The sequence below is a fragment of the Bacillus sp. V2I10 genome (assembly GCF_030817055.1).
GTDB lineage: Bacteria > Bacillota > Bacilli > Bacillales > Bacillaceae > Bacillus_P.
The window spans coordinates 3,910,415-3,966,452 of the sequence record NZ_JAUSYV010000001.1 but is presented as its reverse complement, the minus strand read 5'-3'; the positions used below and the strand labels follow the sequence as shown (position 1 = coordinate 3,966,452).

Annotated in this window: 62 protein-coding genes, 1 other RNA gene, 3 pseudogenes and 4 riboswitches (1 of these 70 only partly in view); of the genes and pseudogenes, 48 read left to right on the top strand and 18 right to left on the bottom strand. The window is 40.1% G+C overall.

The annotated features are described in order from the left end of the window. Positions 1 to 85: 85 nt before the first annotated feature. A riboswitch (SAM riboswitch) is annotated at positions 86 to 246 on the bottom strand. Between the two features lie 107 nt (positions 247 to 353). Then, on the bottom strand, positions 354 to 1,142 hold the full coding sequence (locus QFZ72_RS20110; RefSeq protein ID WP_373464614.1) for a carbon-nitrogen family hydrolase: 789 nt from the start codon (positions 1,140 to 1,142) through the stop codon (positions 354 to 356). A 102-nt stretch (positions 1,143 to 1,244) separates the two neighbouring features. On the opposite strand from QFZ72_RS20110, the gene QFZ72_RS20105 reads away from it, so the two are divergent. From QFZ72_RS20105 to QFZ72_RS20070, 8 genes are all read left to right on the top strand, one after another. Next, on the top strand, positions 1,245 to 2,417 hold the full coding sequence (locus tag QFZ72_RS20105; protein ID WP_307436903.1) for a pyridoxal phosphate-dependent aminotransferase: 1,173 nt from the start codon (positions 1,245 to 1,247) through the stop codon (positions 2,415 to 2,417). A gap of 81 nt (positions 2,418 to 2,498) precedes the next feature. Further along, a riboswitch (SAM riboswitch) is annotated at positions 2,499 to 2,607 on the top strand. A 179-nt stretch (positions 2,608 to 2,786) separates the two neighbouring features. Then, positions 2,787 to 4,025, top strand: a complete 1,239-nt coding sequence (gene mtnW, locus QFZ72_RS20100; RefSeq protein ID WP_307436901.1) for a 2,3-diketo-5-methylthiopentyl-1-phosphate enolase — start codon at positions 2,787 to 2,789, stop codon at positions 4,023 to 4,025. Further along, the gene (gene mtnX / locus QFZ72_RS20095; protein WP_307436899.1) at positions 4,022 to 4,684 is read left to right on the top strand and encodes a 2-hydroxy-3-keto-5-methylthiopentenyl-1-phosphate phosphatase; all 663 of its coding nucleotides are present in this window, start codon (positions 4,022 to 4,024) and stop codon (positions 4,682 to 4,684) included. Before mtnW ends, mtnX begins: the two co-directional genes overlap by 4 nt. After that, positions 4,681 to 5,319, top strand: coding sequence for a methylthioribulose 1-phosphate dehydratase (locus tag QFZ72_RS20090; protein WP_307436896.1), 639 nt, complete (start codon positions 4,681 to 4,683; stop codon positions 5,317 to 5,319). The genes mtnX and QFZ72_RS20090 overlap by 4 nt, the downstream gene beginning before the upstream one ends. 17 nt (positions 5,320 to 5,336) lie before the next feature. After that, positions 5,337 to 5,870: a 1,2-dihydroxy-3-keto-5-methylthiopentene dioxygenase gene (locus tag QFZ72_RS20085; protein WP_307436894.1), complete on the top strand. Its 534-nt coding sequence runs from the start codon at positions 5,337 to 5,339 to the stop codon at positions 5,868 to 5,870. Positions 5,871 to 6,223: 353 nt separating this feature from the next. After that, on the top strand, positions 6,224 to 6,886 hold the full coding sequence (gene cbpA, locus QFZ72_RS20080; protein ID WP_307439881.1) for a cyclic di-AMP binding protein CbpA: 663 nt from the start codon (positions 6,224 to 6,226) through the stop codon (positions 6,884 to 6,886). A 134-nt stretch (positions 6,887 to 7,020) separates the two neighbouring features. Next, positions 7,021 to 8,613, top strand: coding sequence for a catalase (locus QFZ72_RS20075; RefSeq protein WP_307436892.1), 1,593 nt, complete (start codon positions 7,021 to 7,023; stop codon positions 8,611 to 8,613). Between the two features lie 233 nt (positions 8,614 to 8,846). Beyond that, complete coding sequence (locus QFZ72_RS20070) at positions 8,847 to 9,095, top strand: aspartyl-phosphate phosphatase Spo0E family protein (RefSeq protein ID WP_307436891.1); 249 nt, start codon at positions 8,847 to 8,849, stop codon at positions 9,093 to 9,095. Between the two features lie 459 nt (positions 9,096 to 9,554). Here the strand turns inward: QFZ72_RS20070 and QFZ72_RS20065 are convergent, their stop codons facing one another. Beyond that, positions 9,555 to 10,286 carry a ZIP family metal transporter gene (locus QFZ72_RS20065; protein ID WP_307436887.1) on the bottom strand — a complete coding sequence of 244 codons (732 nt, stop codon included), beginning with the start codon at positions 10,284 to 10,286 and terminating at the stop codon, positions 9,555 to 9,557. A gap of 280 nt (positions 10,287 to 10,566) precedes the next feature. Here QFZ72_RS20065 and QFZ72_RS20060 point away from each other — a divergent pair, with 280 nt between their 5' ends. Further along, positions 10,567 to 11,514: an aldo/keto reductase family protein gene (locus QFZ72_RS20060; protein ID WP_307436884.1), complete on the top strand. Its 948-nt coding sequence runs from the start codon at positions 10,567 to 10,569 to the stop codon at positions 11,512 to 11,514. Between the two features lie 115 nt (positions 11,515 to 11,629). Here the strand turns inward: QFZ72_RS20060 and QFZ72_RS20055 are convergent, their stop codons facing one another. After that, positions 11,630 to 13,135 (bottom strand): PAS domain-containing sensor histidine kinase, encoded by a 1,506-nt coding sequence (locus QFZ72_RS20055; protein ID WP_307436881.1) that lies wholly within the window; start codon positions 13,133 to 13,135, stop codon positions 11,630 to 11,632. 178 nt (positions 13,136 to 13,313) lie between these two features. On the opposite strand from QFZ72_RS20055, the gene QFZ72_RS20050 reads away from it, so the two are divergent. Together QFZ72_RS20050 and QFZ72_RS20045 are read left to right on the top strand one after the other, a co-directional pair. Further along, positions 13,314 to 14,879, top strand: a complete 1,566-nt coding sequence (locus QFZ72_RS20050) for a bifunctional metallophosphatase/5'-nucleotidase (protein ID WP_483862268.1) — start codon at positions 13,314 to 13,316, stop codon at positions 14,877 to 14,879. 90 nt (positions 14,880 to 14,969) lie between these two features. Next, positions 14,970 to 15,419 (top strand): MarR family winged helix-turn-helix transcriptional regulator, encoded by a 450-nt coding sequence (locus QFZ72_RS20045; RefSeq protein WP_307436876.1) that lies wholly within the window; start codon positions 14,970 to 14,972, stop codon positions 15,417 to 15,419. Positions 15,420 to 15,727: 308 nt separating this feature from the next. Here QFZ72_RS20045 and motB read toward each other — a convergent pair whose 3' ends face one another. Both motB and motA read right to left on the bottom strand, forming a co-directional pair. Further along, positions 15,728 to 16,483, bottom strand: coding sequence for a flagellar motor protein MotB (gene motB, locus QFZ72_RS20040; RefSeq protein ID WP_307436872.1), 756 nt, complete (start codon positions 16,481 to 16,483; stop codon positions 15,728 to 15,730). Further along, positions 16,476 to 17,267, bottom strand: coding sequence for a flagellar motor stator protein MotA (motA, locus tag QFZ72_RS20035; RefSeq protein ID WP_307436870.1), 792 nt, complete (start codon positions 17,265 to 17,267; stop codon positions 16,476 to 16,478). Before motA ends, motB begins: the two co-directional genes overlap by 8 nt. Positions 17,268 to 17,431: 164 nt before the next feature. Between motA and QFZ72_RS20030 the strand changes: the two genes are divergently transcribed. Continuing rightward, positions 17,432 to 19,126 carry a M3 family oligoendopeptidase gene (locus QFZ72_RS20030; protein ID WP_307436868.1) on the top strand — a complete coding sequence of 565 codons (1,695 nt, stop codon included), beginning with the start codon at positions 17,432 to 17,434 and terminating at the stop codon, positions 19,124 to 19,126. 124 nt (positions 19,127 to 19,250) lie between these two features. Next, positions 19,251 to 19,889 (top strand): VOC family protein, encoded by a 639-nt coding sequence (locus QFZ72_RS20025; protein ID WP_307436865.1) that lies wholly within the window; start codon positions 19,251 to 19,253, stop codon positions 19,887 to 19,889. A 28-nt stretch (positions 19,890 to 19,917) separates the two neighbouring features. On the opposite strand, the pseudogene QFZ72_RS20020 reads toward QFZ72_RS20025, so the two are convergent. Further along, a pseudogene (locus QFZ72_RS20020) lies at positions 19,918 to 21,988 on the bottom strand (ATP-dependent Clp protease ATP-binding subunit). A 476-nt stretch (positions 21,989 to 22,464) separates the two neighbouring features. Between QFZ72_RS20020 and QFZ72_RS20015 the strand changes: the two are divergent. The 6 genes and pseudogenes from QFZ72_RS20015 (at position 22,465) to QFZ72_RS19990 (ending at position 27,129) form a co-directional block, all read left to right on the top strand. Further along, the gene (locus QFZ72_RS20015) at positions 22,465 to 23,520 is read left to right on the top strand and encodes a YkvI family membrane protein (protein WP_307436863.1); all 1,056 of its coding nucleotides are present in this window, start codon (positions 22,465 to 22,467) and stop codon (positions 23,518 to 23,520) included. Between the two features lie 259 nt (positions 23,521 to 23,779). Continuing rightward, positions 23,780 to 25,123, top strand: coding sequence for a hemolysin family protein (locus tag QFZ72_RS20010; RefSeq protein WP_307436861.1), 1,344 nt, complete (start codon positions 23,780 to 23,782; stop codon positions 25,121 to 25,123). Between the two features lie 93 nt (positions 25,124 to 25,216). Further along, positions 25,217 to 25,342, top strand: a complete 126-nt coding sequence (locus tag QFZ72_RS20005; RefSeq protein WP_252204810.1) for a DUF6254 family protein — start codon at positions 25,217 to 25,219, stop codon at positions 25,340 to 25,342. A gap of 241 nt (positions 25,343 to 25,583) precedes the next feature. Then, a complete protein-coding gene (locus tag QFZ72_RS29585) occupies positions 25,584 to 25,745 on the top strand; it encodes a M15 family metallopeptidase (RefSeq protein ID WP_373464613.1) in 162 nt (53 codons plus the stop codon). 215 nt (positions 25,746 to 25,960) lie between these two features. Continuing rightward, a pseudogene (locus QFZ72_RS19995) lies at positions 25,961 to 26,483 on the top strand (sulfite exporter TauE/SafE family protein); the annotation flags it as partial. Between the two features lie 235 nt (positions 26,484 to 26,718). After that, positions 26,719 to 27,129, top strand: a complete 411-nt coding sequence (locus QFZ72_RS19990; RefSeq protein ID WP_307436858.1) for a GNAT family N-acetyltransferase — start codon at positions 26,719 to 26,721, stop codon at positions 27,127 to 27,129. A gap of 246 nt (positions 27,130 to 27,375) precedes the next feature. On the opposite strand, the gene QFZ72_RS19985 is transcribed toward QFZ72_RS19990, so the two are convergent. From QFZ72_RS19985 to QFZ72_RS19975, 3 genes and pseudogenes are all read right to left on the bottom strand, one after another. Next, positions 27,376 to 28,524, bottom strand: coding sequence for an MFS transporter (locus QFZ72_RS19985; RefSeq protein WP_307436853.1), 1,149 nt, complete (start codon positions 28,522 to 28,524; stop codon positions 27,376 to 27,378). Positions 28,525 to 28,665: 141 nt separating this feature from the next. Then, positions 28,666 to 28,968 (bottom strand): ArsR/SmtB family transcription factor, encoded by a 303-nt coding sequence (locus QFZ72_RS19980; protein WP_307436850.1) that lies wholly within the window; start codon positions 28,966 to 28,968, stop codon positions 28,666 to 28,668. Between the two features lie 647 nt (positions 28,969 to 29,615). Beyond that, positions 29,616 to 30,049 (bottom strand): annotated as a pseudogene (locus tag QFZ72_RS19975) (DUF2254 family protein). 217 nt (positions 30,050 to 30,266) lie between these two features. Beyond that, positions 30,267 to 30,311: riboswitch (PreQ1 riboswitch) on the top strand. A gap of 144 nt (positions 30,312 to 30,455) precedes the next feature. On the opposite strand from QFZ72_RS19975, the gene queC reads away from it, so the two are divergent. The 14 genes from queC (at position 30,456) to QFZ72_RS19905 (ending at position 37,955) form a co-directional block, all read left to right on the top strand. Continuing rightward, positions 30,456 to 31,115 carry a 7-cyano-7-deazaguanine synthase QueC gene (queC, locus tag QFZ72_RS19970; RefSeq protein ID WP_307436849.1) on the top strand — a complete coding sequence of 220 codons (660 nt, stop codon included), beginning with the start codon at positions 30,456 to 30,458 and terminating at the stop codon, positions 31,113 to 31,115. Beyond that, positions 31,115 to 31,552: a 6-carboxytetrahydropterin synthase QueD gene (gene queD, locus QFZ72_RS19965; protein ID WP_307436846.1), complete on the top strand. Its 438-nt coding sequence runs from the start codon at positions 31,115 to 31,117 to the stop codon at positions 31,550 to 31,552. Before queC ends, queD begins: the two co-directional genes overlap by 1 nt. After that, the gene (queE, locus tag QFZ72_RS19960) at positions 31,549 to 32,277 is read left to right on the top strand and encodes a 7-carboxy-7-deazaguanine synthase QueE (RefSeq protein WP_307436843.1); all 729 of its coding nucleotides are present in this window, start codon (positions 31,549 to 31,551) and stop codon (positions 32,275 to 32,277) included. Before queD ends, queE begins: the two co-directional genes overlap by 4 nt. A 20-nt stretch (positions 32,278 to 32,297) precedes the next feature. Next, the gene (gene queF, locus QFZ72_RS19955) at positions 32,298 to 32,795 is read left to right on the top strand and encodes a preQ(1) synthase (protein ID WP_307436840.1); all 498 of its coding nucleotides are present in this window, start codon (positions 32,298 to 32,300) and stop codon (positions 32,793 to 32,795) included. A 184-nt stretch (positions 32,796 to 32,979) separates the two neighbouring features. Beyond that, positions 32,980 to 33,180, top strand: a complete 201-nt coding sequence (locus tag QFZ72_RS19950; protein WP_070876230.1) for a cold-shock protein — start codon at positions 32,980 to 32,982, stop codon at positions 33,178 to 33,180. A 96-nt stretch (positions 33,181 to 33,276) separates the two neighbouring features. After that, positions 33,277 to 33,414, top strand: a complete 138-nt coding sequence (locus QFZ72_RS19945) for a hypothetical protein (protein ID WP_307436836.1) — start codon at positions 33,277 to 33,279, stop codon at positions 33,412 to 33,414. Continuing rightward, positions 33,411 to 33,614, top strand: coding sequence for a DUF1657 domain-containing protein (locus QFZ72_RS19940; RefSeq protein WP_307436833.1), 204 nt, complete (start codon positions 33,411 to 33,413; stop codon positions 33,612 to 33,614). The genes QFZ72_RS19945 and QFZ72_RS19940 overlap by 4 nt, the downstream gene beginning before the upstream one ends. Before the next feature lie 65 nt (positions 33,615 to 33,679). Beyond that, on the top strand, positions 33,680 to 34,153 hold the full coding sequence (locus QFZ72_RS19935; RefSeq protein WP_307436831.1) for a YhcN/YlaJ family sporulation lipoprotein: 474 nt from the start codon (positions 33,680 to 33,682) through the stop codon (positions 34,151 to 34,153). Positions 34,154 to 34,169: 16 nt separating this feature from the next. Next, on the top strand, positions 34,170 to 34,649 hold the full coding sequence (spoVAC, locus tag QFZ72_RS19930; protein ID WP_307436829.1) for a stage V sporulation protein AC: 480 nt from the start codon (positions 34,170 to 34,172) through the stop codon (positions 34,647 to 34,649). Beyond that, positions 34,649 to 35,659 carry a stage V sporulation protein AD gene (gene spoVAD, locus QFZ72_RS19925; RefSeq protein WP_307436827.1) on the top strand — a complete coding sequence of 337 codons (1,011 nt, stop codon included), beginning with the start codon at positions 34,649 to 34,651 and terminating at the stop codon, positions 35,657 to 35,659. The genes spoVAC and spoVAD overlap by 1 nt, the downstream gene beginning before the upstream one ends. A gap of 5 nt (positions 35,660 to 35,664) precedes the next feature. Then, on the top strand, positions 35,665 to 36,015 hold the full coding sequence (gene spoVAE, locus QFZ72_RS19920) for a stage V sporulation protein AE (RefSeq protein WP_307436825.1): 351 nt from the start codon (positions 35,665 to 35,667) through the stop codon (positions 36,013 to 36,015). A 12-nt stretch (positions 36,016 to 36,027) separates the two neighbouring features. Then, positions 36,028 to 36,234: a DUF1657 domain-containing protein gene (locus QFZ72_RS19915; RefSeq protein WP_154319593.1), complete on the top strand. Its 207-nt coding sequence runs from the start codon at positions 36,028 to 36,030 to the stop codon at positions 36,232 to 36,234. 33 nt (positions 36,235 to 36,267) lie between these two features. Further along, entirely contained in the window at positions 36,268 to 37,128 is an 861-nt protein-coding gene (locus QFZ72_RS19910; RefSeq protein WP_307436821.1) for a DUF421 domain-containing protein, read from the top strand. Between the two features lie 314 nt (positions 37,129 to 37,442). Beyond that, on the top strand, positions 37,443 to 37,955 hold the full coding sequence (locus tag QFZ72_RS19905; protein WP_307436819.1) for an undecaprenyl-diphosphatase: 513 nt from the start codon (positions 37,443 to 37,445) through the stop codon (positions 37,953 to 37,955). 547 nt (positions 37,956 to 38,502) lie between these two features. Here QFZ72_RS19905 and QFZ72_RS19900 read toward each other — a convergent pair. Next, entirely contained in the window at positions 38,503 to 38,634 is a 132-nt protein-coding gene (locus QFZ72_RS19900) for a hypothetical protein (protein ID WP_263596909.1), read from the bottom strand. 75 nt (positions 38,635 to 38,709) lie between these two features. After that, on the bottom strand, positions 38,710 to 38,934 hold the full coding sequence (locus tag QFZ72_RS19895) for a hypothetical protein (RefSeq protein WP_307436816.1): 225 nt from the start codon (positions 38,932 to 38,934) through the stop codon (positions 38,710 to 38,712). An 89-nt stretch (positions 38,935 to 39,023) separates the two neighbouring features. On the opposite strand from QFZ72_RS19895, the gene QFZ72_RS19890 reads away from it, so the two are divergent. Together QFZ72_RS19890 and ssrS are read left to right on the top strand one after the other, a co-directional pair. Next, complete coding sequence (locus QFZ72_RS19890) at positions 39,024 to 39,350, top strand: MGMT family protein (protein WP_307436815.1); 327 nt, start codon at positions 39,024 to 39,026, stop codon at positions 39,348 to 39,350. An 86-nt stretch (positions 39,351 to 39,436) separates the two neighbouring features. After that, positions 39,437 to 39,626, top strand: a non-coding RNA gene (gene ssrS, locus QFZ72_RS19885) — 6S RNA. Between the two features lie 265 nt (positions 39,627 to 39,891). Here the strand turns inward: ssrS and QFZ72_RS19880 are convergent. After that, on the bottom strand, positions 39,892 to 40,566 hold the full coding sequence (locus QFZ72_RS19880) for an SOS response-associated peptidase (protein WP_307436814.1): 675 nt from the start codon (positions 40,564 to 40,566) through the stop codon (positions 39,892 to 39,894). Positions 40,567 to 40,749: 183 nt separating this feature from the next. Between QFZ72_RS19880 and QFZ72_RS19875 the strand changes: the two genes are divergently transcribed. From QFZ72_RS19875 to QFZ72_RS19865, 3 genes are all read left to right on the top strand, one after another. After that, positions 40,750 to 41,022, top strand: coding sequence for an AAA family ATPase (locus QFZ72_RS19875; protein WP_307436811.1), 273 nt, complete (start codon positions 40,750 to 40,752; stop codon positions 41,020 to 41,022). Next, entirely contained in the window at positions 41,015 to 41,305 is a 291-nt protein-coding gene (locus QFZ72_RS19870; RefSeq protein WP_307436808.1) for a hypothetical protein, read from the top strand. Before QFZ72_RS19875 ends, QFZ72_RS19870 begins: the two co-directional genes overlap by 8 nt. A gap of 267 nt (positions 41,306 to 41,572) precedes the next feature. Then, the gene (locus QFZ72_RS19865) at positions 41,573 to 42,370 is read left to right on the top strand and encodes a peptidoglycan-binding protein (protein ID WP_307436806.1); all 798 of its coding nucleotides are present in this window, start codon (positions 41,573 to 41,575) and stop codon (positions 42,368 to 42,370) included. A 737-nt stretch (positions 42,371 to 43,107) separates the two neighbouring features. Here the strand turns inward: QFZ72_RS19865 and QFZ72_RS19860 are convergent. The 3 genes from QFZ72_RS19860 to QFZ72_RS19850 all read right to left on the bottom strand — a co-directional run bounded on the left by QFZ72_RS19860 (position 43,108) and on the right by QFZ72_RS19850 (position 44,297). Further along, positions 43,108 to 43,419 carry a hypothetical protein gene (locus QFZ72_RS19860; protein ID WP_307436803.1) on the bottom strand — a complete coding sequence of 104 codons (312 nt, stop codon included), beginning with the start codon at positions 43,417 to 43,419 and terminating at the stop codon, positions 43,108 to 43,110. Next, positions 43,409 to 43,915 carry a GNAT family N-acetyltransferase gene (locus QFZ72_RS19855; protein WP_307436800.1) on the bottom strand — a complete coding sequence of 169 codons (507 nt, stop codon included), beginning with the start codon at positions 43,913 to 43,915 and terminating at the stop codon, positions 43,409 to 43,411. Before QFZ72_RS19855 ends, QFZ72_RS19860 begins: the two co-directional genes overlap by 11 nt. 193 nt (positions 43,916 to 44,108) lie before the next feature. After that, positions 44,109 to 44,297 carry a YkvS family protein gene (locus tag QFZ72_RS19850; protein ID WP_029281718.1) on the bottom strand — a complete coding sequence of 63 codons (189 nt, stop codon included), beginning with the start codon at positions 44,295 to 44,297 and terminating at the stop codon, positions 44,109 to 44,111. 184 nt (positions 44,298 to 44,481) lie between these two features. Between QFZ72_RS19850 and QFZ72_RS19845 the strand changes: the two genes are divergently transcribed. The 3 genes from QFZ72_RS19845 to QFZ72_RS19835 all read left to right on the top strand — a co-directional run bounded on the left by QFZ72_RS19845 (position 44,482) and on the right by QFZ72_RS19835 (position 46,326). Continuing rightward, positions 44,482 to 45,348: a patatin-like phospholipase family protein gene (locus tag QFZ72_RS19845; RefSeq protein ID WP_307436796.1), complete on the top strand. Its 867-nt coding sequence runs from the start codon at positions 44,482 to 44,484 to the stop codon at positions 45,346 to 45,348. 76 nt (positions 45,349 to 45,424) lie between these two features. Beyond that, complete coding sequence (locus QFZ72_RS19840) at positions 45,425 to 46,063, top strand: SDR family oxidoreductase (RefSeq protein WP_307436794.1); 639 nt, start codon at positions 45,425 to 45,427, stop codon at positions 46,061 to 46,063. Between the two features lie 68 nt (positions 46,064 to 46,131). Next, positions 46,132 to 46,326, top strand: coding sequence for a hypothetical protein (locus tag QFZ72_RS19835; RefSeq protein WP_307436790.1), 195 nt, complete (start codon positions 46,132 to 46,134; stop codon positions 46,324 to 46,326). A gap of 59 nt (positions 46,327 to 46,385) precedes the next feature. On the opposite strand, the gene QFZ72_RS19830 is transcribed toward QFZ72_RS19835, so the two are convergent. Further along, positions 46,386 to 46,877 carry a sigma-70 family RNA polymerase sigma factor gene (locus QFZ72_RS19830; protein ID WP_307436786.1) on the bottom strand — a complete coding sequence of 164 codons (492 nt, stop codon included), beginning with the start codon at positions 46,875 to 46,877 and terminating at the stop codon, positions 46,386 to 46,388. 317 nt (positions 46,878 to 47,194) lie between these two features. Here QFZ72_RS19830 and QFZ72_RS19825 point away from each other — a divergent pair, with 317 nt between their 5' ends. From QFZ72_RS19825 to QFZ72_RS19795, 7 genes are all read left to right on the top strand, one after another. After that, positions 47,195 to 47,785: a cell wall hydrolase gene (locus QFZ72_RS19825; protein ID WP_307436783.1), complete on the top strand. Its 591-nt coding sequence runs from the start codon at positions 47,195 to 47,197 to the stop codon at positions 47,783 to 47,785. 287 nt (positions 47,786 to 48,072) lie between these two features. After that, entirely contained in the window at positions 48,073 to 49,548 is a 1,476-nt protein-coding gene (locus tag QFZ72_RS19820; RefSeq protein ID WP_307439880.1) for a spore germination protein, read from the top strand. 19 nt (positions 49,549 to 49,567) lie between these two features. Beyond that, positions 49,568 to 50,668 (top strand): spore germination protein, encoded by a 1,101-nt coding sequence (locus QFZ72_RS19815; protein ID WP_307436780.1) that lies wholly within the window; start codon positions 49,568 to 49,570, stop codon positions 50,666 to 50,668. After that, on the top strand, positions 50,658 to 51,731 hold the full coding sequence (locus QFZ72_RS19810) for a Ger(x)C family spore germination protein (RefSeq protein ID WP_307436777.1): 1,074 nt from the start codon (positions 50,658 to 50,660) through the stop codon (positions 51,729 to 51,731). Before QFZ72_RS19815 ends, QFZ72_RS19810 begins: the two co-directional genes overlap by 11 nt. A gap of 90 nt (positions 51,732 to 51,821) precedes the next feature. Further along, a complete protein-coding gene (locus tag QFZ72_RS19805; RefSeq protein ID WP_307436774.1) occupies positions 51,822 to 53,147 on the top strand; it encodes a polysaccharide biosynthesis protein in 1,326 nt (441 codons plus the stop codon). Positions 53,148 to 53,232: 85 nt separating this feature from the next. Next, a riboswitch (purine riboswitch) is annotated at positions 53,233 to 53,334 on the top strand. A 146-nt stretch (positions 53,335 to 53,480) separates the two neighbouring features. After that, positions 53,481 to 54,674 (top strand): NupC/NupG family nucleoside CNT transporter, encoded by a 1,194-nt coding sequence (locus QFZ72_RS19800; protein WP_307436772.1) that lies wholly within the window; start codon positions 53,481 to 53,483, stop codon positions 54,672 to 54,674. 226 nt (positions 54,675 to 54,900) lie between these two features. Continuing rightward, the gene (locus tag QFZ72_RS19795; RefSeq protein ID WP_307436770.1) at positions 54,901 to 55,263 is read left to right on the top strand and encodes a cbb3-type cytochrome c oxidase subunit I; all 363 of its coding nucleotides are present in this window, start codon (positions 54,901 to 54,903) and stop codon (positions 55,261 to 55,263) included. Positions 55,264 to 55,443: 180 nt separating this feature from the next. Here the strand turns inward: QFZ72_RS19795 and QFZ72_RS19790 are convergent, their stop codons facing one another. After that, positions 55,444 to 55,578 (bottom strand): hypothetical protein, encoded by a 135-nt coding sequence (locus QFZ72_RS19790; RefSeq protein ID WP_307436766.1) that lies wholly within the window; start codon positions 55,576 to 55,578, stop codon positions 55,444 to 55,446. Between the two features lie 67 nt (positions 55,579 to 55,645). Continuing rightward, a protein-coding gene (locus QFZ72_RS19785) for a GNAT family N-acetyltransferase (RefSeq protein ID WP_307436763.1) crosses the window boundary here: on the bottom strand, positions 55,646 to 56,038 show its 3' portion. It continues 162 nt past the right edge of the window; the window shows 393 of its 555 coding nt (coding positions 163-555); its start codon lies off the right edge, out of view; the stop codon is at positions 55,646 to 55,648.

The window sequence follows — 56,038 nt, the reverse complement described above, 5'->3', positions numbered from 1 at the left end:
CTCCAGTTTTAAAATTAGAGGCTTTTCAGGCAATAAGAAAAGCCTCTTCCACAGTGAAAGAGGCTTGAAGGCATAGGCTTCGCACCTCTTATCTGCCAGAAAGAACTTCTTTCTGTTGGAATTAGCACCGTGCCTTGTAGGAGTAATCTCCCCGCGCATAAAAAACTGCGCCCCATTTTACAATGGTTTTACGGTCGGTTGCTGGGCGTCATCGGGCCAAATCCCTCAGCCTACTCTTGATAAGAGATAGTATGAAATTAAAGGTTGGTGATAAAAAAATGATTCGCACAATTTGGAATTTATCACTTGTTCTGAATGTTAACAGGTATGACGAAAAACTGTCAATACTTTTTTTAAGAGTAAAAATGTGGAAGTCTGTCTTTTAAAATAGGAATTTGTTTCCTGATTTCTTTAACTTTCTCCATCTGAAGGACTGCTGTAAGCGAGGTTTGCTCAGTTCCGGCCTCAGCTAAAATTTCTCCCCACGGATCGATGATCATCGAGTGACCGGCGAATTCATTTTTCGGATCACTGCCTGAGCGGTTGCAGGCTACAACAAAACATTGATTTTCAATTGCACGGCTGATCAGCATGGATCTCCAGTGATGAAGTCTAGGGAGCGGCCATTCTGCCACAACGTAAAGGATTTCAGCTCCTTGTGTTGTATGAACGCGGATCCATTCAGGGAATCGAATGTCATAGCAAATCACTCCTGCACTTTGCAAACCGTCAAGCTGAAACAGGCCATTTTCAGTCCCGCCGTTTAAATACAGGTGCTCATCCATCAGTTTGAAAAGATGCAGCTTGCTGTATTCATGGTTAAGCTCGCCTTGCCGATTAAAAACATACATCGTGTTCGTTACGCCTGACTCTGTTTTTTTCGCAACAGAACCTGCCACAATATTGACTTCATATGTTTTAGCCAGACTGCTTACTAGAGAGATTGTTTTGCTGCCGTTTGGGTCTGCGATCTCATCGAGCCTAGTTAGATCATAGCCCGTTGTCCACAGTTCAGGCAGAACAATTACGTCAGGTTTTTCGGATGCTGCTATTTTTTCTATTTCTTTTTTTGCCGTTTCAATATTTGCTTCAGGATCACCAAAAACAAGGTCTATTTGCAGGCATGCCACTTTTGGATTCATCAATCGTCATCTCCGCCTCGAAAATTTTTTCTTTACAAGCTGACTCTAACAATATATGATTTTTCACTAGAATTTCAAGAATTTTTTGAGAAGGTGTAAAACATGAAAAACTTCAATCAATCACAGTTATTAAATAAGCTTCCAAAGCAGTTTTTTGCAAGTCTTGTAGGAAGAGTGAATGCAAGTATCGAAGCGGGACATGACGTTATTAATCTTGGACAGGGGAATCCTGATCAGCCAACACCGCCTCATATTGTTAAGGCTCTTCAAGAGGCGGCAGAAAATCCGGACTATCACAAATATTCCCCGTTCCGCGGACAGAAATTTCTTAAAGAGGCAATTACGGAATTTTACAAGCGGGAGTATGGTGTAACACTTAATGCTGACAAAGAAGTGGCCATTTTGTTTGGCGGAAAAGCGGGGCTTGTTGAAATTCCGCAATGTTTGCTGGACCCGGATGATTTAGTTCTCGTGCCGGATCCCGGATATCCTGACTATTGGTCTGGGGTAGAGCTTGCCCGGGCAAGAATGGAATTTATGCCGCTGGTAAAAGATAATCAGTTTTTGCCGGATTATGGGCAACTTTCAGAAGAAGCGAAGAAACAGGCAAAGCTTATGTTTTTGAATTACCCGAACAACCCGACTGGTGCTGTTGCTTCAAAAGAATTCTTTGAAGAAACAGTCGCGTTTGCAAAAGAAAATGAAATTTGTGTTGTCCATGATTTTGCCTATGGCGCCATTGGATATGACGGAAAGAAACCTGTCAGTTTTTTGGAAGTTGAAGGAGCGAAAGAGACTGGGATTGAAATCTATACGCTCTCGAAGACGTATAATATGGCGGGCTGGAGGATTGGCTTTGCGATAGGCAATGAAAGTGTCATTGAAGCGATTAACCTGTTTCAGGATCACATGTTTGTCAGTGTGTTCAGCGCTGTCCAGGAAGCTGCTGCAGCTGCCCTGCTTGAATCACAGACCTGTGTGGATGAATTGGTTGAGCGGTATGAAAGCAGACGCCATGCATTCATCACTGCTCTGAACGAAATTGGCTGGCAGGTTGAAGCGCCGCCGGGATCATTTTTTGCCTGGCTGCCTGTTCCTGCAGGCTATACTTCAGAATCCTTTGCCGAGTATCTCCTCCTGCACGCACATGTCTGTGTTGCGCCTGGTGTAGGTTTTGGGAAGTTCGGAGAAGGCTATGTAAGGGCAGGACTTTTAACCTCAGAAGAAAGACTGAGAGAAGCAGCAAAACGGATAAAATCTTTGAATTTATTTTGAAATGGCGGTTGACAGTCTTTTGAAAAACTGTCATAATCCAAATTAATTTCAGGTTATTCAGAACATAAAATAAATAAGCCATTCTTATCAAGAGCAGGTGGAGGGACTAGCCCGATGAAGCCCGGCAACCGACTTAAACCAAGGTTTAAGCACGGTGCTAAATCTTGCAGCATTCGCTGATAGATAAGGATCTTAGCCAAGTTAGATAAGGTCTCTTTTCGATTAGCGGAAAGGGGCCTTTTTTATTGATTACGAAAGTATAAAAGTTTGCGCATTGATGGCAAGAAGTGTCGCCCAACTCCTCGGCCATGCCTTAATCTAAACGGGCGCTTGCGCATTTCTAATATTGTTATGGAAGGCGGTACAAACATGAGCGGCATTACAGCAACCTATCTCATCCATGATGAAAAAAACTTAGAAAAAAAAGCAGAAGGGATTGCCCTTGGCTTAACCGTTGGGTCATGGACGGATCTTCCGGAACTTACGCAGATACAATTGCAGCAGCACAAAGGGAAGGTCATCTCCGTAGAAGAATTTGAGTCTGATGATAAGGTCTCAGCTTTTTTAAACAAACGCGTCAAAAAAGGCATCGTCAAAATTTTTTACCCTGGAGTAAATTTCAGCCATGATTTGCCTGCGATTCTTGCGACTGTGTTTGGAAAGCTGTCTCTTGACGGCGAAGTAAAGCTTCAGGACCTGGATTTTTCAGAAAATATTCTTGCTGAGTTTCAAGGTCCTAAATTCGGCATCAGCGGCATTCGTGAAAAACTTGGTGTATATGACAGACCTTTGCTTATGAGTATTTTTAAAGGAGTCATCGGACGTGATCTCGCTTTTTTAAAGAATCAGCTTAAAGATCAGGTGCTTGGCGGGGTTGATTTGGTGAAAGACGATGAAATTCTTTTTGAAAATCCGCTGACGCCTTTTGAACAGCGGATTACTGCCGGAAAAGAAGTGTTAAGCGAGGTTTATGAGCAGACCGGTCATAAGGCGATGTACGCGGTTCATTTATCAGGAAAAACGTATGATTTAAAAGAAAAAGCAAAGCGTGCGGCAGAGCTTGGAGCAGATGCCCTATTGCTTAATGTTTTTGCCTACGGCCTTGACGTGCTTCAAAGCCTGGCAGAGGACAAAGACATCAACATTCCGCTTATGGCTCATCCCGCTGTCAGCGGTGCATTAGCGTCATCCTCACTTTATGGAATCTCTCATTCTCTTTTACTCGGAAAATTGCTGAGATACAGCGGAGCCGATTTTTCTCTGTTTCCATCGCCATATGGAAGTGTTGCGCTTGAGCGGGAAGCGGCCCTTTCCATAGGTGCAGCTTGTAAAGAAAACGTGCTGCTGAAGGAAACATTCCCTGTGCCTTCAGCAGGGATTCATCCAGGACTCGTCCCTATCTTAATTCAGGATTTCGGGTTAGATAGCGTGATTAACGCAGGCGGAGGTGTCCACGGACATCCAAACGGCGCTGCTGCAGGCGGAAAAGCTTTCCGTGCAGCGATCGATGCGGCATTACAAGGCATCTCCTTGACTGAAAAAGCAAATGAAAATGCCGATTTGAGAATCGCGCTGGATCTTTGGGGGCAGGTGGAAGTGAGCAAATGAGCAAGCCGATTATCATCTGTGATTTCGACGGAACAATCACAAATACTGACAACATTATTGCTATTATGAAGAAGTTTGCTCCGCCAGAGTGGAACGCTTTGAAGGATGATGTATTAAGCCAGCGGATTTCTGTCCGAGCAGGAGTAGGGAAAATGTTTCAGCTGATTCCAGCTGAACTGAAATATGATATTATTCAATACTTGCTTTTTACGGCTCAGCTTCGCGATGGATTCCGTGAATTTGTTCAATTTACGGAGGAGGAAGAAATCCCTTTGTATATCGTAAGCGGAGGCATTGATTTTTTTGTCCACCCATTGTTGAATGGCTTGGTTGACAGGAGCCGCGTTTACTGCAATGAAGGTGATTTCAGCGGTCAGGCAATTGAAATCTTATGGCCAAACTCATGTGATGATCAGTGCAGCAATGACTGTGGCTGCTGCAAGCCGAGTTTAATCAGGAAGCTTGCGGATCCAGATCAGGAAGTCATTGTCATTGGTGATTCTGTTACTGATTTAGAGGCTTCAAAACTTGCAGACTTTGTGTTTGCAAGAGATTTTCTTCTTGGAAAATGCAAGTCTTTGAACCTTCCGCATCAGGAATTTACTACGTTCTTTGATGTAATAGATGGACTTAAGAAAAAGCAGGAGGCGGTATCATGAGTCTTTTAAATCAGCGCTGGAGCGAGCTTGCCGCGGTTAAACGCGAGCTTGCTGAGAGGGATTGGTTTCCAGGTACAAGCGGAAACCTGGCGATTAAGGTAAAAACAGAGCCGCTCTCGTTTTTAGTGACTTCAAGCGGTAAGGATAAACGGATTGAGACGAATGAAGATTTCCTATTGGTCGATCAGGATGGAGAAGCCCTTGAAGAAACAAAACTGAAGCCTTCTGCTGAAACCCTGCTTCATGTAGAAATCTATAATCGTACGAACGCAGGCTGCAGCCTCCACGTCCATACTGTTGATAACAATGTCATCTCTGAGCTCTACGGCGATGACGGCGGCGTTACGTTTAAAGGACAGGAAATCATTAAAGCATTTGGACTTTGGGAAGAAGATGCAGAGTGGCATATTCCAATTATTGAAAATGCGGCTCATATACCTGCTCTCGCAGCTGACTTTGGCAAGTATGTGACCGGAAACTCCGGTGCTGTTTTGATCCGCAATCATGGCATTACCGTTTGGGGCAAAGATGCTTTCGAAGCCAAAAAAATCCTGGAAGCATGTGAATTTCTATTTTCCTATCATTTAAAAGTCCTATCTTTAAAACAAGCTAAATTGCTCACAATAAGAGCTTAACAATAGGAGGAAATATAATGGCAACGATACGATTACAGGAAACAAATGAAAGAATCGCGGATCAAAAGGAGGTTGCTGCCTTTCTTGAGTCTCAGGAAGTCATCTATGAGCACTGGGATATCGAGAAGCTGCCGGAAGCTTTAAGAGAGAATTACAGTCTTTCTGATGAGCAAAAAGAGGAAATTCTGCAAGTATTCAAGGATGAAATCGCGAACATCTCAGAGCGACGCGGTTACAAGGCTCAGGATGTCATCTCTCTATCTGACAGGACGCCGAATCTTGATCAACTATTGAAAAATTTTAAGCAGGAGCATCATCACACAGATGACGAAGTACGCTTCATCGTCAGCGGCCACGGCATATTCATCATTCAGGGAAAAGACGGCTCGTTTTTTGATGTTGAACTCAACCCTGGCGACTTAATCTCCGTACCGCCAAACATTCGCCACTATTTTACTCTTCAGGAGGACCGCAAAGTTGTCGCAGTCCGCATTTTCGTTACATCTGAAGGCTGGGTGCCGATCTACGAAAAAGAAGAGCAGCAGGCATAATTGCAAAACCTCTTCACCTTGATGGTGAAGAGGTTTATTTATTCTGAAAATAAAAGGTTTTAGCCAGCAGAACAAGAATGAATGACCCGAATATGAAATCAGCTGAAAGAGAGCACAGAAAAACGAATTTACGCACAGAATGCTTCATTCTATGATTTCGGCAGCAAATAATTTGGGTGAAGAGGAGAAAACCTTGTGAAGCGAGCACAATATGAATCCAATCGATAATCTTAAATCTGCAAGTAACAGCCCTAAAATCCCTCAGCTGGATGCCAGAAAAATCAGCAAAACCGGCATAACTCTCTGATGTTTCTATGGTAAATTTTCAACAATAAATAAGCATAAAAGGGAGGATTGGAAAGAGGAAGATTCGCTACAATTTCGTGAAAAAAGAGGATGTCAGGTACTGCAAGGCGGAAAGCACAGTAAAGGAAGCTTATGAATTGCTGAGGGAGTCAGGGTACCGGAGTATTCCCGTGCTTAGAGAGAATGGCACAGCGTTTGCCGGCTTAATCTATAAAGTTGATCTCCTTGATCATTATGTAGAAAAGCAGGGCAATGATGAGGATTCGATCGAGGCTCTAATTCAGGATCAGGATGCGTTTGTTTATGAAGAGGATTCTTTCTTTAAGACATTCCTTACTATCAGACGTCTTCCATTTTTAGCGGTGCTGAATGATAAAGAGGAATTTTCAGGCATTATTACGCACGGTAATGTCATGGATGTACTTGAGGATTCGTTTGGCATGAAGACAGGCGGCTATATTCTGACAGTCGGCACGAAAGAGCATAAAGGAGTGATTAAGGATCTTGTCTCAACGATTAAAGATGTGAACATCGAAGGACTTCTGACGCTCGATAATGGCGATACATATTTAAGAAGAATCATCATCAACCTCTCTCATGACGTTTCTGAGAAAAAGCTGAATAAAATAATTAAGAAGCTAGAAGAAAAAGATTTCCGGGTAACGTCAGTTGATGATGTGAATCTCAGAGAAAAAGTATTGACAAAGTAAAAGGAATGTCATCTAAAAAACAGCAGGCCGAGCTATTCGATCTGCTGTTTTTCTTTGCCAATAAAGTTGTTTATGCCTTTTAATATTGGACATAAATGGTAGATGTATGTTTAAAATGGCAAGGAGGATGAAGAGTGAACAATGATAAAAACAGCAAGAAACCTGGAACAGGAGAACATGATGATACCTTAACAAATCGTCAGGGACATCCTGTTACAGACAATCAAAATGTAAGAACGGTCGGCAATAGGGGTCCGACAACACTTGAGAATTATGACTTTTTAGAAAAAATTTCGCACTTTGACAGAGAACGGATACCTGAAAGAGTGGTACATGCCCGGGGAGCAGGTGCCCATGGATATTTTGAAGCATATGGAAAAGCTGGTGACGAGCATGTGTCAAAATATACCCGGGCGAAATTGTTTCAAGAAAAGGGTAAAAAAACACCTTTATTTATCCGTTTTTCAACAGTAGTAGGAGCAAGGGAATCTACTGAAACTGCCCGTGATCCAAGAGGATTTGCGGTTAAATTCTACACAGAAGATGGAAACTGGGATCTTGTCGGGAACAATTTAAAAATATTTTTTATCCGCGATCCTTTGAAATTCCCTGATATGATTCATGCGTTTAAACCAGACCCTGTTTCTAATCTGACGGATCCGGAGCGGATGTTTGATTTTGTTTCACAATCTCCAGAAGCCATACATATGATCACGTTTGTCTTTTCACCATGGGGAATACCTGCTAATTACCGGCAGATGCAGGGCTCAGGAGTAAATACATATAAATGGGTGAATAAAAATGGAGAGGCAGTTCTAATTAAATATCATTGGGAACCTATCAATCAAAAAATTAAAAATCTCACACAAAAAGAAGCTGAAGTCATTCAGGCAAAAAATACGAGCCATGCTACACAGGATTTATACGAAGCAATTGAAAAAGGAGACTATCCTGAATGGGAGCTGTGTGTTCAGATAATGAGTGATGATGAACATCCTGAGCTCGACTTTGATCCATTAGATCCGACAAAGCTATGGCCCAAAGAGGAGTTTCCTTTCTTGCCAGTCGGCAAAATGGTGTTAAACAAGAATCCGGAAAATTACTTTTCCGAAGTAGAACAGGCATCATTTGGGACGGGCGTCCTGGTGGATGGACTTGATTTTTCAGATGACAAGCTGCTGCAGGGAAGAACCTTCTCCTATTCAGATACACAGCGATACCGTGTCGGAACAAACTATCTGCAGCTGCCGATAAATGCTCCGAAAAAACGCGTTGCAACTAATCAGCAGGGCGGACAAATGGAGTATCAAGTTGATCTTGCATCCGGTCAGAATCCGCATGTGAATTATGAGCCTTCTGTACTGGGAGGATTAAAAGAAGCAGAACAGATTGGGAAAGTCCATGAGCCCCAGTACAATGAAAAACTGGTCAGGCAAAAAATCGGCCGTTCAAATGATTATGGGCAGGCAGGAGATACTTATCGTGCATTTGAGGAGTGGGAAAAAGAAGAGCTGATTTCAAATTTAACAGATGCGCTTAAAGTATGCAGCCCTCAAATTCAGCAAAAAATGATTGAACATTTTACAAATTGTGACAAGGATTATGGCATGCGTTTAGCTGATAGTCTGGAAAAATCCAGTCAAATGAAAGATCACTCCAGTTCTGCAGCTGCTGAACAAACAGTAAAAAAAGCTGAAAAAATGGGTCATGAAGCAGATCCTTATTAAAGAGCCTGAGGGCTCTTTTTTCTTTTATTATAAAAACTGCAATTTTGTTTAAACCCCCACAAATTCGGGAAAAACGTGATAACTTAAATAAATTTAACAAAATTGTCATATTATTTCTCAATATTATTGTCGAATATTGCTAATCTATTTACAAGTTTAGAAGTATCTGTAATAATTTATTTGTATATTTATTCCCAATATAGATACTTAAGAGATGAGGCGGAGGGAAGAAAATGACAATCGAAATAAGCAAGTCTCAATTATTAGCGAGTATTGATTCTAAACGCAAGGAAATGATTGATACAGCAAGAGAAGGCGGATATACGTGTGAGGGCGCTGTTCAATGCAGTCAGGAATTGGACATGCTGCTAAATAAATATCAGCAAATTCTTTTTGAAGAAGAAAATAAAACGAATCCGCCATTTCTGCAATTTATTGAGTCTATGAAGAAATGGACGGCAAGGGATGGCTTGACTATATAAAAAACCTAATACTCGCGGGATAAATGGATTCCGTTTTTTGAGGGGAAAAACTGAAACAAATAGATGTAAAAGGGTACTAAATTGCACAGCAATTTGTACCTTTTTTCTATTGTTATTGAATAAGGGGAGAGCGTTTTTACGGACTCAAAAAGCCCAAAGCTTGTTTGACGGATTTGAGGTACTGCACTCTTATAGTATCCAGTACCTTTGAGTTAAACGTGTTTCTGGGGATGGTTTACTTTTGTAATAGGGCTCGCAGTTGGTATTAGTTTTTTCTCAAGTGAAAACGATATAAATAGAAAAACGCCCAGATAGAGAAATCGGGCGTTTGTTAATGCTATTGACTTAACCAAATATTTTACTTGCCAACTTGAGAAAAACGATTTTCGTCTCCAAAACGCGGTACCCGTTACTCGCGGGAGTTTTAGGTTTTTTTGATTAAAGATTCAGAAGCATTTCTTATAAGGTTTCAATCAGTACGATCATAAAGAGAATGCCGAGAATAAATGAATAGGTCGCATTCCGCTCGTTGCCGTCCCCGTGGCTTTCGGGAATCAGTTCTTTATAGATGATAAACAGCATGGCTCCCGCTGCAAAAGACAGACCATAGGGGACAAGGTTTTCTACAAATGAAGTTAAATAGAAACCAAGCAGCGAAGTGACAATTTCAACCGCACCTGTCATCGTCGCGATTAGCAAGGCTTTGAATTTGCCGATATTCTGGTTTATAAGGAACAAGGCAACCAAAAATCCTTCTGGAGCATTTTGAAGCCCGATTGCGAAAGCAATCAAATTTCCAGTTTCACTTTGCTCTGATGCGTAGCTTACCCCAACTGATAACCCTTCAGGCAGATTATGCAATGTGATGGCAGCAATAATCAGCATAGCCTTCTGGTCAAATTCGATTCCGTATCTTGAATGTTCAAGATCGATGTGGGGGATTTTCTTTTCAAGTGTTGTTAAAACAAGCACGCCCAGAAAAAGTCCCGCACAAACCTGAAATACTCCTCCCTGGTTCAGTGCCTCAGGCAGAAGACTCATCATTGATGCCGCCATCATGATTCCGGCTGTAAAGGCGAGCAGGATATCTCTCCATCTATGCGTGATGGTTTTTTGAAGAAACAGGATGGGAAGAGCTCCAAATCCTGTTGCTAGAGCTGATAACGTACTTCCGATTAAAACCTCAGTCATGGCTGAACTCCTTTTCGTGCATGTATGTAATAGCCATATTATAGCCGAAAAAAAACCAAAAAAGATAGCGAAAACATTCATTCTTGTTTTTTCGCCATATGAGGTTATTTTTTTCAGCAAATAATTGTATTCTTGCTAATAATCATAAAGATCAAGAGGGAAATGAAACATCTTGTCGGTTAATGTCGATAGGTGAACGCTTCTCTCCCTTTACGATTTTTGAAATTTCTGATAAGTTAAAGACAAAGGAATATCATCATGTACAGCAGGGGGAATAGGGATGCAATATCGAAGGCTAGGCAGATCAGGGTTAAAGGTAAGTGAAATCAGTCTTGGAAGCTGGCTCACATTCGGCAAAACAGTTGATGAGCGGTCAGCAGCAGATATAATTCATAAGGCGTATGAAGCGGGAATCAACTTTTTCGACAGCGCGAATGTGTATGAGCGCGGAAAAGCAGAAATTGTCATGTCAAGAGCACTTAAGCCGTTTCCAAGGGATTCATATGTCCTGACGACAAAAGCTTTCTGGCCAATGGGGGACGGGCCGAACGATAAGGGGTTATCAAGAAAGCATATTATGGAACAGGTCCATGCAAGCTTAAAGCGGATGGATCTCGAATATGTCGATATTTTTTACTGTCACAGATATGATCATGAAACACCGCTTGATGAAACATTGCGGGCAATTGATGATCTTATTCGCCAGGGGAAGATCTTATATGCAGGAGTTAGCGAATGGACGGCTGCACAAATACAGGAAGCCATGAGTGTGGCAGACCGCTACCTGCTCGACCGGATTATCGTGAATCAGCCGCAGTACAATATGTTACACCGTGATATTGAAGAAGAAATTATTCCAATGTGCGAAAATGCCGGCGTTTCACAAGTTGTGTGGTCACCGCTTGCACAGGGGATTTTAACAGGGAAATATAAAGAAGGTTTAATCCCTAAAGGTAGCCGTGCATCCGGAGAAAACGTGAATTCATGGATGAAGAAAATCCTGAATGATATGGTGAACCGAAAAGTGGAGCTTCTGGATCAGCTTGCAAAGGAACACGACATCACACTTGCCCAGCTTGCTCTTGCCTGGACGCTGAGGCAGCATAATGTGGCAAGCACCCTTGTCGGTTCTTCTCACCCAGAGCAGATTATTGAAAACGCGAAGGCTTCGGACGTTGCATTAGGGTATAATGCGCTGCAGCGTATTGAAGAGATCTTAACGAGCTGAATATTTACATATAGTAAGTACAAGCGCCTTGTGGAGTTAGACGCTTCCTCTTACCATAAATGCGAAAATTTTTATATTTCATCTAACTAAAAAAAGAGTGAAAAGCATTTGCTTTTCACTCTTTTTCTGATAAAGGAAGAGCAATTGTCACTTTCGTCCCTCTATCTAATACACTGTCAATGGCGATTGTTCCTTTGTACATGGAGATGATCCGTTTGCATACGACAAGTCCGAGCCCTGTGCCGGTATCTTTCATGGTAAAGAAAGGGTGAAAGATTTTTGAAATGACATCTTCCGGTATGCCTTTTCCCGTGTCAATTACTCTGATTACAGCGAAATCTCCCTGTTTTTGCACCTCGATGGTTAATCTGCCTTCATTTTTGTCGATTGCTTCTAATGAATTTTTCGCTAAATTCAGCAGCACCTGTTTGATATGATCCTTTGTGCAATTAATAAGCAGAGGTTCTTTATATAACCGGATATCCATTTCTGTATTATAAAGATTAGCTTCAGACCCCAGCAGCGGGGATAATTCAAGCACAATCGCATTAATATCGTGGTCTGCGTGGTGATGGGCAGTCGGTTTCCCGAGCACTAAAAACTCGCTGACGATTTCATTGATGCGCTGGATCTCTTTATCGATGACAGAAAAATAGAATTGATCTTCAGAGTCCTGATATTTTTCCTGCAAAAGCTGAATGAACCCTTTTACACCTGTCAGCGGATTTCTGATTTCGTGGGCAGTGCTTGCTGCAAGCATTCCGACAAGCTCTACTTTTTGAGCATCTATTTGGCTTTGTTCAATTAAAGCTCTTCTTTTTAAAAGGAAATTTTGGATGAGAATAAAAATGATGTTTAAGATTCCGAATGTGATCAGCATGTAAATGATCATGTCTTTTGCATGTTTAAGACTTATTTCTGAATCAGGCACACCCTCAAGCTTCCACGCGATCTGATCAAGGTAAACCCGAACAGGCTCCAATTTTGATGGCGCATTCTCGCTGCCTGATGCAAAAAGAACATGATTGCTTTCATTCACTACCTTAATATTCAATCTGGGACTGATGACGTTCATGATATTTTTAAGATAATCTACTTTTAAAGCTGCTACTAATAAGTTTGTTACTTCACCTTTCTCATTAAAAATGGGCGTGCAAACGGAAACAATATATCCTCCGGTAATATTACCGAAGTAGGCATCTGATACAGTCGATTGTTTGGTTGCAATGGCACTTTTAAAAAAAGCCCGGTTTTGAAGGTTAACTGTTTTCATCAATTTTCTGGAAGCTGCTGTAATGTCACCATTCTTATGAACAAAATAAAGACCTGAAAAACGCGGCTCCTGATCATACGCCTGCATTAGCACTCGCTGAATTTTATTCTCGTCCTTTTCTTCTTCAAGCACAAGCGCCATCGATTCCAGCCTTGCTTTTGTATCTTGAATTAAATTATCAATCTGATTTTTATGAATGTTGATCATGAATGCTGCTTCAGAACGATGGAGATCCATCACTTTGTCTTTTTGGTAAAAATAAATGCATGTATTGATTAGCAGGGATGGGATCAGCACGACCAGAAAATAGATCGATGCTTTTTTTATTCGATTAGGATCTTTCAGCAAAGTTATCGCCCCAAATAAAAGATTGCCCGATTAAGAGCATACTATTCGAATTATAAACCATTTAATTTGAATGTACTAGGAAAGATGGCTGAATTCCGCTCTAAACTAAAAGCGCGTTCCTTCTATTGTAGAGAAAGGGAATATTGGGTATGATGGAAAGAAAAGGGAGGGGTTTCTCATAGAAACGGTTAGACTGACAATCTTGCAGACGAGTGACATTCATGGTCATATTCTTCCGCTAATATACAGCACAAATGAGGAACAATGCCTAGGTCTTGCAAAAATTTCAACGATCATCAAAAAAGAGAGGAACGAGCATGATAACGTCCTTCTCATTGATAATGGAGATTGCATCCAGGGAACCCCGCTTACCTACTATTATGCGAAAAAAGCTGCAGATCAGAGGAACCCTGTCATAGCGGCTATGAATGCGCTTGGCTATGATGCAGCGGTAATCGGCAATCATGAGTTCAACTACGGCAGTGATTTTTTGAAAAAAGCTGCAGATCAATCTGAATTCCCATGGCTGTCCGCTAATATCACAGAAAACGGAGAGCCATTATTAGGCAAACCTTATATAATGAAGACATACTGCGGTGTAAAGGTTGCGGTTCTTGGGGTAACAACCCATTATATCCCGAACTGGGAAGATCCGAAGCATATTGAAGAACTCTCATTTCACGATGCTTTTCAATCGGCCAAGCATTGGACGGAATATATTAAAAAGAATGAGAAGCCTGATCTGCTTATCGTCTCATACCATGGCGGTTTTGAGCGTGACCTAAAGACGGGAGAACCGACAGAAGCGCTTACAGGTGAGAATCAGGCCTATCAATTTTGCCAGGAGATTAAGGGAATTGATGTGCTGCTCACTGGTCATCAGCATCGCTCCATTTCAGGTGAATTAAACGGAGTAACGGTGGTTCAGCCTGGCTTTAATGGACGCTTTGCCGGAAAAATTGAGATCACCTTTGCGGTTAATGAAAACGGAATATGCGTTAAAGAGAAAACATCAAAGCTTGTAGATCTAACCATTAATGAAACAGATCAGAGCATAATAGAATTGATTCAGCCTTTCGAAAGAGAGACACAAAAGTGGCTGGATCAGCCCATTGGAAAGATCAGCGGAAACATGCTGATCGAAGATCCTTTCGCAGCACGCATGGTGAAAACAGCTTTTATAGAATTTATTAATAAGGTACAAATGGATGTCTCAGGCACGGAGATCTCAAACACGGCTCTTTTTGATAATTCATCAAGAGGCTTCCCTGAAAATCCGACCATGCGTGACATTGTTTCAAACTATATCTATCCGAATACCTTGAAGGTACTTCGTTTGAAAGGCAGCGACATAAGAGCCGCTCTTGAACGTTCAGCCTCATACTTTATGTGCGGAGAGGACGGCGCAGTTATTGTGAATCCGAAGTTTCAGGATCCGAAGCCTCAGCACTATAACTATGACATGTGGGAAGGAATTGAGTACATACTTGATGTCTCAAAACCAGTCGGCGATCGGGTCGTGCTTCTTGAGAAAAAAGGAAAGCCGCTAGAACGTGATGGAGAATATGACGTTGTAATGAATAACTACAGGGCCTCAGGCGGGGGAGAATACACAATGTTCAAAGGAAAAGAAGTCATAAAAGAAGTTCCTGTTGATATGTCTGAGCTGATTGCGAACTATTTACTAGAGAAAAAAGAAGTACAAGCTTCTCTCAATCATAATTGGAAGGTCATTTGTTCTTAAAATTTCTATGCTATATTGACATTTCAGCTGCAATTTTGTATCATTATTATTTAGAATTCAAGATATTTAGTTATCGAAGGATTGATGAAAATGAAAGATCAACAGCAAATCGAACAATCGTTAAAATTATTTATCGTTTTATCCCGTGCACACCGCGAGATTAATGATCAAGTGAATAAACACATCTCAAGCTTCGGGCTGAACCCAACAGAATTTGCCGTGCTTGAGCTCCTCTATCATAAAGGGGAACAGCCGCTTCAGCAAATTGGCGGGAAGATTCTATTAGCAAGCGGAAGCATCACATACGTAGTCGACAAGCTCGAACAAAAAGAACTGCTTGTCCGAAAAGCATGTGATAAGGACCGCCGCGTTACCTTTGCTCAAATTACGGATAAAGGAAAGAAATTGATCGAGAGTATTTTTCCATCTCATCAAGAGCGGTTAGATGAAATTGTCGGCATTCTGACATCAGAAGAAAAGCAGACCGTCATTGATCTTATAAAAAAAGTCGGCTATCATGCACGGGATCTTCAGGATTAAAACACTTTCTAATTAGGAAGTGTTTTTTTTTGAGAGAGATGGCGATAATACTGTTGTTAGCCGGAATGTGCGCTTGAATTGGACTCTTCGATTTTTTCCATTCGACTGCTATTCTCACAGAAAATATCCCCATTAAAAATGCCTGGGTAATCTAGTTCTGAATATGTACTATATCAGCCGCATTATCATTTGACCTCGCCCACACCCCAGATTTATGCTCGTTCAGCCATTTATCTCCTAATTGGCAAGCTCGGTGGACAATTACCCATCATCTTTCAATAAAAAAAGTGTCCGTATTGGACACTTTTTTACTGGTTCTGCTCAATCGGAAGGATCAAAATCTCGACCCTTCGGTTTTTTTGCTGGCCTTCTTTTGTTTTGTTGTCTGCAACTGGATTATACTCCCCAAACCCTTTTGCAGAGAAGGCTCTAGGATCAAGCTGCTCGTTTTCAAGCAAAAGCTTCATGAAATTTACAGCGCGCATCACACTTAAGTGCCAATTGGATTCAAATTCTGCGTTCTGAATCGGCACGTTGTCTGTGTGGCCGCTGACGATAATATTCCGCGGAGGATTCATGACTAAAAGCTTCGAAATTTCCTTCGCCAGCTGTTCATCTTTCTTGCGGATGGAGGAATTGCCCGAATCAAAAAAGATATCATTTAAAATGGTGATGAGAAGTCCTTCATCCGTCAGAGTGGTTTTTAATTGTGTTTCAAGCCTGTTTGCCGCAATATAGGCATTCACTTTTTTCTGAATTTCTTTTAATTTCTCCTGCTCGAGTGTTTCCTGCTGTTCTTTTTCCGGATTCTTTTCCTTCTCCTGATCCAGCTTTTCCATCTCACCGTCAGGGATCGGACTTGGGTATTCAAGAACGCCGGTTCCGCCTGTAAACGTGCTGTTGAAAGCCCGGGCAAGCATTTGGAATTTCTGCGCGTCTACTGAGCTCATGGCAAATAGGACGATGAAGAGGGCGAGCAATAGCGTTAATAAATCGGCATAGGGCAAAAGCCAGGATTCATCAACGTGCTCTTCCTCGTGTTTCTGTTTTTTCTTTCTAGCCATCTAAACTCTCTCCTTCCACGAAAAGCTGTTTTCTTTCGTGTGCCGGAAGGTAGGTGGCAAGCTTTTGTTCAATTGCTTTCGGGGCCTGGCCTTCAAGAACAGATAACACTCCTTCAATCATGACGTGCTTTACTTTTGCTTCTTGTTTGGATTTTCTTTTGAGTTTATTTGCAAAAGGGTGCCATAAAACATAACCCGTGAAAATCCCCATAAGGGTTGCCACAAATGCTGCTCCAATCGCTTTCCCTAATTCATCCGTATTATCCATATGTGAAAGAGCAGCGATTAATCCGACAACTGCTCCAAGTACTCCAAGGGTAGGGGCGTAAGTGCCCGCCTGTGAAAAGATGGATGCTCCTGCTAAGTGACGCTCTTCCATGGCATCTATTTCTTCCGTCATGACATCCCGGATAAATTCAGCATTTTGTCCGTCAACAGCCATGCTCAGCCCATTTTTTAAAAATGGATCTTCAACATCCGAAATCTTAGCTTCAAGTGCAAGCAGCCCTTCTTTTCTCGCAACCTGGGCCCATTCGGAAAACATGGGAATCAGTTCTTGAATGCTGTGTGACTGCTGCTCTTTAAAAATAACGCCGAAGAGCTTCGGCACTCTTTTAATCTCGCTTGTGGGAAATGCGGTTACGACAGTTGCAATCGTTCCGGCAATTATAATCAGCAATGCAGCCGGATTTAACAGGACAGCCGGGCTGACACCCTTCATAAACATGCCGACGAAAACGGCGACAAGGCCTAAAATTAATCCAATAAGTGACGTTTTATCCATACTCTCACCAAATCTTTCTTTCGTTACGTTTTGTTACTATTTATATCGTCATCTTTTCATAAACTTTAAGAGCTGAATTAAATGAGAAACAGAGGAATCATGACTTTTTTCTCGAATTAAAAGAAGGGGAAAGTTATTTATTTTATGAGAGTGGGGAAATACATATGAAATTTCAGGAATACGACTACAAAAGACCGGGCAAGGAAGAAGTTGAAGCAACATTCCATGAGGCTCTTGAATTGTTCAAGCAGGCAGAAAGCTTAGAAAAGCAGGAAGAGGCGCTTGATCAGCTGAATGTCATTCGCGGCAATCTTTCTACAGCCTTCAACCTTTGCTACATCCGCCATACAATTGATACAAATGATGAGTTTTACAAGGAAGAGCAGGACTATCTTGATGAGCTTGAACCGCATATTAAAGCAATGGATACGGAGTTTTACAAAGCGCTTGTCAGCTCAAATTTCCGCAATGAATTGGAAGAGAAATACGGGAAACAGATTTTTGCCCTTGCTGACGCCCAGATGAAAACATTTTCCCCTGAAGTACTTGAAGATCTGCAAAAAGAAAACAAACTCGTGACAGAGTATACGAAGCTTGTTGCCTCTGCAAAAATTGAGTTTGACGGAAAAGAATACACACTTGCACAGCTTGAACCGCTGCTTGAATCAAAAGAGCGCGACAAGAGAAAACGTGCATCAGACGCATATTTCGGCTTTTATGCTGAAAATGGAGAAAAATTCGATGAGATTTTTGACAAGCTCGTAAAAGTCCGGACACTCATTGCAAAGAAATTAGGCTTTGCGAATTTTGTGGAGCTGGGCTACGAAAGAATGCAGCGTATTGATTTTGATGCAGACATGGCGAAGAACTTCCGTGATCAGATCAAGGAATACATCGTGCCAATGGCATCTCGATTAAGAGAACGCCAGCAAGAACGTTTAGGGCTTGATACTCTTGCTTTCCCGGATGAAAAGCTTCAATTTACAACTGGAAATGCTACTCCTAAAGGGGATGCAGAGTGGATTATCGAGAATGGGAAAAAGATGTATGAAGAGCTGTCGAGAGAAACAAATGAATTCTTTGATTTTATGATTGAACGGAATCTGATGGATCTGCTTGCGCAAAAAGGAAAGGCAGGCGGCGGATACTGCACATATATTGAAGATTACAAAGCTCCATATATCTTCGCGAACTTTAACGGTACAAGCGGAGATATTGATGTTTTGACACATGAAGCAGGACACGCATTCCAGGTCTATATGAGCCGTCATTTCAATTTATCTGAATACCACTTCCCAACACATGAGGCTTGTGAAATTCATTCCATGAGCATGGAGTTTTTCACTTGGCCTTGGATGGAAACCTTCTTTAAGGAAGATACGGAAAAGTATAAATTCAGCCATTTAAGCGGAGCGCTGTTATTTTTGCCGTACGGTGTAACCGTCGATGAGTTCCAGCATTTCATCTATGAAAATCCGGATGCCACTCCGAAGGAGCGCAAACAGGCATGGAGAGAGATTGAACGGAAATACTTGCCGCACCGCAATTACGAGGATAACGAATTTTTAGAAGAAGGCGGATTCTGGCAGCGTCAGGGACATATCTTTAATTCTCCTTTCTATTATATTGACTACACACTTGCTCAGATTTGTGCGCTGCAGTTCTGGAAAAAAATGCATGAAAATAAAGAACAGGCATGGGCGGATTATCTTCATCTTTGCAAACAGGGTGGAAGCCGATCATTCCTGGAATTAGTAAAGACTGCGAACCTGATCTCACCTTTTGAAGATGGATGTGTACAATCGGTCACAGGCGACATTCGAGAGTGGCTTGAGAACGTGGATGACAAAAACCTGTAATGAAAATGCCGTCAGCATATGCTGGCGGTTTTTTCATCTGTTAGTCGGACAAAAGATCAGTATAAAGAATGAATTCAAACTTTGGCACTTCTTTTAAAATAAAGAAAAGAGAGGGGAAATGGAAATGAAATTTGTGCATGTGCAGTTAGAGTGCAAGCATCTTGAAGAAATGAAAACATTCTACACGGTTATTTTAAAGATGAAATTGACAGATGAAAAAAAGGATCGTTTTACCGTGAAAGCCGGTTTAAGCAGCTTAACCTTTATTAAAGCAGAAAACCGCACCTATTATCACTTATGCTTCAGAACGAATAAATCGTTTTTTGACGTCATGTTTAAAGAATTAGAGAGTCTTCTGCTGAAAAACGAAGAAGGCGAAGTGAACTTATACTGGAAAGGAAAACAGGCATATTTTCATGATCCTGAAGGAAATGTGCTTGAAATGCTTGAAAGGACGGAGGTTCCAGATCATCAATTAGACTGGCATGATGCATTTGAAGTTGGGCTGCCGTGCGAAAATGTTGATGAAATGCGGCGGGAATTAGCTTTTTTGACTAATCAATATGGAGCTGAATCTGACTCGTTCGCTTTTTTCGGAAATGGTGATGGTTCTGTCGTTGTGGTGAAGGATGGCAGGCACTGGTACCCGACACAAAGAGGTTCAGAGATTCACCCGATTGTTCTTGAAGTCGAGGATGAGGCTGAGTTTGAGTACAGACATCCAGTTTATCCATATAAAATTATTGCAAAAAAAGAGTGCTGAATTCCATTGAATCAGCACTCTTTCCATTTTATTTAGCATTTACAGAAATTTCATCATTCGTAATCTCTACAACTAGTTCTATGATCTCATTGCCGTCAAGCAAGATGTCAGCAATAGAATCTTCTACATGCTCTTGAATCACTCTGCGGAGCGGACGTGCACCGAATGCAGGGTGATAGCCGAGTTCGGCAATTTTTTCTTTCGCCTCATCTGTAATGATTAGTGTTATTTTTTGTTCTGCCAATGTGGCTTTCAAATCATCCAGCATAATATCGACGATTTCAAGCAGATGCGGTTTTTCAAGTGATTTGAATTCAATGATGCTGTCAAAACGGTTCAGAAACTCCGGTTTGAAGAATGAGCCCAGAGAGCCTAATAAAGAACTTTCGTTTAAGGCATCATTGCTTCCGAATCCGACTGTTACTTTCTTATGGCCGATGCCGGCGTTGCTTGTCATGATGATGACAGTATCTTTAAAGCTGACCGTTCTGCCCTGGCTGTCTGTCAGTCTGCCATCTTCCATCACTTGAAGGAACATGTGCTGGACATCAGGATGAGCTTTTTCAATTTCATCAAGCAGGATGATGCTGTATGGGTTCCGACGGACTTTTTCAGACAATTGTCCAGCTTCTTCATGGCCAACGTAGCCAGGAGGGGAACCAATGATTTTTGAAATTGAATGCTTTTCCATGTATTCACTCATATCAAGACGAATGAGCGAGTCGCGTGAACCAAACAGTTCAGAGGCAAGGGTTTTCGTCAGCTCTGTTTTACCGACCCCGGTCGGACCGACAAACAGGAAGGACCCGATTGGTCTTTCTTTGGACTTTAATCCTGCACGGCTGCGGCGGATGGCTTTGGCTACTTTTTTAACAGCCTCTTCCTGGCCGATTACTTTTCCAGATAGTTTATTCTTAAGGTTTTTCATTTGAGCCTGCTCGTCTTCCTGAAGTTTTCCGACTGGTATACCCGTCTTTTTTTCAATGATGGCTTGAATATCTGCAAGATCGACTACAGCTTTAACAGGTGTCTGCATTTTCTCAAGCTTGAGCTCTTCATCGCGCAATTTAGCAGCAAGCTCGTAGTTTTTCTTCCTTCGTTGCCTGAGCTTTTTTTCTGGCGATTTCAGCTAACTGTTCGCTGATGTCTTCGCCGCTGCCTGCCTGAAGGTTCTTTTTCGAACCGGCTTCATCCAGCAAGTCAATCGCTTTATCAGGCAAGTAACGATCCTGGATGTAGCGGTTTGACAAGGTTACAGTCGCTTTAATGGCTTCTTCGGTATACGTAACCTCATGGTATTTTTCATATTTATCCTGAATGCCTTTTAAGATTTCAACGGCTTTTTCAAGGGACGGTTCTGAAACCATGACTGGCTGGAATCTGCGTTCAAGCGCTGCATCTTTTTCGATTTGGCGGTATTCTTTTAAAGTCGTTGCACCGACAACCTGCAGCTCTCCGCGTGCAAGAGAAGGTTTTAAAATATTGCCTGCATCCATGGAACCCTCGGCAGACCCTGCACCAACAAGAAGATGAATTTCATCAATAAACAATATGATGTTTTTCTTTTGCTGAAGCTCAGAAATCAGCTGTTTCATTCTTTCCTCAAATTGGCCCCGTATGCCAGTGTTTGCAACAAGTGAAGCAACATCAAGCAAGTAAACCTCCTTGTTTTTAAGCTTAGCAGGGACATCGCCTTCTGCAATTTTAAGCGCAAAGCCTTCTACTACAGCTGTTTTACCTACTCCTGGTTCACCGATTAAAACGGGGTTATTCTTATTTCTCCTGTTCAAAATTTCAATTAATCTTTCGACCTCTGCATCTCTTCCAATAACAGGATCAATGACTCCGGCCTTTGCAGCGCGCGTTAAATTGCGGCCTAATTGGTCAAGAAGACCATTGCTACCTCGTTTATGAGTTTGCTCTTCTGCGCCTTGCTGGAATGGCTGAGAAGGGGGAACATTTCCGAATGATCCGCTTGGAACAGAGCTTCTATATTGTGCATAACAGTCTGAGCAGAGCAGCACTTGCTGACGCTCCTGATTAATTTGAAGAGTTAAATGAACAGATGCTTTCTTAGCTTGACAATGTTGACATAGCATAGTGAAAACCTCCTGATATATATTTTGACTTTGACTATCCTTGACTAATTGAGTGAGTAAAAAATCACCTCATAGGATGATCTTGATTCATATTATAGTTTGACCTTATTTGACTTTCAAGTATTTTGCTTAAAAAATTTTGGGATGAGTTATTAGCCGCTGACAGCTGAAACGAATTAAATTGTGCTATAAATCAAATTGGAATAACGGATATAAATTGGATAGTGCCTGTAATATATGGGATAGAGCCCGATAAAATTCAGAAAGTACCTGATAAAAATCGATCCCCGCGAAATATAGCAAAATACCACTCGCCGAATATCATGATTCAGCTATTTTCAGCTCCGCTTCCCATCCCAATGAGTGGAAGGCTCCATATTTCTGTATCCCGCATATCCTTACTTCTTTCTTAACACCTTGTCTCATATACATGGTAAGAGTTCAGCTAAAAGCATTCATCGTAACGGGGGTAGAAGATGAAGAATCAATGGTTTCAGGTTGTTCAAATCGCAGCTGTATATGTTGGAACGGTTGTCGGGGCCGGCTTTGCAACTGGACGGGAGATTGTAGAATTTTTTACGCAGTATGGCTTTTTTGGCATACTCGGTATTTTAATATGCGGGTACTTTTTTATGCATCTAGGTGCAAAGATTATGATTATTTCAAAACGTATCGGAGCAAAATCGTACCAGGATTTTAATCTTTTCTTATTCGGCAAGTCGTTTGGATTTATTATTAATCTCTTTATGCTGCTTGTCTTATTCGGTGTAACATCTGTGATGCTATCAGGTGCAGGGGCTATTTTTGAGGAGCAGCTGGAATTCAGAAGGCAGTTTGGCGTGCTTCTGACCATCCTTCTGACAATCATCGCGATGTCTTTCGGCTCCAAAGGGCTGTTTAGCGTCAATATTATTGTCGTGCCGCTTTTAATCCTCTTCAGTGTGCTTATTGCGGTATCATCATTTGATGCCCATACGTTTTCATCATTTCAGCTTCATCATGCTCCATCATTTAAATGGCTGATCTCAGCCATCTCCTATTCAGCCTTTAACCTTGCGATGGCAGTAGCAGTTCTTGTTCCCCTTGCGCAGGAGATTGAAGATGAGCGCGTTGTAAAATGGGGAGGAATAGTTGGAGGGGCCCTCCTTACGTTCATTTTGCTTAGCAGCCACTTTGCCCTGTCCACACTTCCTGATGTGATTTTATACGATATCCCAATGGCCGAGGTCATGAAAGCATCTATTTTTTCCTTCTTTTTCATTTATATATTGGTCATTTACGGGGAAGTTTTTACATCTGTCATCGGTAATTTATTCGGTCTTGAACGCCATTTGGTTCGGGTGATTCCAATCCCAAGGATGTTTATCATTATTATCCTGCTCAGCGGTGCTTTTTTCGTCAGTCAAATTGGCTACAGCTCGCTGATTGCCTTTCTATATCCAATCTTTGGCTATATGAGCATCGTCTTTTTGGTCTTATTGATGGTCCGGAAAAACCCTCTTCCTGAGAATAATAAAACATCGAAAAAGTGAGAATAATCAAACAATTTAAACATAAAGGCTTGATTATCAACATAATTATGAAGAAAACTGGCATATTTCCCGTTTGACTGCTGAAGTTGTTCATATTATGATGTTTTTAATGTTATCTGAATTTTTTATATCTTTCAGAAGAGGTGATGAGATGGGGTATTAACTTTTCATAGAAGGTTTTGCACCATCCAATGCCTAATAGATTGAAATTTTTCAGGAGGTGACTCCTTTTCTGTCTCAGGCGGAAGAGGGAATTTATTTGGACATAGTGAATTTGTTCATTATTGCGATTTTAATTGCTGCCACTGCTTTTTTTGTAGCATCGGAGTTCGCAATTGTTAAAATTCGAAGTTCCCGCATTAATCAGCTGATTGAAGAAGGAAATAAACAGGCATTATCTGCTAAGAAAGTAACGGATAACCTGGATGAATATTTATCAGCTTGCCAGCTTGGAATCACCATTACAGCACTCGGCCTCGGCTGGCTTGGAGAGCCTGCAATCGGAAGGCTGCTTCATCCTGTTTTCAAAAGGTTTGACCTTCCAAGTTCAGGCGTTCAGTTCTTGTCTGTCACAATTGCCTTTGCCGTCATCACATTTCTGCACGTAGTGGTGGGGGAGCTTGCGCCAAAAACAGTTGCCATTCAAAAAGCGGAGCGAATTACGCTTACCTTTTCAAAGCCGTTAATGGCTTTTTACCGCCTCATGTTTCCGGTGATCTGGGTGTTAAATGGCTCAGCACGGCTCCTTACGAGTTTCTTTGGAATGAAGCAGGTCTCAGAGCATGAGCTTGCACACAGCGAGGAAGAATTAAGAATCTTGTTATCTGAAAGCTATGAAAGCGGAGAGATCAATCAATCTGAATACAAATATGTGAATAAGATATTTAAATTTGATGATCGGATTGCGAAAGAAATTATGGTGCCCCGCACCCAAATCGTCTCACTTGATATTGAAGAGACGCTGCAGTCGCATCTGAAGATTATCAAAAGTGAAAAATATACAAGATACCCCGTCGTTGACGGCGACAAAGACCATATCATCGGTATGGTGAATATTAAAGAAATTTTTACGGACTTATTTCAATCAAAAAAAACCGATCATTTTTCATTGAAAACCTATATTAGGCCTGTTATTCAAGTAATCGATTCTGTGCCGATTCAAGAACTGCTCCTTAAAATGCAAAAAGAGCATATTCACATGGCCATTCTTATTGATGAATACGGCGGAACCGCTGGGCTTGTAACAGTTGAAGATATATTAGAGGAAATCGTAGGCGAAATCAGAGATGAATTTGATGCTGATGAAGTGCCGCTTGTCCAGAAAATCACGGATGATCAGTATGTGATCGACGGAAAAGTATTAATAAGCGAACTGAACGATTTGTTCGGAATTGATATGGATGACACAGATGTTGATACAATCGGCGGCTGGATGCTGACTGAAAAATACGATATCAAAAAAGGGGAACTGGTTGAATTCGGATCCTTTACTTTTAAAGTGAAGGACATGGAAAACCACCATATCCGCTATCTCGAATTGACCCGAAAAAAAAAGACGGATAGTTCCCCGCTTCTGCAGAAGGGAATTGCTGCTACACAATGAGATGCTTTTACGAGCATCTTTTTTTTTTGCGTAAAAAGCATCGTCTGAGGTTAAAATAAGCCTGAATCTTATTTATTAAAGGAGACCTGTAATATGACACAATCAAAAGGCCAAAAGCAGAGACAATGGGATATCCGCAAAGAATCTCAAAATGAGCATGGCAAAGTAAAATCGTTTAAAGAGCTCGAGCAGGAAGGCACTCAGAATAGCAAAAAATAGCAAAAAAAGAAGGAATCCGAAGTTTGTGGATTCCTTCTTTTTGAGAGATTAGTGTTAAATTCAGTAAAAATTGAACTTGGTAAAGACCCTCTGAACCGATGCATATACAGGTCTTCGAAGAGGTGAGCTACTTGGATGGTACGAATACTGTGTTAAAAACAATCTTAATATCTTAATCTATGAAACAAAAAGAACTGTTGAGCAGCAAAAGAAATACATTGCTTCAGGTACTTCACAAACAATGAGATCATATCACATTGTTGGACAAGCTTTAGATTTTGTTCCAGTAAATAATAAAGGTGTTTGTTTATGGGACGGTTATGAATCAGATGAGATCAAAAAGGCTATTTCTTACGCTAAACGATTAGGATTTTCATGGGGGGGTGATTGGACAAGTTTATAGACAAACCTCATTTAGAGTTTAGATACAAAGGTTACGGTACAGATACTTTTGGAGAAAAAACAGTTGAAGCCCCTAATACGCAGGTAGGCTCAGTAGTTGTCAATGCTCCTAAGAATGAGAATAAGATTACATCATTCCAAGATTGGTTAAATGACAATTACAAAGTTGGGATTAAAGAGGACGGTTTATTTGGACCTAAAACCAAAAAGGCAGCCGGCTCAATGCTTGGGGCGTGGACTGTTCATATGATGAACCCTGAAGTTCTTAAGCCGTTGATGTTGATAATGCTTGCTGCTGTTGCAGTTTACACCATTTTTAAGAAAGATTGGGGTAGTATCTCGACCTATAAAAAATTGTCCACTCGAAACTTCATTATTTTTATGGTTTTAATCTTTGCTATTGGTTTTTATGATGGATTTCTTGGTCCGGGAACAGGTTCATTTTTAATATTTGTTTTTTTAAATGATTGGATTTGATTTTATAAAGGCAGCAGGTAATGCGAAATTTTTAAACTTTGGCAGTAATATTGCTGGTTTGTTGATGTTTATGTATTTAGGAGAAGTAAATTATTCTTATGGATTACCAATGGCACTTGCAGGGATTGCTGGAGCGATTTCTGGTTCGAAATTTGCCATTAAAAGAGGAAGTGGTTATGTACGTGCATTGTTTATTGCTGTAACATTTTTACTATTAGCAAAAAATATATATGATCTTATCGATTTACACTTCCTTCCCTAAAAGGTTTTTTATTGAGAAGGTTCTAATAATAAACATATAGGATCTTGTTTTCCACTCCAAACTGGGTACTTAACCCCTTTTGGTGTAGCTCGGAAAGTTTATCCGTATTAAGAGCATAGAAATCGGTTTGGTAAACGATTGAGCTTACTTAAGAGGAACAGAAATATACTATTAAATAGGAGACTAATAGGTTCCCTGCATTACTTATTTTATAGGGAAGACAAAGGAGAGGACTATGGAAACCACGATTAGAAAAGTAGATAAGGAAGAAGTTTGGGAATTAAGGCATAAAGTGATGTGGTCCCATAAGGCTTTTGACTACATTAAGTTAGAAGATGATCATTTAGCTATTCATTTTGGTCTTTTCAAAGAAGACATCCTAATTTCTGTCATCACACTTTTTATTAATAATGAAGAAGGTCAATTCCGAAAATTTGCTACTGTTCAACAAGAACAAGGTAAGGGATATGGAAGTGCTTTGTTAAACTATGTATTTAAGGAAGCAAAGATTTACGGCGTTAAGAGAATTTGGTGTAATGCCAGAAAGAATAAGGTGAATTTTTACAAAAAATTTGGTTTGCGAGAAACCAACTCCAGTTTTATAAAAGAGGGTAAATCCTACATAATAATGGAGAAATATTTGTAGTCCATTATCGGGACTACCCTATTGCAAGTTTTGGTTTTCCATACTGATCATGCCTTTTTTAGAGTAATAGTATCAGTATATCCTTGCAATTGTGTTGAACTTTTTTGAACCAAAACCAAAGAAAAAAGGTTGCCTGAGCAACAGCAACCTGTCTAAAACTTTCAATTTGAAATTGTATTAAAAACCTTAAAGAGAAACCTTTTTATATTGAAACCTTTTGTTCTTTTTCACATTGTTTTTATCTATTTATTTAGATTTACCACGAGATGCTATTAATGTCATAATAATGGCTATAGCTAATCCGAGTACTCCTATCCAAGTGATGGAACCCAGCGATACCTTTTCTACAAAAATCCCACCAATTCCTGCGCCTGCAGCCATCGATAGTTGCATCATTGACTGATTTAGTCCTAGAAGTACACCTGACGATTCTGGTTTTATGGTCGCCAAGTTGAACTGTTGTGCTGGAGCTGATGCCCAAGCTGCAAAAGACCACAATATTAGTATGATTAAAACACCGACATAAGTGTGGGTAATTAATGATAAAAGAATAAGCATGGCAATGTGCAGAAGCATCGAACCTATTAGTGTACGTGACACACCCCATTTGTCTGTACTAAAACCACCGAATTTCGAGCCAAATAAACTAGCGACACCGAATATAAGCAGAATCCCACTCAATAATTTTTCACTGATACCCGAAATGTTCAACAGGTAAGGAGCTAAGTAGGTGTAAGCGACTGAATACCCTCCAAGCCAGAAGAAGGTGATTGATAAACCAATCGCTACTTTTCGATCCTTTAGAAGTGCAAGCTGTTGCATTAATGGAACCGGTTTATCCCCTTTAGTAGGTGGAATTACTAATGAGATTATGATCATCGCTAAAAACCCAAGTAGAGCAATTCCGCCAAATACCACTTTCCAGCCGTATGCATCTGTGATAATTCGCCCTAGAGGAACACCAAGGATTAAAGATGCTGTAAAGCCCATTATTATAGTGGCAATCGCACTACCTTGTTTATCCTCAGGTGCTATTTTTGCCGCGATAGTCAGAGCTGTAACTACTACCATACCAGCCCCTAGTGCCATTACAATTCTTGATAAAACAAATAAGGTGTACCCCGGCAATACGAATGCAAGTATGTTCCCTATCACAAACAAGCCTAAAGATACGATCATAAGCTTGCGTCTATCCATGCCTGATGTCAGTGCCATAAGAATGGGTGTAAAGATGGCATAGACAAGCGAGAATATGGTAATTAATTGGCCCGCAGCCGCCAAAGTGATTCCTAGTGAATCTGCAATGTTATCCAAAACACCTGAGATAATATACTCCGATGTTCCAACTAAAAAACTTATAAGTGCTAAAATATAAATTTTAAATGTGTTAGACAAAATAATCACTCCTTAAATATAATATATTTACATATCTAGAAAAGACGATATGTTAATGATTGATATAAACATATCGTGATATATCGATATGTTTGGTGTAAATAAAGCTGAATCCTTTACGAGGATTCAGTTTAATTTACTTTAAATCTCTTGCTCAAGAACGGTTGCAATATTTCTTATGGCTTCCTCATCTCTTTTGTAATACGTATACTTTCCAATACGCTCTGTCTTAATTAAACCAGCTCGCAAAAGTATAGTGAGATATTGAGAAGCTGTTGATTGCGTCATTTTTAATTGCTCTGTTATTTGACTAACGCATACCCCTGTTTTTCTCATATCAATCCCTTCATGGGGTTTAAAATGACGTTCAGGTTCTTTTAGCCAGTGTAAAATTTGTAACCTTGATTCATTAGATAAGGCTTTAAAGATTTCAATAGGCTTCATGTCTTTTATTATATCTAAAAAATGCGATATGTCAATATGTGTTCGGTGATAAATCTATATCCTAAATATTAACGTCTGGACCTTTAGTTATCCCTCTCTAGAATAATTTTTTTAAAAGAAAAAATGAGCGAAGAACTTTAAATATAATGTTTCTCATAGGCAAAAAAGTCTTCTTTTAAATTTTCTTCATTCATTCTTTTAGGTGGAATCTTCATATTTCATCATTCTGTAGAGATTATAGAACTATGGAAATTCTTATAAAATTGCTTAGAACTTTGACTGAGAACTATTTGTTTGCCTAATTGATTGGTCCACTAAGTACTGATACCCATAAATTAAAATTGCCATAAGTACACATATGAAATACCAAGTAATATGTTTCGCTTTTTTAAATTCAAATATTCCCATTTTTTCTGAAATTGAAGCAAAAGGAAAGGCGTTAATAAAATCCAATACCATATTTGTAATTAAGTATTTGGGGAAATTTCCGAATGTTAGTTTAAATATCCATAGTGTAGCTACTTAATATGGACCTAATATATATAAGAAATCTATAGAACTGGGAGATAGAGGATTTTTATTTTTCCACCATTTTTTCTTATGACCAATTAGACTAAGTACACTAATGATTAAATTAATAAAACTTGCTACAGGTAAATACTTGAAAAATCTTTTGTTATATTTGAAATGACATTATCTACTTTAATCCATTCTGTCATATGGTGAATGAGAAAAACGAACATGCCGACGCAGATGAAGGCAACGATAATCGCAAGAGTTGGCACGAAAAAAAAGTTGCTGGTCTCATTTTCTCTAACTTGATTAAGCAGTACCAGAGAATAAATGTAACCCCTATGAAAACTCCAAGAACCCGCTGAATTTTGGATTCTGAGTTGAAGTTGTGCATCGTCCGCGGTGAAAAATTAGCCAGGAATGTTGTCAGCACGACAAGAACGGACGAAAACGTAATTGTCGTCATCGTTAATAAGGAAGTGGAAGTGGCACTTTGTATGGTATGAGAAAGTTCCTTATCTGTTAAAAAAAACAGATGGTATATGCTTGAAATAATCGTTTTCTGCAAGATATCTGTCTGCCATCATACTGTGCACGGCAAGAATGAAAAAGGTGATTGTGTAGATGGAAGGGGTAATCCAAAAATTTGATTTCAATTAGACTAGGATCGGTTTATTAGGCATGACCTGCCCCCCCCCCCCCCTGAATAAAATAAGATTGAAGTGTTTGTCTGTTCGTGGTATAGTATGAACGGTAAAAATATTGATAAATTCCGCGCAGTTTGTGCGGGAGAGGTTCTAGCACAACCCTCTATAAAAAACTAAGTATGAACTGTATCCTGTTAGAGGTATAGTTTTTTAGTTGGGGATTTTACATGCTAGACACTTCTGAACATATCAGGGTGTCTTTTCTTATGCCGATTTTTAAATCGGGGTTGTGAAAGAATGCTCTCTTCGAATGAGGAGGACATATAGATGAAAAACGATAAAGCACTAGTTGTTTTCAGCGGCGGCCAGGATAGTACGACATGTTTATTTTGGGCCATGAAGCAATTTAAAGAAGTGGAAGTTGTAACGTTTAATTATAACCAGCGCCACAAGCTTGAAATAGAAGTAGCAGAAACCATTGCAAATGAACTTGGAGTACGTCACCATCTTTTGGATATGTCACTATTAAATCAGCTTGCACCTAATGCTCTTACAAGAGATGATATTGAAATTGAACATAAGGAAGGCGAACTTCCTTCAACATTTGTCCCAGGAAGAAATCTGCTTTTCCTGACGTTTGCATCCGTCCTTGCTAAGCAAATCGGAGCAAAGCATATTGTTACAGGGGTCTGTGAAACAGATTTCAGCGGGTATCCGGATTGCCGCGACGTGTTCGTAAAATCATGCAACGTCACCATCAATTTAGCAATGGATGATCAATTTGTCATTCATACACCGCTTATGTGGATTGATAAAGCGGAAACATGGAAGCTTGCAGATGAACTTGGTGCACTGGAATATGTTAGGAAAAAAACGCTCACATGCTACAACGGTATTATCGCAGAAGGATGCGGAGAATGTCCAGCATGTCACTTAAGGAAAAAAGGCCTTGACGATTATCTGGCTGCAAAAGGAGGAGAGGCGTAATGCTTCAGCAAATGTACCCGCAAACACTCCACCCTTATTCTTATGAGCTGAACAAAGATATGCAGATATCTGCCGCTCACTACGTGCCGAATGAGGAAGCAGGCAAATGCCGCCGTATCCACGGTCATACGTATTTTATTAATGTAACTGTCGCGGGAGATGAGCTTGATCAATCCGGGTTCCTCATAAATTTTGCCCATATCAAGGAGCTCGTGCACGACCGCTTTGACCATACAATTCTAAATGAAAATGAAGTGTTTGATGATCATGATCCAAATAAATTTCCTACTACTGAAGTAGTGGCGCGCACGATTTATGAAATTATACAGCAGCATTTGGATACACTGGGGCACAAACCGAAATGCGTCGGTGTTTTTGTCCGCGAAACACCTACAAGCTACGTAATGTACCGCCCCAAGCAGGTGAAAAATGGATGAAAAAGTTTCCCGTTTTAGAAATTTTCGGTCCGACCATTCAAGGAGAAGGAATGGTTATTGGTCAAAAAACGATGTTTGTCCGTACAGCAGGCTGTGACTATTCTTGCAGCTGGTGTGATTCTGCTTTCACTTGGGACGGATCCGCAAAAGATGACATTAGACAATTAACAGCGGAAGAAATTTGGTCAGAGCTGTTCGAACTTGGCGGAAGCCATTTTTCTCACGTGACAATTTCAGGCGGAAATCCTGCTTTACTTGGGAATCTGAATGAACTGATTGAACTTCTTCACGAAAAGAAAGTAAAAGTTGCAATTGAAACACAGGGCAGCCGTCTGCAGCCCTGGTTCGATCAAATTGATGATTTGACCATCTCGCCAAAGCCGCCGAGCTCGGGAATGAAGACTGACTTTGATAAATTGGATGAAATTGTCCGCTATTTAACGGAAAAAAACCGTCTCCTTCATGCCAGTTTAAAAGTAGTTGTGTTTGATGAGCAGGATTTGGAGTATGCGAAAATGGTTCACAAGAAATACCCGGAAATCATTTTTTTTCTTCAGGTAGGAAATGATCTGGTCCAAGAACCGGATGATGGGAAATTAATTGCTCATTTGCTTACAAGATACGAGTGGCTGATAGACCGGGCAGTATCAGAAGTAGATTTAAACAATGCGCGCGTATTGCCGCAGCTGCACACCCTTGTTTGGGGAAACAAAAGAGGAGTTTAACTAAGAAAGGACGGCTGATTATGGCTGGAAGACAAGATTCAGAACTAACAGATGTAACATTGCTTGGCAATCAGGGAACAAATTATTTATTCGAATACAGCCCTGACATTTTAGAATCATTTGATAATAAACACGAATACCGCGATTATTTTGTGAAATTTAATTGCCCTGAATTTACAAGTCTTTGTCCAAAAACAGGGCAGCCTGACTTTGCAACCATTTATATCAGCTATATTCCAGATAAAAAAATGGTTGAGAGCAAATCATTGAAGCTTTATTTATTCAGCTTCCGCAATCACGGAGACTTCCATGAAGACTGCATGAACATCATCATGAATGATCTGATTGACCTGATGGATCCAAGGTATATTGAAGTATGGGGCAAGTTTACTCCGCGCGGCGGAATTTCAATCGATCCTTATACAAACTACGGAAAACCCGGCACAAAATACGAACAAATGGCGGAGCACCGCTTGATGAATCATGATATGTATCCGGAGAAAATCGACAATCGCTGATAAAATCCGAAATTATTTTCAAGCAAAATTTGCTTTTTAAAAGAATACATGTTATGTTTATTAAGAATTATTTTTGTTCGGTACGCAAGGAAAGAACAAGTGCTAAAACTTTTCACCTTTTGTTATCAATGAGAGCAAGGATAGTAACACAATGTATGCTAAAGCATACGAGGAGGCAACAACAATGGAACAAGGTACAGTAAAATGGTTTAACGCAGAAAAAGGTTTCGGATTCATCGAGCGCGAAGGCGGAGAAGACGTATTCGTTCATTTCTCAGCTATTCAAGGCGAAGGTTTCAAATCTTTAGACGAAGGCCAAGCAGTTACATTTGACGTAGAGCAAGGTCAACGCGGACCTCAAGCAACTAACGTTCAAAAAGCTTAATTTTAAGCTGACATATAAAACAGTCTCTTTTATAGAGGCTGTTTTTTTGTGTCCAATTTTATTTTCATAAATTCAGACCGGGCAGTAAGGGTGAGTATGAGCGGTCAGAAAAGTGAAGAGTATGCGGAAACAGTGAAGAAAGCCAATGCAGTTGATATACATAAAATAAATAAAATAAGAAACAATACAAATTGTACCTTAACAAATCAAAAGAAAGAAGGAATCAAAAAATGACAGTAGGAGCACAAGTTAAGCAAACACTAGCTGGATTAAAAAGCGCACAAGCCAGTTTAGAAACCTTTGCACTTGGTACCGATAATCAGCAAGCAAAACAGCTTTACCAGCAAGCTGCTCAACAAACACAGGCTGTTGTTGACAGTATCACTCCACGTTTATTAGAAATCGAACAAGAAGAACCTCAATACAAACAATAATTACAACAAAGAAGGTTGACTTAATCAACCTTCTTTATTATCGATAGAAACGGATAGGTGATTCCATGAAAAATAAGATAAAGACATTAAACATTTGTCTTATTATAGTAGCGGCTATGGGAGTTGGATCAGGATGCAACGGGAATCTGAATCAGCAAGTGTCTGAAAATGATGATATGAATATCGAATATGTACATACAAGCAGCCCGATTGAACAAACTGTTGCCAATCAATCAAAAGAAAAAGTAGCAAAAGAAGAGGAGATTTCGTCCGTAAAGGCTGTGAATACAGATAAGGAGCTGTTATTGGCAGTAAAAGTCCACCAATTTGATCGGTTTCGATTAAAGAGCATCAAAAAGAAACTGAAATCAGATTTAGAAAAAATGCATTCCGAGTATGAAATCTTCGTTTCCACTGATCAAAAAATTTATTTGGAACTGGAACAATTAGAACAAAAACTGCAAAAAGATCATACCCAAATGAAATCATTAAAAAAAGATTTCGATAGAATTAAAAGTCTTATGAAGGAAAAAGCATGATGAAAGAGGGGCAGGCATGTCAAATAAGCAAAAGAAACAATTAACACCTGTACAACAAGAGTATCAAACCCTTGAAAAGCAGCTGGAAACAAAAAGACCGGTTTTTAAAAATTGTATAAAAGCATTTTTAACGGGTGGATTCATTTGCTTGATCGGACAGTGTATTCAAATGTTTTATATTTTTTATTTTGATTTTACTGACCAAACAGCTGGAAATCCGACGGTTGGTACTTTGATTTTCATTTCCATGCTTCTTACAGGTTTTGGAGTCTATGATCGAATCGCACAATTTGGAGGGGCTGGTTCTGCTGTTCCTGTTACCGGCTTCGGAAACGCAGTCATATCCGCAGCCATTGAACATCGAACAGAGGGGTTTGTGTTAGGTGTAGGCGGTAATATGTTTAAATTAGCTGGCTCTGTCATCTTGTTCGGTACTTTTTCCGCGTTTGTGATTGCTACAATCAAAACCATTCTTATCCAGTGGGGTGGTTTGTAATGTTAATGGGTCATCGTACGTGGATTTTTGAGCAGAAGCCGGTCATTCTCTCCACTGGAACTGTCGGCGGACCATTTGAAGCAAAAGGGTTGCTGGCTGAAGATTTTGATCTTCTACATTCCGATTTATGGTTAGAACAAGATTCCTACGAGAAAGCCCATAAAGTTCTAATTGAAGAAGCCAGTCAAAGAGCTATTGAAAAAGCTGGTCTTCAAAAGGAGCAAATTCAGTTTTTCCTTGGAGGAGACCTTATTAATCAAATTACGCCTACAAGCTTTGCGTGCCGGACATTAGGGACACCATATCTTGGGTTGTTTGGCGCCTGTTCAACCTCAATGGAGGGACTTGCTCTTGGCGCCTATCTTGTTAACACCAAAGGCGCCAACTATTTATTAACAGGAGCTTCCAGTCATAACACTGCTGTTGAAAAACAGTTCCGTTATCCGACTGAGTACGGCGGGCAGAAACCACCAACAGCACAGTGGACTGTAACTGGAGCAGGAGTTGCTTTGTTAGGTCAGTCAGGTGAGGGCCCTCGTGTTACATCTGCTACGATTGGCCGTGTCATTGATATGGGAATGACCGATCCATTTAACATGGGAGGTGCGATGGCTCCGGCTGCGGTTGATACGATTGAGGCTCATTTAACAGAACGAAATCTAGATCCTTCCTATTATGATTTGATTGTAACAGGAGATCTTGGTCAGATTGGTCACGAAGTTTCACTTGATTTATTTAAAAAACATGGAACCCCAATAAATGAAAAACAGTATCTGGACTGTGGAATGATGATCTATCGGGAAGGGCAGCCAGTACTCGCTGGAGCAAGCGGCCCGGCATGTTCAGCAACGGTCGTATATGGTCACTTATTAAACCGAATGAAAAAAGGTGAGTTTAAACGCATATTGGTTGCAGCGACAGGTGCTTTATTATCGCCTTTAAGCTTTCAGCAAAATGAAACGATTCCTTGTATTGCTCATGCGGTGTCGATAGAATACGGAGGTGAATAACGATTATGATTTTCTTTTGGGCTTTTGTCGTAGGCGGTTTGATTTGCGTAGTTGGGCAAATTATGTTTGATGTGTTTAAACTCACACCTTCTCACACATTAAGTACATTCGTTGTCATTGGTGCCCTTCTTGATGGATTTGGTTTATATGAACCGTTTATCGATTTTGCAGGAGCAGGAGCTACGGTTCCGATTACGAGTTTCGGAAATTCCCTTGTGCATGGTGCGATGGAAGAAGCTGGAAAACACGGGTTAGTCGGTGTAATATCGGGAATGTTTGAAGTGACAAGTGCCGGTATTTCTGCTGCCATCATTTTCGGAATGATTGGCGCCTTGCTTTTTAAACCTAAAGGATAAGGAGGAACCGTAGTGACCATCGCATCAGATGTGAAACAATGTTTTGCTCAGCTAAAAGGTATTGAGGCTGATCTATCAAGTTTAGCGTTACGGACTCAAGCTAATGAATCAAAACGAACATTACATGAAACCATGATGATCGTGCATGAAATATCGGCAGATTTAAAAAAACGAATTGGGGAATTGGAACGAGAAGAGTCTCAATATAAAGGTTTTTAGGATAAACCATTCTTAAACAGGAGGTGTAAAACAGTGCCTGAGTGGTTAGATGTAGTAGTAAGGTCATTATTATTTGTAGTTGTCTTATTTCTAATTACAAAATGGTTAGGTAAAAAGCAGCTCTCCGAACTTTCATTTTTTGAATATGTCACTGGCATTACAATTGGAAGTATTGCAGGAGAAGTTGTTATGGGGCTTGAAAGGAACATGTTTAACGGGATAATCGGAATCTTGATCTTCGCTTCTATGCCTTTTTTTGCAGGTTTGATTTCTTTAAAAAGCAAAGTCTTTCGCAATTTTATAGAAGGGAAAGCAACCATTTTTATTAAAGATGGGAAAATCATGGAAGATAACTTGAAAAAGGAAAAATACACAACTGATGAGTTGCTGGAATTGCTTCGAAAGAAGGATGTCTTCCAGGTGGCTGATGTGGAATTTGCGTTATTAGAGCCGACCGGGGAATTAAGTGTTCTATTAAAAAAAGAAAATCAGCCTTTAACTCCGAAAGATGTAAACTTGAATGTTGCTTCCATTAAGGAACCCCAGACCGTCATTATGGATGGAGAAATCTTAAATGAGCCGCTGTCTACTATTGGCCGAAGCAGAAATTGGCTGAAAACTGAACTGGAAAAACAGGGAGTTACCATTGAAAATGTTTTTCTTGGACAGGTAGATTCTTACGGACAATTAACCGTTGACCTCTTTGATGATAAACTTCAGGTTCCAACTCCTCAAGAAAAACCTTTAGTTTTCGCCGCAATGAAAAAATGTCAGGCGGATTTAGAGCTGTTTGCCCTTGGAACTGAATCAACGGAGGCAAAGCATATGTATAGTGAAAATAGTAAAAAATTACAAGAAGCTCTAGAAAAAGTAAGTCCTATTTTAAAAAGTTAATGGTTAATGGGAATGGTATAACTCGAAAGATTGATATTCAGAATGATGAAAGCATCGTTTTTCTTTACAATAATGAATGAATAGCATTAGATATGAAACGCTGTCATGGAAGTTTTTCTAAATACTGGTTCTAAAGAGAAGCGCACTCCTGATATAGTGGAATGTGCTTTTTCTAAACTTAATTAATAACCTATTTAAACCTTGAATCTCATAAAGGAGCACCTAACTTAGAGAAAATTCATTTTCCCGATTTTTACATATTTCTCGCTTAGAAGGGAATTTTAGGTGTAACAATAAAGTCAGGAGACATTTTTATGAATTACAAAGTATTTAAGACAATCAATCAGCTTTCTGGACGTTGTTCTCCAATTGATTGGCTGATGATATTGATATCAAATAAGATTCGTTATGTGTTTATTTTTGTTTTAATTTTCATGCGATTTAATAATTCTTACAAAAAAGTGTCACGAAATGCGTTGATATCAGCGGGGATAACATTATTTATTAATACTTTGGTAAAAATGGTTTATTTTAAACAGCGGCCGTTTGTGAAACGACAGATCGGCATACTCATTCCTTCAAAAATGGATTCTTCATTTCCAAGTAAACATACTCTGCTTGTATTTGCTATATCTACTACTATCTTTCTTTATGATCGTATCTTTGGCTCAATCATGTGGGGATTATCTGTGTTGACGGGCTTCTCACGAATTTGGGTAGGACATCATTATCCGTCTGATATTATCGGAAGTGCCTTTATTGCCACCATGACAAGTATTTTGTTAGAGAAAATTTCCAGTTGTGCAAACTATTTTGTCCGTCGATAGCTGCTGAATTCAAGTGGAAATCAGGTGTGATTATTATTTAATTGAAAATGATGCCCATGTTGAATTGTTCGTTTTTATGTGAATAGATAGATATTTGTTTGTGATTTTTGTCAGGTACACATTCCTTTGAACTCTGTTATAGCAGCAGTATTTGGCTTTAGGCCAGATGTTCGCAATTGCATATTATTCATTACATTTTGAACAAGTCGCAGCATATTTCTGTTTCAATTTCTTCCTAATGCATAGGCATCTCACTAACTCCAAAACCGAATAAAAGACGTTCCGCATCTTACCTCTATTTTTTCTTTCTGCCAAACATCTTTAATATGTTTTGCCTTCTCTTTGAATTCAAAAGCGCAGGTATCCTTTGGAGAGGATAAGTGTTTTTTTATTTAGAGAGGATGAATAGCCAGAAAACCTTTTGAACAATAAAAACCCCCGCTCAAATCCTTGAGCGGGGGGAGGTATCATGTTACAAGCTTTGTTAAATGGTTGTTTTCATTTTAGCACAGGTTCGCAGGATTACCTAATAAAAAATGATTATTTATTATTTACGTCCTGATTGATGATTTGATACGGGTGACTTGCTCGTTTTTGGCTTTAAATTCTTTAACCTGCTTTTTATATAGTCCTTCAGCATGTCACGCTTGCGTTTTTGACGCTTGTCTCGGTTCTTCATATAGTCACCATCCTATTTCAAAGAAATTAGACCCTGCTTTTATTATAACTCGAAATCTGGCGGGTCAACCTGCTTTTACTTAAATTCAAATTCATTCTCGCCTTCCATGCGGTTAGTCTTGCGTACATACGAATAAAAAAGCTCCATAGCTTCTGTTTTAAATGCTTTTGACAGTTCTTCTGAGAAATAAAGATCTGGATCCAGCTCATAATGTGGTGTTACGATCTTCAATTTGGTCTGTTCGTTCTGAATGTAATGATGGGTTAAGAGATTTGATGGTATCTGTATCCTTTTTGCCATGATCAGCACCTCTCTCTGTCAGTAGTGAAATCCATATTATTTTTAGTTTATCATAGAAGGATGAATATTATTGAACAGGGAGATCAAAGATGGAGACTTTTACTCAAAGAGCGTTATTAATTATTAGATCAATACCAGCCGGAAAAGTGATGACATATGGACAAGTTGCGCGGTGCGCCGGTCAGCCGAGAGGAGCGCGGCAGGTTGTCCGCATTCTTCATTCGATGAGCGAAAAGCATCGTCTGCCATGGCATCGTGTCATAAATTCCAAGGGGGAAATCGGCATGAAGGAGACGGAGGCCGGCAGACTGCAAAAAAAATTATTAGAAGAGGAAGGCATCTCTTTTATCGGTGAATATCGAATCCATCTTGAGGATTGGATCTATGATCCTGGCATGGATGCGGCTGACTGGTAAAAAAACTGAATTCTGCTGTTTAATCCTTATTTGGGGTATTGAAACTTTTCGGTTGACCGCTGCCTTATAATGATGTAATATACTACTACAAGCTGCATTGTACGTAATGATAATTAAGTTTTAACCTTTAAGCTGTAATAGGGAGTTTTATATCGCATCTGAAATGTCATGCCTCTCCATTAGCAGAGGAAGACAGGAAAGCTGCTGCAAACACCCACTTTGAGAAGTGGTGGTTTAAAACTTTCTTACGTAAGTTACGGCAATTGTGGCTTCTTTCTTTAATCATTTAAAACCAGTTCCTACCTCAGGAGCTGGTTTTTTGATGTTTTACAGTCTTTAAGCATACTTGGATGAAAGCCCTTATTTGGATGCTTTGAAAATAAATTCCCAGACTTTTTGAATCATTTCCGACGCTTTCTCCCATTATTCCTATACTTTCAGAATGAATTCCGTATAAATGTGAACAACCCATATTTTTGACATTTGGTCAGCTCAGTCTCTTTCACCATCGATCATCGCCGCAGAACCCTCATGTTCATATTCAGCAAATCTCCCGAATCAAATGCACCCCATTATTTTTAGGAGAATTTACTTCAGAAGATACTTTAAACGCCTCCATTTGCGTTTGGTCAAAAGGCTTCAAAAACTGATGAAGATAATCTGGATCATGATTGGATGGGTCGAGCCAGCTTGCTTCGTCTTCGGGCTTCAGGATAACGGGCATTCTATCGTGAATGGAGCTCATCAGCTCATTTGGTTCGGTTGTGATAACGGTACAGGAATAGATGGTTTTGCCATTTGGCGATTTCCATGATTCCCACAAGCCTGCCATACCGAAGGGCTCATCTGATTTCATTTTAATTCTCATCGGTGTTTTGCCGCCTTCATGCCGTTTCCATTCATAGAAAGAATCGGCAAGAACAAGACATCTTTTATTCCTGAAAGCATTTCTGAAACTTGGTTTTTCGGCTAAAGTTTCTGATCTGGCATTGATTGTTTTATATCCGATTTTTTCATCCTTTGCAAAAGGAGGGATGAGCCCCCATTTTAATAACCCCATTCGATTTTGAGTGCCATCGTTAATGACTGACAGTACTTCGTGGGAAGGAGCGATGTTGTAACTGTAAACATACTCATCTTCATCAATGGCTGCGCCTATATGAAATCGATCTACAAGATCCGCATATTCTGCGAATAAGGTGTATCTGCCGCACATGGACATTCTCCTTTTTATGTAAAATGATACCGTTATCATTCCCTTTAGACAAGAAAAAAAGAGGTGTCGTATAATAAAAAAAAAGGAGAGATCTGTGGTGCATTTAAAGAGAGTCAGCTTTGTCCCTGATAATAAAAAGCAGGAGTATCCATATGGACTTCCGCTGTTTAAAGAATCTCTTACTTGTCGTTTGATGCACCGGTAACGATTCTTGCAGGAGAAAATAGGAGCGGTAAGTCAACACTGCTAGAAGCAATAGCTGAGCATTCCGGTTTAATCCGCATTGCATCAGCAGATGATGACGATATCAGGAGATTTTCCCGTCAGTTAAAGCTTTCATGGAGTGCAAAAACCAAAAAAGGCTTTTATTTAAAAGCAGATGACTTTCTGACATATGCCCGCAATGTCACGCGCATGAGAGCAGAGGCAGCAAAAAGGCTAGTGGAAGTTGAATGAGTACCGGGACAAATCGATTTTGGCCCGTCAGCTTGCAGCCTCTCCTTATCATAAAGTGATCGGGGAAATTGAGGAACTATACGGGAGAGGGCTTGACAACCTGTCCCATGGAGAGAGATTTTTGGCGTTTTTTCAATCAAGATTTCGCACAAACGGTTTTTATTTGCTTGATGAGCCAGAGGGTCCGCTGTCCCCGATGAAACAGCTGAGTTTAATCAGTATGCTGCTTGAAATGATCAAAGAAGGCTCGCAATTTATCATTGCGACTCATTCTCAATCTTAATGGCTTTTCCAGATGCTGTTATTTATTCCCTTGATGACTTGCCTTTAAAAAGCGTGCAATATGCTGATTTAGAGCATGTCAGAATGACGAGAGAATTTCTGAATTCGCCTGAAAGATACCTTAAACACTTATGAGTATTTTGTCGAAATACGGACTAATAATTGACATTTTTCTAGTTCTTACGTTTTGTTTTTTCCTCAATACACCAACACTCCCAACTTTTTCACGTATAGTGTGATGTATTACTATTACATGAGGAGGGGCAATATGAGGAAAAAGCTTATGGGATTGATTGGAGCATCTGTACTTAGTGTAAGTGTAATTTTTCCATTGAGCGGGGAAGCAGCACTTGGAGACAGAACGCTTTCGCAGGGAATGAGCCATTCAGATGTTAAAGAACTGCAGGAACATCTTTTATCAAAAAGTGTGTTCCCCTATTTTGAAGAGACAGGCTATTATGGTCCAATTACAAAAGATGCAGTGAAAGAATTTCAGGAAAAGAGCCGCATTCAGGTTGATGGAATCGCAGGCCCACAAACGAATCAAAAAATTAAAGTGTTGCGCTATGGCGATATGGGAAAACCAGTAATCAAGCTTCAGCGTCTGCTGAAAGAGTGGGGAGTATACACTGGTATTGTTGATGGAATGTACGGAAACAGCACGAAAAGTGCAGTAGCCAATTTCCAGCAGCAAAAAGGAATGAAAAGTGATGGTATCGCTGGACCGCAAACCTTTAGTAAGTTAAATCAAAAATCAAGCAGCGTTTCAGGCACTGTAAAAGAGTTAACGGTTAGTAGCACGGCATATACGGCTTCTTGCGAAGGCTGTTCAGGAGTTACGAAGATGGGTGTGGATTTAAAAAAATACCCTGATGCTAAAGTGATTGCCGTTGATCCGAACGTGATTCCAATTGGCTCAACAGTAGAAGTTGAAGGCTACGGAAAAGCGATTGCGGCTGATATTGGCGGTGGGATTTCAGGCAACGAGATTGATGTCTTTATTGCAGGTCAAAGCAGTGCAATCAATTGGGGCAGAAAAACAGTGAACATCAAAGTTTATCAATAATAGATTACTAGATACATAGTAAATGGGAAATCCGCTGTCTGCAGCGGATTTTTGCTTTTTAGAATGGCCAACGGCAGATAGAAACAGGAATTTTAATGAGATTTTTCAGATGTGCGAGTTGAAAAGCTGTTCTCGTAAATTGAAACGAGATTCTTGCGAGTTGGAGATGCATTTTCACTAATTGAATGATTGTTTTTGCGAGTTGGATGCAACTGTACCCATCATATGCCAAATACTGCTTGAGTTTATGTCATAGATTTCGCAGTATCTGAGATAAGTGGCCAACGGCAGCTGGAAATGGGCATTTTCATGGCTGGAATCGAGGTATGCGAGTTGAAAAGCTGTTCTCGCAAATTGAAACGAGATTCTTGCGAGTTGGAGATGCATTCTCACTAATTGAATGATTGTTTTTGCAAGTTGGATGCAACTGTACCCATCACATGCCAAATACTGCTTGAGTTTATGTCATAGATTTCGCAGTATCTGAGATAAGTGGCCAACGGCAGCTGGAAAAGAGCATTTTCATGGCTGGAATCGAGGTATGCGAGTTGAAAAGCTGTTCTTGCAAATTGAAACGAGATTCTTGCGAGTTGGAGATGCATTCTCACTAATTGAATGATTGTTTTTGCAAGTTGGATGCAACTGTACCCATCATATGCCAAATACTGCTTGAGTTTATGTCATAGATTTCGCAGTATCTGAGATAAGTGGCCAACGGCAGCTGGAAATGGGCATTTTCATGGCTGGAATCGAGGTATGCGAGTTGAAAAGCTGTTCTCGCAAATTGAAACGAGATTCTTGCGAGTTGGAGATGCATTCTCACTAATTGAATGATTGTTTTTGCGAGTTGGATCCTTCTGTACCTCATTATATGCAATCAATAGTTTAGCATCTGCTATAAAATGATCAACGCTGCTAAAAAGGATATTATTAAGCAATTCTGACTGGGAAAAATGACTGTTTTCAGTGACTGATTGTGTTCGCTTGCCCAGCCAAATTAGCCAATCCCCCGTTACTTTCTTATCCAAAGCTGCCAATTCAGCGTTCAAGATCCAGGCTCATATAAACCTCATCCACATACCCATCCGCAATTTTCAGAGCTTCTTTGTATTCGCCGTATTGAATAAAGCCCAAAGATTCATATAATGCCTTGGCACTTTGATTATCAACAGCCACCGCAAGATCAACTTTTTCAATGGCCGCATTTCCTTGAATCCGGTCAATAAGAGAGCCCAGCAATTTTTTTCCTAAGCCTTTGCCGCGCATGGTGGGGGAGATGTACATTCCAAGAATTTGGCCGCGGTGCTTCATTTTTTCAAGACTCTCCTGTTTGAACCCCGCGATGCCGGAAAGCTCTGAATCCATTAAAGCGCCCATAATAAACGCAGATTCTGAAGGAGTTATCTCATGGATTAATTCCTCAATTGATTTTTTCTTTTCCGTTTCATAACTTGAAGCAAAGTTGGAAGGCAGCTCATTCAGGGCCTGCAGCCGCAGTGCCCGGTACTGTTCTGTATCTTCTTCTGTCAGCAGCCGAAATTCCATAGCGGTACCTCTTTTCCTTTTTCCTGGAGATAAAAGTCAATCCCGAACATTTTGCCCGCTCCTTATCTGCCTTTCGGAGCTGACCCTGCAGTTTCGTCTTTCTTATTTAGTATGGTTTCTTTTCATTAAAGCAATGTAGAGAAAAAAATAAAACAGCCTGAAAGAGAACCTCTTCCAGGCTGCTGTTTTTAAATCAATGAAGCTGTTCTTTTACAATTTTATAGTTTTTATGATTGACAACCGTCCGTCTCTCAAGATCTAAATCCCGGAAATTTTCCATATACGTCAAGTCTACAATCACTGAATTTTCATTAACTTTCTCCACGATGCCACGTAAACCGTCTCTGAATTCAATCACATTGCCAACTTTAGCGATTTTCATTTCCTCTCTCCTTCTCTATACAGATCCCCTGTTAGGACTATTTAACATTATTTTTTCAGTTAAGTAAAGGCTTTCAATCAAAATTGTGTAAGAATTTCGAAAAAAGGCCAAACAGATTAGGTGAAGAAGGGGAATTGAACATGTTATAGTAAGATAAAATTGTTTTTGAAAGAGGCGAAATTGCTTGGTTTCATCAGGTCTTGTCCTCGAAGGCGGAGGAATGCGCGGGGTTTATACCGCGGGCGTATTAGAATATTTTATGGAAAAAGATTTATATTTCCCCTATGTAATCGGGGTTTCGGCAGGTGCCTGCATGGGCGCTTCATATATTTCAAGGCAAAAAGGAAGAAATAAAACGGTAAACATCAATTACGCCAATCATAAGAGCTATTTATCGTTAGGCAATTTTATCCGGCATAAGCAGCTGTTTGGAATGGACTTCATTTTTGATGAGATTCCAAACAAACTTGTTCCTTTTAACTTTGATGCCTTTCTGAAAAGCGATCAGACATTTTTAGTAGGAACAACTGACTGTAAGACAGGGGAGCCTGTTTACTATAATAAAAAGGATATCGGCATGGATATTTTAACGATTTTAAGAGCCTCAAGCTCTCTTCCGTTCATTGCACCAATGATTGATTACGAAGGAAGGATGCTGCTTGACGGAGGGATTGTCGATTCGATTCCGATCAAAAAATCACAAGCAGACGGCAATGCCCGGAATGTGGTCATTTTAACCCGAAATGCTGGCTACAGAAAGAAAAAGAGCAGCATGGAATGGATGGTCAGACGTACTTTCAGAGCCTATCCAATGCTTGCAGATGCCATGCTGAACCGGTATGAGCAATATAATCAGACGCTTGATTATATTGAGGAGCAGGAAAAGCTCGGCAATGTGTTTGTGATCCGTCCTACTAAAAAGCTCGAAGTTGACCGGATTGAAAGAAACCCGGTTAAACTTGAAAAGCTTTATGAGCAGGGTTTACAGGATGCAGAAGCTTGTTTTGAAGCACTGCGTAAATGGCATGAGCCGCATCATGTCTTAACCTGAAATACCTATCCAAACGTTTGAAGGAAGTTTCTTGGGGGAAGAGTACAATCATACTAAATAAAAGGTGTTGGTAAGTATGAACGTATTAATTGCAGGAGCTAACGGAAAAACAGGGAGACATATAATAGAACAAATTGCACGCGGCGGCGAGCATCGCGCCATCGCAATGGTACGGGATCCTAAGCAGGAAAAAGAGCTTCAGAAGCTGGGTGCCCAAACCGTTGTCGGCGATCTTGAAGGAGATGTATCTCATGCGGTTCATCTCGCAGATGCAGTCATTTTTGCAGCCGGATCAGGTTCAAAAACGGGACCTGATAAAACAATTTCTGTTGACCAGGAAGGGGCTAAAAACCTGATTGACGCTGCTAAGGAACATCGGATTCAGCATTTTGTCATGCTGAGTTCTATGGGGACAGATAATCCTTCAGCAGGTCCTGAATCAATGGAACAGTATTTTAAGGCAAAGGCAATTGCAGATGAATATCTGCGCGGATCAGATCTCTCCTATACCATTGTGAGACCTGGTGCACTGACAGATGAAAGGGCAATAGGAAAGATTGAAGCGTCCCAAAAAATCGAGAACAAAGAAAACCGCAGCATTTCCCGTGAAGATGTAGTAGCGGTTCTGATTGCTTCGCTTACTCATGAAGAATTGAAAAACAAAACTTTTGATATCCTCTCTGGTGAAACAGATATAGAGGAAGCATTATATTAAGACATGGACAAGCGGACTTCTCCTTAGTAAACTTGCATATATGAAAAGATTTGGGGGAAGTATGTTCCATGGATAAACAATTGGTAAATGAGATGCTGGACTCTTTAAAAAATGGCGAAATGAATGAATATCACGTTCCAAAAGAAGTGTTTCTTACCTTTAGGACCGCTCTTGTTGAACGTGAGGATTTTAAGCATTTCCGCGGAATTGCCCAGCAGGGCGGAAGTGTTATATATAGGTTTATGCAGGTTCCCCGGAGCTGAATTAATAAAGCGGCTGTCACTTGTGACAGCCGTCTTTCTTTTTTTCGAATGGTTCCGACTTATGATTCTTCTAAGGCTTTGATCTTCTTTAAAGCCTCTCTTCTCCATGATTTCACACTGGCAGCACTTACTTTTTCGCTCTCCGCAATTTCAGAGGGCGTTTTCCTTTCAATGCAATAGCCAATCAGCCATTTTTGCTGCATCGGAGACAGGATATGACTATACGAGCGGACAATTCGCTCGTTTAACATTTCCTTAATAGGATCATTATCCATCATCACATCGTTATGATGTTCACGAAGCTCCTCGTGATCTTGCCTTCTGATTTGTTTGTTCATTTCATTAAGAAGCTGGCCTCTTATGCACTTATAAAGATAGGTGCTGAAGGTGCCTTTAGAATTGTCATAGGTTTTTGAGGCATTCCACAATGCGATAAGTCCAATTTGATGGTATTCTTCCTGATTTTTTGTAATGTTCAAATGCTTAATGTGATAATAAATCATTTTTTGATACTGCTTGACAAGTTCTTCAAAACTTTTTTCTTCAATCATTTTCAGGTCTCCACTAAGGAGCGCTCCAATATAGTATTCCGCGGTAGGTTAATCATAAGAAAGGAATGTGAAATGGTAAAAGGAGAAAAGAACGTATTTCTATAAGGATAAAAGCTGAAAGTTTGCTGTTTGTGCATGGGGAAATGTCCGCTATCTTCTGTTTCACTTCAGAGAAATGACAGATTTGCCGCATTTTTTTGAACAGTGAATTGGTATTCCTTCCAATTTTTAAGCAATGAATTTTGTGAATAAAGCTGTTAGGCTATAACTTGTACTTCTAACAGACTAATCCGAATGAAAAACTGGGAGGTTTACGAATGAAGAAAGCATTCTTTACTTTTACTATCATTTCTGCACTTACCTTATCATTATTTGGGTTTGAAAAAGCAGAGGCAGCAACAAAACACGAAGTTAAAACTGGCGATACTTTATGGCTGATCGGCAAAAAGTACGGAGTATCCATTAAAGAGATTCAATCCCTTAATCATAAAAGCGGTCAATTATTATATGTAGGCGAAAAATTACAGGTTCCTCAATCAATTTCAGATGAAGATAAGGATTTATTGGCCCGAATCGTTCATGCTGAAGCAAAAGGCGAGCCATATGCAGGAAAAGTAGCTGTGGCAACAGTTGTCTTAAACCGTGTGAAAGACGATCGATTCCCGGATACAATCAGAGACGTTATTTATCAAAAGCAATCTGGCATTTACGCATTTTCTCCAGTAGAAAACGGCTCAATTAATGAACCTGCTGATGAAGAAGCTAAAGAAGCGGTTCAAGAAGCCTTGGCATATGAGGGTATGGGAAATGATTCTGTCTATTTCTATAATCCTGTAACAGCCGAGAGCGACTGGATTCGTACTAGAGAAGTCACGCTTACAATCGGAAGACACACATTTGCAAAATAAATAAAAGCAGCTCCTTTCCTTTTGGAAGGGAGTTTTTTTGTTGTAGATCAGTGTTTTGTCAGTAGCCTTAACTGAACAAAGCTGCATCTAGCGGATTTTGAAAAATAATCTTTATATTGAACTTTTTGAAAACAAACTTTTTCAGTTTCGCTAATTAATTTGGAAAACTCCCTGACCTATTGGTGCGTGTAAAAACGTTTTCATTATTTCAGTTTGAATAATTTAGATAACAGGAGGAAATATAAGGGAAAGTACGATCGTGAAATGTGGTGGAAATCGTGAACAAAATGTATAAGCAGAATGGCAAACCAAAGCCGTCGATGGCTGAAATCATTACTAGCTTCAAGGCCTCGTCTGATTTTGTCCAATTTGAGCACAATGCAAAAGAGATCACATTCTGGGTGTCGTACATTCGGACAGTTGTAGATCCGCAGCTTTTGCATGAGAGCATATTAGCTCCTTTGCTCAAAGAGAAATGGAATACTCTTCATCAACTGAAAGAAATTGTACCAATTGAAGAAATCCTTGTCACGATTGACACGGATATTGTTTCGGAGAAATTGCTGGAAGGCTATGTCATTATTTCATTCTCTGAATATGGAAGTCCGTGTGCATTATTAAGAGCTACATTGAATAAAGCAAGGGACATCTCACTTCCTGAAGTTGAATTTAGTGTAGTAGGTCCGAAAGAAGCATTTGTAGAAGCGATTGAATTTAATATCAATTTGATTCGTAAAAGAATACAAGTACCGCAGCTGCGAATAAAAGAAATGCAAATTGGTGATTTGTCCAAAACAAAAGTTGCTGTACTTTATATTGACAGCATAGCAGATGAAGAAAATGTAAACACAATTACTCAGCGGATAAGAGATATTTCGTATGATCAAATAGGCGACAGCGGCTATGTTGCCCAATTCATTTCGGATAATCATAATTCTCCTTTTCCGCAGGTGCTTGATTCTGAACGTCCTGACAGGATAGCTGCTGTGCTATCAGAAGGAAAAGTAGCTGTAATTGTCGATGGATCTCCGCAGGTTTTAATTGGACCGACAACTCTAGTGGAATTTTTCTCATCCTTCGAAGATTATTATTTAAATTGGGTTCTAGCATCTTTTTTCAGGCTGATCCGTGTGTTTGCTGTAGCGTTTTCCATCTTGGTTACACCAGTATATGTAGCGACACTGACGTTTCATTATGAATTAATTCCAAAGGATTTGCTGAACACGCTTGTCACATCCAGGCGTGAAATTCCTCTGCCTCCTATATTAGAAGCACTGTTTTTGGAGCTTACCATTGAATTGCTCAGGGAAGCTGGAGCACGATTGCCGACAAAGGTCGGCCAGACAATCGGTATCGTAGGCGGGATCGTTATTGGAACGGCATCTGTTGAAGCAGGCCTGACCAGTAACGTTCTTCTGATCATCGTCGCATTGTCAGCACTTGCATCGTTTACCACTCCGGTTTACAAGATGGGCAATACGATTCGCCTGCTGAGATTTCCATTTTTAATTTTCGCACAGCTCTATGGTCTTCTTGGCATCGTTTTATGTTTTTGTTTTTTAACTACTCATCTCTTGAGGCTGACTTCTCTCGGAAGGCCCTTTTTGGTGCCGGTCTATCCGCCCCGGAGCAGGGACCTTAAAGATGCGGTAATCCGTTTTCCTTTCTCTACATTAAGTAAGAGACCTTTGGCCCTGCGGACGAAACAGCCCGATAAATTTTCAGCAAAAAAAGCGAAACAGAGACATGATATAGATGAATAGCAGATCGTGAGGTGTTCAGATGAAAAAGATAGCAGAACGGTATCAAGTCTCGCATTTTCTAGCATTTTTTCTTATTCACTCCCTTCAGTTTGGTGTGGGAGTACTTGGCTTTCAGCGCTTTCTTTCGCTGGACTCCGGTCACGATGCCTGGATAGCGGTCCTTGCTTCAGGAGTCATTGTTCATATCTCAATCTTTTTAATTTATCAGATCTTAAAGGATCAAGAGGGAAACATCCTTGATATACATAGAAAGATTTTTGGCAAGTGGATCGGCAATGGCCTAAATGCAATTGTCATTATTTATTTTACATGTCTTGCTATTAATATCCTCCGAACTTATATAGAGGTTATACAGGTATGGATGTTTCCGGATCTGAATGTCTGGATGTACAGCTTTATTTTTTTGGTTCTTGTTTATTACATATTAAATGGCGGGTTTCGCGTGGTGACAGGGATTTGCTTTTTCGGTGTAGTTCTCCCGGGATACCTGATTTTTACGTATCTGTTCACACTGAAATTTGCGAATTTCAATAACCTGATGCCATTTTTTGATCACTCCATCAGTGATCTTTTGAAAAGCACGAAGAATATGTCGCTGACAGTCTTAGGCTTTGAAGCCCTGTTTATGTACTATCCTTTTCTGAAAAATCCTGAAAAGTCAAAAAAGTGGGCACACATGGGTGCCGCCTTTACAACTTTCTTCTATTTGATCATTATGTTGTTCAGCATTGTTTATTTTAGTGAAGAGCAGCTTCAGAGAAACGTATGGGCAACACTGACTATGTGGAAAATTGTCGAGATGCCGTTTGTAGAAAGGTTTGAATATATTGGGATCGCAAACTGGAACCTCGTCATCCTGCCGAACGTTTGTTTATCCCTTTGGTGTGCAAGCAGAGGCATAAAACAAGTTGTAAAAATAAAGCAGAAATACACAATCTTGATTGTCCTCGCCGTCTGTTATGCAGCAGTAAATTATATTAAAGACCGTGAACAGATTAATTTTATTAATAATTTTCTTGGCGAGGTAGGTTTCTATTTATTTAGTGCTTACATTCCGTTGCTGTATTTACTCACTTTAATTTACCGAAAATGGAAGGGAGGGCGGAAAGTTGAAACGTAAAATGCTTGTTCTTTTCATTCCGCTGCTGCTTTTGACAGGCTGTTTAGAAAAAGAGATATTGGACGATGTCAATATTATTACGGTAGTAGGCTATGACATGGAAAACTCCGATCAAATAAAAGGAACCGTTGTGATACCGGTATATCAGCAGGATGCTCCTGTGGAAAGTGAAATCATTGAGGACACCACGTCCATGGAGATGAGCAAAGATATTTTAACTCACCTTCAGCGTAAATCATCTGACCCTCTTGTTCTGGGGAAAGTTTCAGTTGTCATCTATTCAGAGGAAATTGCTAAAAAAGGGCTGACATCTCTGGTTGATGCTCTTCAGAGGGATGCAAGTGTAGGATCGAGAGTCTATTTGACAGTAGGCAGAGAGAGTGCCAATTCCATTATGAAGGCGAAATTTGGAACCAGAGGAGCGGAAGCATATATTTCAAACCTGATCCGTCACAATATTGAAAGCAGAGATATCCCAAAAACGAACCTGCACATTTTTCTATATGATTTGTATGCAAAGGACAGTGACCCCTATTTGCCCATTTTGAAAAAGGGGGAAGGAGATACAGTTGAACTTGATGGACTTGCGCTATTTAAAGGTGACAAGATGGTCAGCGAAATTCCAAATGAAAAGCTGATTTTTTTTAAACTGATTGCTGATAAATATACAGAAGGAACCTATTCACTTCAACTGCCGAAAAAGGAACTGGCAGCGATACAAGCCATTTTCTCTGACCGCAAAATAGAAGTAAATAAGCATGATCCAACTAAACTTACGATAAAAGTAAAAATCAGCGGAATTGTTCAGCAGTATACCGGAAAAATGATTACACCTAAAATTAAAAGTGAAATGGAAAATGCATTTGAAAAAGAGATTATAAAAGAATCGAAACAATTGATCGAACAATTTAAAGAATCAGATACTGATCCTCTTGGAATCCAAGATCTATTGGAAAGTGAGATTAGAGGTTTTGGAAAAAAAGAATGGAAAGAGACCTATCCAAAACTGTCTGTAGAGATTAAGCCAGAGGTCATGATAACTGAAACAGGTGTGATTGATTAGAGAAAAACGATTATAATAACAAATTTTAAAATAATTCAATGACTTGTCTCATAGACTTTTAGAAAGTTCTTCGCCAAGGAGTGAGTCAGCATGAATTCTTTTTTCAAAGGAACCCTCTTATTAATCGTTGCCGCTTTTTTCAGTGAATGCATCGAATTCTTCGTCAACATGATTTTAGCCAGAGAGCTTGGAGAAGAAGGAATGGGCAGGTATATGTCCATATTGCCTGTCATATTTTTAGTTGCCGTCCTTGCAAGTCTTGAACTGCCGATTTCTATCTCAAAATACATTGCTGAAAACAAACGGGTCCTGCATTACAATATGCTGCGCCATGCCCTGCAGATGACACTAGTTGTTACCCTTGCTGTACTGCTGGCAAGCGTCGTCCTTTTTTCAGCTACATCTTTGCTTGAGGGATTTCATCCGATTGTAAAATGGCTGATTATTGGCCTAATTCCCATTGCGTCGTTTTCTTCGATTGCGAGAGGATATTTTATGGGTGTTCAGCAGATGGGCAAGATTGCGTTTTCTAATTTTTTAAGAAAAGCTGTGCAATTCAGTGTGCTGCTGCTCATTTTCACCATTTTTCAATTTGATCAAAATGCTTTATTGATTGCGCTCTGTGCTTTTATAGGCAGTGAACTGATTGTATTTGTCTATTTGATCAGTATGTTTTTGGTACATATGCATGCTCTGAAAAATGAGGACAACACATTTACAACCGGTAAACATGCTAGGCAAAAGCTGCTGTCTGTATCCCTTCCGACTACAGGCCTGAGGATTTTTCATGCCATTACGAATGCAATTCAGCCTTTTTTAATTCAGACAGCCCTAATTACTGCTGGATTCGGCACGGTTGCTGCAACTGAGCATTTTGGCATGCTGACTGGAGTGGCGATGACAATTGGCTTCTTTCCGGCATTTATTGCTCATTCCTTAATGATCATGCTGATTCCAAACGTTTCTGATTCGTACGGCAAGCAGGATACAAAGACGCTGCGGGTCCTTCTCCAGCAATCGATGTCTTTTACTATGCTTTACGGAATACCGGCCGTATTTATTATTTATCTATTTGCTGAACCGCTGACATCGCTTTTTTTCTCATCTGATCAGGCAGCTTTTTATCTGAAGCTGCTGTGGCCATACTTTTTGTTTCACTTTTTCGTCATTCCCATGCAGGCTTATTTAATCGGACTTGGGCTTGTGAAAGATGCTTTTTACCATACTGTCTGGTCGCATATTGTCTCGTTTGGCATGATGTTTTTGCTCGGTTCACAGCCTTCGCTGCAAATGGCTGGAATTATTCTTGGCATGAATACAGGCATTGTGTTATTAACGCTCATGCATTATGTGACAATCTGCCAGAAAATCGGGATTACACTGTGGCTTACAGAGCGCAGAGACAGTGTTTACTGACGGTTCTGAAAGATTGAAATACATTTGCTAGTTTGATAATAAGAAAAAGGATTGAAAAAGCACTTGTCCCGCTGTAAAATACGAAGATAACTTCATACGTTTTCCTTATATAATCATGGAGATATGGTCCATAAGTTTCTACCTGGCAGCCTTAAAGTGCCGGACTATAAGGAGAGTACGAACAGGTTGTCTGATACAGAGGTCATTGTTCAAGCTTTCTTTATAAAGTCTTGAACAGAGGCCTCTTTTTTATTCATTTTAAGATGTCAGACATCTGACTGCGCTATCATGATTGGAAAACGACTGATGATTTTAATACATGGGGGCGTTCATTTGACTATTTTGTACGGAATCTTATCTCTTGCAGGTATATTATTTCTTGGCTGGCTTTTAAGCAGCAATCGCAAAAGCATTCCCTGGAAAACAATCAGCATTGGGTTATTGCTTCAAGCTGCTTTGATATTATTTGTAATGAAGGTAAAAGCGGGAGAGATGATTTTAGAGAAAGCGGCTTTTGCTGTTCAAAAAATTATTGATTTCAGCAGTGAAGGCATTGAGTTTGTTTTTGGCGGATTTTATGATGAAGGAACCAATATTACATTTGTTTTTGCAATAAATGTCCTAGCTGTCATTATTTTTATTTCAGCCCTTATTTCAGCCCTATATTATCTACGAATTATTCCGTTCGTTGTTAGAATAATTGGTTTATCAATCGGCAAACTTTTAGGCACAACAAAGGTGGAAACGTTCAGTGCTGTCGGAAATTCATTTTTAGGTTTAGTTGAAACTCCTTTGCTTGTGCGGCCATATTTAAAAGATCTTACAAGATCAGAACTATTTGCAATTATGGTTGGGGGAACAGCCTCTGCCAGCGGTGCAATCCTTGTCGGATATTCACTCATGGGAATAGACATGAAATATCTGCTCATCTCAGTTTTCAGCGTTCCGTTTGTTTCTTTGATTACGGCCAAACTTTTGGAGCCAGAAACAGAGATCTCCAAAACAAATGACAATGTTGCTATGGAAAAAACGAAGCATGCGAATGTTTTTGAAGCAATCGCTGAAGGAGCTGTCAGCGGCGTGACACTTGCTTTGAACATTGGTGGTCTGCTGATTGCGTTTATAAGCATTCTGGCCCTGATCAATGGAGGTCTTGGCCTGATTGGAACGGACCTTTCCACGATTTTTGGCTATGTATTCTATCCATTTGCCATCATGATTGGTATTCCGTTTGAGGATGCTTTCAGAGCAGCTTCTATTATCGGAACGAAATTATCAGTCAATGAATTTGTTGCATATCTTGACTTAAGTAAAATGATTGATGAGTTAGAACCTAAAACAGTAGCCATTCTATCAATTGCTCTTTGTAACTTTGCCAACCTGTCTTCTATTGGCCAGCTGATCGTCGGTTTAGGATCACTCGAGCCGACGAAGCGTTCCCTTGTATCTAAACTTGGATTAAAGGCGATCGTCGGGGGAACATTAGCAAGTTTTATTACAGCAGTATTAGTAGGAATGTTTATGTAGGAAAGAAAAGCACCTTGTTTAAGGTGCTTTTTCTTATGATCTTTTTTCATGAAAATGGCATGCCACCTGACATCGGAGTTGTTTGATATGTTTTTTAAGCAAAAGCAAACAGGGGACAGCACTCAGCCTCCTTCCGGTCTTCCTTCTTTTTTTGATGGACAATTTCTAAATAAGCGCCTGCAGAGCGTAAATTAAATTGTATCTTAAAAAGACGGGAGGTAATCAAATGGGGATAAAGACCATCAAGATTTCTGTTCTATACTTGGCTTTAGGTCTTCTGCTCGGTCTTTATATGTCGATTGCTGATGATTATACGCTCACTCCGGTTCACGTCCATATTAATTTACTCGGATGGACGACACTTACGATTGCCGGTATCTTATATTATTTATTTCCTGAGTTAACGGATCATTTTTTGGCAAAGGCTCACTTTTGGCTTCATAATATAGGACTGCCGCTAATGATGATTGGCCTTGTATTTACTGTTTCGGGAACGAACAGTTTATTGCTGCTTACAATCATCGGATCATTGGCAACGGTAATCGGCCTTTTATTTTTTGTGTATAATGTTTTGGTAAATTTAATGTAGAAAAAAAGATGGAAGCATTCTGGAATGCTTCCTTTTTAGTTAAGCTATTGGAATGTTAAAATTTTGCGCGCTTGATGGCAAGCGGATCGCCTAACTCCATGGTCCAAAAAAGTCAGATCCGGACTTTTCCGTCGAATCCTTATCTGCCTTTCGGAGCGGTCCTTGGCACTTGCATTTATCTTAATTCTTATAGGTGAATTCCTGATATTTGCCGGTTCCATTGCACTGCAGGCACTTTTTCGCAAGGGGAATAAAGGAATTCGTTCTGATTTTGCCTGCTCCGCTGCAATGTCTGCAAATGACGACTAGTGCCATCTACATGTCCTCCTCTCAAAATAGAAAAGCTGACTTCTGCTTCTATTTTGGAGATAAAACGGTGTTTTTATACTTTTTTTGCAGATCCATCAAGCCATTCCTCTCTAAGCATGCCCATCTTGATGGAGTCGTAATAGGAACCTTTGTAATATCTGCACTTGCGGATTCTGCCTTCTTCTCTCATACCTGTTTTTTCAGCCACTCTGATCATTCTTGTATTTCCTGACCAGGTTGTTAAACCGATTCGAATCAGCTTATATTTATCGAACAAATGCTGAATCCAAAGCTTCAAGGCTTCCGTACCGGCACCTCTATGCCAATTAGCGGGCTGATAAATAACAATGCCAACTTCAAGCCAGTTTGATGGCTGATGTTTCCAATAGTAGGTTACCATGCCGATTAACTGCTGCTCTACTTCAATATAGAGCTTGTTCGGATTCGGATCTTTCGTTTCTTTTTT

Coding starts and splice junctions, on each gene's coding strand:
- QFZ72_RS20110 (WP_373464614.1), bottom strand. CDS start 1,142: ATGAATCCAAAAGTGGCATGCCTGCAAATAGACCTTGTTTTTGGTGAT.
- QFZ72_RS20105 (WP_307436903.1), top strand. CDS start 1,245: ATGAAAAACTTCAATCAATCACAGTTATTAAATAAGCTTCCAAAGCAG.
- mtnW (WP_307436901.1), top strand. CDS start 2,787: ATGAGCGGCATTACAGCAACCTATCTCATCCATGATGAAAAAAACTTA.
- mtnX (WP_307436899.1), top strand. CDS start 4,022: ATGAGCAAGCCGATTATCATCTGTGATTTCGACGGAACAATCACAAAT.
- QFZ72_RS20090 (WP_307436896.1), top strand. CDS start 4,681: ATGAGTCTTTTAAATCAGCGCTGGAGCGAGCTTGCCGCGGTTAAACGC.
- QFZ72_RS20085 (WP_307436894.1), top strand. CDS start 5,337: ATGGCAACGATACGATTACAGGAAACAAATGAAAGAATCGCGGATCAA.
- QFZ72_RS20070 (WP_307436891.1), top strand. CDS start 8,847: ATGACAATCGAAATAAGCAAGTCTCAATTATTAGCGAGTATTGATTCT.
- QFZ72_RS20065 (WP_307436887.1), bottom strand. CDS start 10,286: ATGACTGAGGTTTTAATCGGAAGTACGTTATCAGCTCTAGCAACAGGA.
- QFZ72_RS20060 (WP_307436884.1), top strand. CDS start 10,567: ATGCAATATCGAAGGCTAGGCAGATCAGGGTTAAAGGTAAGTGAAATC.
- QFZ72_RS20045 (WP_307436876.1), top strand. CDS start 14,970: ATGAAAGATCAACAGCAAATCGAACAATCGTTAAAATTATTTATCGTT.
- motB (WP_307436872.1), bottom strand. CDS start 16,483: ATGGCTAGAAAGAAAAAACAGAAACACGAGGAAGAGCACGTTGATGAA.
- motA (WP_307436870.1), bottom strand. CDS start 17,267: ATGGATAAAACGTCACTTATTGGATTAATTTTAGGCCTTGTCGCCGTT.
- QFZ72_RS20030 (WP_307436868.1), top strand. CDS start 17,432: ATGAAATTTCAGGAATACGACTACAAAAGACCGGGCAAGGAAGAAGTT.
- QFZ72_RS20025 (WP_307436865.1), top strand. CDS start 19,251: ATGAAATTTGTGCATGTGCAGTTAGAGTGCAAGCATCTTGAAGAAATG.
- QFZ72_RS20015 (WP_307436863.1), top strand. CDS start 22,465: ATGAAGAATCAATGGTTTCAGGTTGTTCAAATCGCAGCTGTATATGTT.
- QFZ72_RS20005 (WP_252204810.1), top strand. CDS start 25,217: ATGACACAATCAAAAGGCCAAAAGCAGAGACAATGGGATATCCGCAAA.
- QFZ72_RS29585 (WP_373464613.1), top strand. CDS start 25,584: ATGAGATCATATCACATTGTTGGACAAGCTTTAGATTTTGTTCCAGTA.
- QFZ72_RS19990 (WP_307436858.1), top strand. CDS start 26,719: ATGGAAACCACGATTAGAAAAGTAGATAAGGAAGAAGTTTGGGAATTA.
- QFZ72_RS19980 (WP_307436850.1), bottom strand. CDS start 28,968: ATGAAGCCTATTGAAATCTTTAAAGCCTTATCTAATGAATCAAGGTTA.
- queC (WP_307436849.1), top strand. CDS start 30,456: ATGAAAAACGATAAAGCACTAGTTGTTTTCAGCGGCGGCCAGGATAGT.
- queD (WP_307436846.1), top strand. CDS start 31,115: ATGCTTCAGCAAATGTACCCGCAAACACTCCACCCTTATTCTTATGAG.
- queE (WP_307436843.1), top strand. CDS start 31,549: ATGAAAAAGTTTCCCGTTTTAGAAATTTTCGGTCCGACCATTCAAGGA.
- queF (WP_307436840.1), top strand. CDS start 32,298: ATGGCTGGAAGACAAGATTCAGAACTAACAGATGTAACATTGCTTGGC.
- QFZ72_RS19950 (WP_070876230.1), top strand. CDS start 32,980: ATGGAACAAGGTACAGTAAAATGGTTTAACGCAGAAAAAGGTTTCGGA.
- QFZ72_RS19945 (WP_307436836.1), top strand. CDS start 33,277: ATGAGCGGTCAGAAAAGTGAAGAGTATGCGGAAACAGTGAAGAAAGCC.
- QFZ72_RS19940 (WP_307436833.1), top strand. CDS start 33,411: ATGACAGTAGGAGCACAAGTTAAGCAAACACTAGCTGGATTAAAAAGC.
- QFZ72_RS19935 (WP_307436831.1), top strand. CDS start 33,680: ATGAAAAATAAGATAAAGACATTAAACATTTGTCTTATTATAGTAGCG.
- spoVAC (WP_307436829.1), top strand. CDS start 34,170: ATGTCAAATAAGCAAAAGAAACAATTAACACCTGTACAACAAGAGTAT.
- spoVAD (WP_307436827.1), top strand. CDS start 34,649: ATGTTAATGGGTCATCGTACGTGGATTTTTGAGCAGAAGCCGGTCATT.
- spoVAE (WP_307436825.1), top strand. CDS start 35,665: ATGATTTTCTTTTGGGCTTTTGTCGTAGGCGGTTTGATTTGCGTAGTT.
- QFZ72_RS19905 (WP_307436819.1), top strand. CDS start 37,443: ATGAATTACAAAGTATTTAAGACAATCAATCAGCTTTCTGGACGTTGT.
- QFZ72_RS19900 (WP_263596909.1), bottom strand. CDS start 38,634: ATGAAGAACCGAGACAAGCGTCAAAAACGCAAGCGTGACATGCTGAAG.
- QFZ72_RS19895 (WP_307436816.1), bottom strand. CDS start 38,934: ATGGCAAAAAGGATACAGATACCATCAAATCTCTTAACCCATCATTAC.
- QFZ72_RS19890 (WP_307436815.1), top strand. CDS start 39,024: ATGGAGACTTTTACTCAAAGAGCGTTATTAATTATTAGATCAATACCA.
- QFZ72_RS19880 (WP_307436814.1), bottom strand. CDS start 40,566: ATGTGCGGCAGATACACCTTATTCGCAGAATATGCGGATCTTGTAGAT.
- QFZ72_RS19865 (WP_307436806.1), top strand. CDS start 41,573: ATGAGGAAAAAGCTTATGGGATTGATTGGAGCATCTGTACTTAGTGTA.
- QFZ72_RS19855 (WP_307436800.1), bottom strand. CDS start 43,915: ATGGAATTTCGGCTGCTGACAGAAGAAGATACAGAACAGTACCGGGCA.
- QFZ72_RS19850 (WP_029281718.1), bottom strand. CDS start 44,297: ATGAAAATCGCTAAAGTTGGCAATGTGATTGAATTCAGAGACGGTTTA.
- QFZ72_RS19840 (WP_307436794.1), top strand. CDS start 45,425: ATGAACGTATTAATTGCAGGAGCTAACGGAAAAACAGGGAGACATATA.
- QFZ72_RS19835 (WP_307436790.1), top strand. CDS start 46,132: ATGGATAAACAATTGGTAAATGAGATGCTGGACTCTTTAAAAAATGGC.
- QFZ72_RS19830 (WP_307436786.1), bottom strand. CDS start 46,877: ATGATTGAAGAAAAAAGTTTTGAAGAACTTGTCAAGCAGTATCAAAAA.
- QFZ72_RS19825 (WP_307436783.1), top strand. CDS start 47,195: ATGAAGAAAGCATTCTTTACTTTTACTATCATTTCTGCACTTACCTTA.
- QFZ72_RS19820 (WP_307439880.1), top strand. CDS start 48,073: ATGTATAAGCAGAATGGCAAACCAAAGCCGTCGATGGCTGAAATCATT.
- QFZ72_RS19815 (WP_307436780.1), top strand. CDS start 49,568: ATGAAAAAGATAGCAGAACGGTATCAAGTCTCGCATTTTCTAGCATTT.
- QFZ72_RS19805 (WP_307436774.1), top strand. CDS start 51,822: ATGAATTCTTTTTTCAAAGGAACCCTCTTATTAATCGTTGCCGCTTTT.
- QFZ72_RS19795 (WP_307436770.1), top strand. CDS start 54,901: ATGGGGATAAAGACCATCAAGATTTCTGTTCTATACTTGGCTTTAGGT.
- QFZ72_RS19790 (WP_307436766.1), bottom strand. CDS start 55,578: ATGGCACTAGTCGTCATTTGCAGACATTGCAGCGGAGCAGGCAAAATC.